Source organism: Amycolatopsis sp. CA-128772 (genome assembly GCF_002904295.1).
Taxonomy (GTDB): domain Bacteria; phylum Actinomycetota; class Actinomycetes; order Mycobacteriales; family Pseudonocardiaceae; genus Amycolatopsis.
Genome location: NZ_PPHG01000097.1, coordinates 54,950 through 111,329 on the forward strand (window position 1 = coordinate 54,950; position 56,380 = coordinate 111,329).

Annotated in this window: 53 protein-coding genes, 1 tRNA gene and 1 riboswitch (2 of these 55 cut by a window edge); of the genes, 25 read left to right on the forward strand and 29 right to left on the reverse strand. The window is 71.6% G+C overall.

Going from position 1 to position 56,380, the window contains the following annotated elements:
• Positions 1-868 carry the 5' portion of a transcriptional regulator gene (locus C2L59_RS44000; protein WP_370444835.1) on the reverse strand. 419 nt of this gene lie to the left of the window's left edge, so the window shows 868 of its 1,287 coding nt (coding positions 1-868); its start codon is at positions 866-868; the stop codon falls past the left edge of the window.
• 105 nt (positions 869-973) lie between these two features.
• Here C2L59_RS44000 and adh point away from each other — a divergent pair, with 105 nt between their 5' ends.
• A complete protein-coding gene (adh, locus tag C2L59_RS44005) occupies positions 974-2,497 on the forward strand; it encodes an aldehyde dehydrogenase (protein ID WP_103355523.1) in 1,524 nt (507 codons plus the stop codon).
• Here adh and C2L59_RS44010 read toward each other — a convergent pair.
• The gene (locus tag C2L59_RS44010) at positions 2,467-3,861 is read right to left on the reverse strand and encodes a M20 family metallopeptidase (protein ID WP_103355524.1); all 1,395 of its coding nucleotides are present in this window, start codon (positions 3,859-3,861) and stop codon (positions 2,467-2,469) included. The genes adh and C2L59_RS44010 overlap by 31 nt on opposite strands.
• A 55-nt stretch (positions 3,862-3,916) precedes the next feature.
• On the opposite strand from C2L59_RS44010, the gene C2L59_RS44015 reads away from it, so the two are divergent.
• Both C2L59_RS44015 and C2L59_RS44020 read left to right on the forward strand, forming a co-directional pair.
• Positions 3,917-4,600, forward strand: coding sequence for an MOSC domain-containing protein (locus tag C2L59_RS44015; protein WP_103355525.1), 684 nt, complete (start codon positions 3,917-3,919; stop codon positions 4,598-4,600).
• Positions 4,590-5,183 (forward strand): TetR/AcrR family transcriptional regulator, encoded by a 594-nt coding sequence (locus C2L59_RS44020; RefSeq protein ID WP_103355526.1) that lies wholly within the window; start codon positions 4,590-4,592, stop codon positions 5,181-5,183. Before C2L59_RS44015 ends, C2L59_RS44020 begins: the two co-directional genes overlap by 11 nt.
• 2 nt (positions 5,184-5,185) lie before the next feature.
• Here C2L59_RS44020 and C2L59_RS44025 read toward each other — a convergent pair whose 3' ends face one another.
• Both C2L59_RS44025 and C2L59_RS44030 read right to left on the reverse strand, forming a co-directional pair.
• Positions 5,186-6,751, reverse strand: coding sequence for a beta-N-acetylhexosaminidase (locus tag C2L59_RS44025; protein WP_103355527.1), 1,566 nt, complete (start codon positions 6,749-6,751; stop codon positions 5,186-5,188).
• 65 nt (positions 6,752-6,816) lie between these two features.
• Positions 6,817-8,688 (reverse strand): propionyl-CoA synthetase, encoded by a 1,872-nt coding sequence (locus C2L59_RS44030; RefSeq protein WP_103355528.1) that lies wholly within the window; start codon positions 8,686-8,688, stop codon positions 6,817-6,819.
• Positions 8,689-8,873: 185 nt separating this feature from the next.
• Between C2L59_RS44030 and C2L59_RS44035 the strand changes: the two genes are divergently transcribed.
• A complete protein-coding gene (locus C2L59_RS44035) occupies positions 8,874-10,631 on the forward strand; it encodes a serine/threonine-protein kinase (RefSeq protein ID WP_103355721.1) in 1,758 nt (585 codons plus the stop codon).
• A gap of 11 nt (positions 10,632-10,642) precedes the next feature.
• Here C2L59_RS44035 and C2L59_RS44040 read toward each other — a convergent pair whose 3' ends face one another.
• On the reverse strand, positions 10,643-11,218 hold the full coding sequence (locus C2L59_RS44040; protein WP_103355529.1) for a class I SAM-dependent methyltransferase: 576 nt from the start codon (positions 11,216-11,218) through the stop codon (positions 10,643-10,645).
• Positions 11,219-11,300: 82 nt separating this feature from the next.
• Between C2L59_RS44040 and C2L59_RS44045 the strand changes: the two genes are divergently transcribed.
• Entirely contained in the window at positions 11,301-12,014 is a 714-nt protein-coding gene (locus C2L59_RS44045) for a helix-turn-helix domain-containing protein (protein ID WP_103355530.1), read from the forward strand.
• Here the strand turns inward: C2L59_RS44045 and C2L59_RS44050 are convergent, their stop codons facing one another.
• Entirely contained in the window at positions 12,015-13,583 is a 1,569-nt protein-coding gene (locus tag C2L59_RS44050) for a dolichyl-phosphate-mannose--protein mannosyltransferase (RefSeq protein WP_103355531.1), read from the reverse strand.
• Positions 13,584-13,650: 67 nt separating this feature from the next.
• Between C2L59_RS44050 and rsmI the strand changes: the two genes are divergently transcribed.
• A complete protein-coding gene (gene rsmI, locus C2L59_RS44055) occupies positions 13,651-14,487 on the forward strand; it encodes a 16S rRNA (cytidine(1402)-2'-O)-methyltransferase (RefSeq protein WP_103355532.1) in 837 nt (278 codons plus the stop codon).
• On the opposite strand, the gene C2L59_RS44060 is transcribed toward rsmI, so the two are convergent.
• The gene (locus tag C2L59_RS44060) at positions 14,480-15,013 is read right to left on the reverse strand and encodes a QsdR family transcriptional regulator (RefSeq protein ID WP_103355533.1); all 534 of its coding nucleotides are present in this window, start codon (positions 15,011-15,013) and stop codon (positions 14,480-14,482) included. The two genes, rsmI and C2L59_RS44060, sit on opposite strands and share 8 nt — an antisense overlap.
• Positions 15,014-15,064: 51 nt before the next feature.
• Here C2L59_RS44060 and C2L59_RS44065 point away from each other — a divergent pair, with 51 nt between their 5' ends.
• Positions 15,065-16,021, forward strand: coding sequence for a zinc-binding dehydrogenase (locus C2L59_RS44065; RefSeq protein WP_103355534.1), 957 nt, complete (start codon positions 15,065-15,067; stop codon positions 16,019-16,021).
• Here C2L59_RS44065 and C2L59_RS44070 read toward each other — a convergent pair.
• The 5 genes from C2L59_RS44070 to C2L59_RS44090 form a co-directional block, all read right to left on the reverse strand.
• Entirely contained in the window at positions 15,998-17,263 is a 1,266-nt protein-coding gene (locus C2L59_RS44070) for an aminodeoxychorismate synthase component I (RefSeq protein ID WP_103355535.1), read from the reverse strand. The genes C2L59_RS44065 and C2L59_RS44070 overlap by 24 nt on opposite strands.
• Positions 17,264-17,282: 19 nt before the next feature.
• Positions 17,283-17,897 carry a glycoside hydrolase family 25 protein gene (locus C2L59_RS44075; protein WP_103355536.1) on the reverse strand — a complete coding sequence of 205 codons (615 nt, stop codon included), beginning with the start codon at positions 17,895-17,897 and terminating at the stop codon, positions 17,283-17,285.
• 78 nt (positions 17,898-17,975) lie between these two features.
• Entirely contained in the window at positions 17,976-18,740 is a 765-nt protein-coding gene (locus tag C2L59_RS44080; protein ID WP_103355537.1) for an ABC transporter permease, read from the reverse strand.
• Positions 18,730-19,707 (reverse strand): ATP-binding cassette domain-containing protein, encoded by a 978-nt coding sequence (locus tag C2L59_RS44085; protein ID WP_103355538.1) that lies wholly within the window; start codon positions 19,705-19,707, stop codon positions 18,730-18,732. The genes C2L59_RS44080 and C2L59_RS44085 overlap by 11 nt, the downstream gene beginning before the upstream one ends.
• A 414-nt stretch (positions 19,708-20,121) precedes the next feature.
• Positions 20,122-20,721: a PadR family transcriptional regulator gene (locus C2L59_RS44090; RefSeq protein WP_103355539.1), complete on the reverse strand. Its 600-nt coding sequence runs from the start codon at positions 20,719-20,721 to the stop codon at positions 20,122-20,124.
• A gap of 53 nt (positions 20,722-20,774) precedes the next feature.
• Between C2L59_RS44090 and metG the strand changes: the two genes are divergently transcribed.
• From metG to C2L59_RS44140, 9 genes are all read left to right on the forward strand, one after another.
• Positions 20,775-22,571 (forward strand): methionine--tRNA ligase, encoded by a 1,797-nt coding sequence (gene metG, locus C2L59_RS44095; RefSeq protein WP_199199725.1) that lies wholly within the window; start codon positions 20,775-20,777, stop codon positions 22,569-22,571.
• 9 nt (positions 22,572-22,580) lie between these two features.
• Positions 22,581-23,417 carry a TatD family hydrolase gene (locus C2L59_RS44100; protein WP_103355541.1) on the forward strand — a complete coding sequence of 279 codons (837 nt, stop codon included), beginning with the start codon at positions 22,581-22,583 and terminating at the stop codon, positions 23,415-23,417.
• 209 nt (positions 23,418-23,626) lie between these two features.
• Positions 23,627-25,051 carry a resuscitation-promoting factor gene (locus C2L59_RS44105; protein WP_103355542.1) on the forward strand — a complete coding sequence of 475 codons (1,425 nt, stop codon included), beginning with the start codon at positions 23,627-23,629 and terminating at the stop codon, positions 25,049-25,051.
• A 126-nt stretch (positions 25,052-25,177) separates the two neighbouring features.
• Complete coding sequence (gene rsmA, locus C2L59_RS44110) at positions 25,178-26,014, forward strand: 16S rRNA (adenine(1518)-N(6)/adenine(1519)-N(6))-dimethyltransferase RsmA (protein ID WP_103355543.1); 837 nt, start codon at positions 25,178-25,180, stop codon at positions 26,012-26,014.
• Between the two features lie 126 nt (positions 26,015-26,140).
• A riboswitch (SAM riboswitch) is annotated at positions 26,141-26,231 on the forward strand.
• A 211-nt stretch (positions 26,232-26,442) separates the two neighbouring features.
• On the forward strand, positions 26,443-27,456 hold the full coding sequence (locus C2L59_RS44115) for a methionine ABC transporter ATP-binding protein (protein ID WP_103355544.1): 1,014 nt from the start codon (positions 26,443-26,445) through the stop codon (positions 27,454-27,456).
• 197 nt (positions 27,457-27,653) lie between these two features.
• On the forward strand, positions 27,654-28,616 hold the full coding sequence (locus C2L59_RS44125; protein ID WP_103355546.1) for a 4-(cytidine 5'-diphospho)-2-C-methyl-D-erythritol kinase: 963 nt from the start codon (positions 27,654-27,656) through the stop codon (positions 28,614-28,616).
• A complete protein-coding gene (locus C2L59_RS44130) occupies positions 28,613-29,020 on the forward strand; it encodes an ASCH domain-containing protein (RefSeq protein WP_103355547.1) in 408 nt (135 codons plus the stop codon). The genes C2L59_RS44125 and C2L59_RS44130 overlap by 4 nt, the downstream gene beginning before the upstream one ends.
• A 3-nt stretch (positions 29,021-29,023) precedes the next feature.
• On the forward strand, positions 29,024-30,790 hold the full coding sequence (locus tag C2L59_RS44135) for an ABC-F family ATP-binding cassette domain-containing protein (protein ID WP_103355548.1): 1,767 nt from the start codon (positions 29,024-29,026) through the stop codon (positions 30,788-30,790).
• Positions 30,791-30,815: 25 nt separating this feature from the next.
• Positions 30,816-32,504 carry a fatty acyl-AMP ligase gene (locus C2L59_RS44140; RefSeq protein ID WP_103355549.1) on the forward strand — a complete coding sequence of 563 codons (1,689 nt, stop codon included), beginning with the start codon at positions 30,816-30,818 and terminating at the stop codon, positions 32,502-32,504.
• A gap of 60 nt (positions 32,505-32,564) precedes the next feature.
• On the opposite strand, the gene C2L59_RS44145 is transcribed toward C2L59_RS44140, so the two are convergent.
• The 4 genes from C2L59_RS44145 to C2L59_RS44160 form a co-directional block, all read right to left on the reverse strand.
• Entirely contained in the window at positions 32,565-32,924 is a 360-nt protein-coding gene (locus C2L59_RS44145) for a DivIVA domain-containing protein (protein ID WP_103355550.1), read from the reverse strand.
• A 170-nt stretch (positions 32,925-33,094) separates the two neighbouring features.
• Positions 33,095-33,418: a DivIVA domain-containing protein gene (locus C2L59_RS49630; protein ID WP_103355551.1), complete on the reverse strand. Its 324-nt coding sequence runs from the start codon at positions 33,416-33,418 to the stop codon at positions 33,095-33,097.
• Between the two features lie 21 nt (positions 33,419-33,439).
• The gene (gene pth / locus C2L59_RS44155) at positions 33,440-34,033 is read right to left on the reverse strand and encodes an aminoacyl-tRNA hydrolase (protein WP_103355552.1); all 594 of its coding nucleotides are present in this window, start codon (positions 34,031-34,033) and stop codon (positions 33,440-33,442) included.
• Between the two features lie 9 nt (positions 34,034-34,042).
• Positions 34,043-34,642, reverse strand: coding sequence for a 50S ribosomal protein L25/general stress protein Ctc (locus C2L59_RS44160; RefSeq protein WP_103355553.1), 600 nt, complete (start codon positions 34,640-34,642; stop codon positions 34,043-34,045).
• A gap of 330 nt (positions 34,643-34,972) precedes the next feature.
• Here C2L59_RS44160 and C2L59_RS44165 point away from each other — a divergent pair, with 330 nt between their 5' ends.
• Complete coding sequence (locus tag C2L59_RS44165; protein WP_103355554.1) at positions 34,973-36,091, forward strand: hypothetical protein; 1,119 nt, start codon at positions 34,973-34,975, stop codon at positions 36,089-36,091.
• Positions 36,092-36,189: 98 nt separating this feature from the next.
• Positions 36,190-36,831, forward strand: a complete 642-nt coding sequence (locus tag C2L59_RS44170; RefSeq protein WP_103355555.1) for an NAD(P)-dependent oxidoreductase — start codon at positions 36,190-36,192, stop codon at positions 36,829-36,831.
• On the opposite strand, the gene C2L59_RS44175 is transcribed toward C2L59_RS44170, so the two are convergent.
• From C2L59_RS44175 to C2L59_RS44195, 5 genes are all read right to left on the reverse strand, one after another.
• Positions 36,825-37,694: a TIGR03621 family F420-dependent LLM class oxidoreductase gene (locus C2L59_RS44175; RefSeq protein WP_103355556.1), complete on the reverse strand. Its 870-nt coding sequence runs from the start codon at positions 37,692-37,694 to the stop codon at positions 36,825-36,827. The two genes, C2L59_RS44170 and C2L59_RS44175, sit on opposite strands and share 7 nt — an antisense overlap.
• A 76-nt stretch (positions 37,695-37,770) precedes the next feature.
• Positions 37,771-38,751, reverse strand: coding sequence for a ribose-phosphate diphosphokinase (locus C2L59_RS44180; RefSeq protein ID WP_103355557.1), 981 nt, complete (start codon positions 38,749-38,751; stop codon positions 37,771-37,773).
• Entirely contained in the window at positions 38,748-40,223 is a 1,476-nt protein-coding gene (gene glmU / locus C2L59_RS44185; RefSeq protein ID WP_103355558.1) for a bifunctional UDP-N-acetylglucosamine diphosphorylase/glucosamine-1-phosphate N-acetyltransferase GlmU, read from the reverse strand. Before glmU ends, C2L59_RS44180 begins: the two co-directional genes overlap by 4 nt.
• A 48-nt stretch (positions 40,224-40,271) precedes the next feature.
• On the reverse strand, positions 40,272-42,026 hold the full coding sequence (locus C2L59_RS44190) for a diguanylate cyclase (RefSeq protein ID WP_103355559.1): 1,755 nt from the start codon (positions 42,024-42,026) through the stop codon (positions 40,272-40,274).
• Between the two features lie 35 nt (positions 42,027-42,061).
• Positions 42,062-42,133: transfer RNA gene (locus tag C2L59_RS44195), tRNA-Gln, on the reverse strand.
• Positions 42,134-42,338: 205 nt separating this feature from the next.
• Between C2L59_RS44195 and C2L59_RS44200 the strand changes: the two genes are divergently transcribed.
• Together C2L59_RS44200 and C2L59_RS44205 are read left to right on the forward strand one after the other, a co-directional pair.
• Complete coding sequence (locus tag C2L59_RS44200; protein WP_103355560.1) at positions 42,339-43,304, forward strand: acyl-CoA desaturase; 966 nt, start codon at positions 42,339-42,341, stop codon at positions 43,302-43,304.
• A gap of 95 nt (positions 43,305-43,399) precedes the next feature.
• Positions 43,400-43,993 (forward strand): TetR/AcrR family transcriptional regulator, encoded by a 594-nt coding sequence (locus C2L59_RS44205; protein WP_103355722.1) that lies wholly within the window; start codon positions 43,400-43,402, stop codon positions 43,991-43,993.
• Between the two features lie 259 nt (positions 43,994-44,252).
• Here C2L59_RS44205 and C2L59_RS44215 read toward each other — a convergent pair whose 3' ends face one another.
• The 3 genes from C2L59_RS44215 to C2L59_RS44225 all read right to left on the reverse strand — a co-directional run bounded on the left by C2L59_RS44215 (position 44,253) and on the right by C2L59_RS44225 (position 45,364).
• Complete coding sequence (locus tag C2L59_RS44215; RefSeq protein ID WP_233224021.1) at positions 44,253-44,405, reverse strand: hypothetical protein; 153 nt, start codon at positions 44,403-44,405, stop codon at positions 44,253-44,255.
• Positions 44,406-44,471: 66 nt separating this feature from the next.
• Complete coding sequence (locus C2L59_RS44220) at positions 44,472-44,864, reverse strand: NUDIX domain-containing protein (protein ID WP_103355561.1); 393 nt, start codon at positions 44,862-44,864, stop codon at positions 44,472-44,474.
• On the reverse strand, positions 44,861-45,364 hold the full coding sequence (locus C2L59_RS44225; RefSeq protein WP_103355562.1) for an isochorismatase family protein: 504 nt from the start codon (positions 45,362-45,364) through the stop codon (positions 44,861-44,863). The genes C2L59_RS44220 and C2L59_RS44225 overlap by 4 nt, the downstream gene beginning before the upstream one ends.
• A 31-nt stretch (positions 45,365-45,395) precedes the next feature.
• Between C2L59_RS44225 and C2L59_RS44230 the strand changes: the two genes are divergently transcribed.
• On the forward strand, positions 45,396-46,124 hold the full coding sequence (locus C2L59_RS44230) for an SDR family NAD(P)-dependent oxidoreductase (RefSeq protein ID WP_103355563.1): 729 nt from the start codon (positions 45,396-45,398) through the stop codon (positions 46,122-46,124).
• Positions 46,125-46,349: 225 nt separating this feature from the next.
• Here the strand turns inward: C2L59_RS44230 and C2L59_RS44235 are convergent, their stop codons facing one another.
• The 4 genes from C2L59_RS44235 to C2L59_RS44250 all read right to left on the reverse strand — a co-directional run bounded on the left by C2L59_RS44235 (position 46,350) and on the right by C2L59_RS44250 (position 49,802).
• The gene (locus C2L59_RS44235; RefSeq protein ID WP_103355564.1) at positions 46,350-47,534 is read right to left on the reverse strand and encodes a sorbosone dehydrogenase family protein; all 1,185 of its coding nucleotides are present in this window, start codon (positions 47,532-47,534) and stop codon (positions 46,350-46,352) included.
• A 16-nt stretch (positions 47,535-47,550) separates the two neighbouring features.
• Entirely contained in the window at positions 47,551-47,892 is a 342-nt protein-coding gene (locus C2L59_RS44240; protein ID WP_233224022.1) for an alpha/beta fold hydrolase, read from the reverse strand.
• Positions 47,893-48,030: 138 nt separating this feature from the next.
• On the reverse strand, positions 48,031-48,687 hold the full coding sequence (locus tag C2L59_RS44245) for a response regulator transcription factor (protein ID WP_103355565.1): 657 nt from the start codon (positions 48,685-48,687) through the stop codon (positions 48,031-48,033).
• Positions 48,684-49,802, reverse strand: a complete 1,119-nt coding sequence (locus tag C2L59_RS44250; protein WP_233224024.1) for a sensor histidine kinase — start codon at positions 49,800-49,802, stop codon at positions 48,684-48,686. The genes C2L59_RS44245 and C2L59_RS44250 overlap by 4 nt, the downstream gene beginning before the upstream one ends.
• A gap of 123 nt (positions 49,803-49,925) precedes the next feature.
• On the opposite strand from C2L59_RS44250, the gene C2L59_RS44255 reads away from it, so the two are divergent.
• Both C2L59_RS44255 and C2L59_RS44260 read left to right on the forward strand, forming a co-directional pair.
• The gene (locus C2L59_RS44255; RefSeq protein WP_103355567.1) at positions 49,926-50,522 is read left to right on the forward strand and encodes a class I SAM-dependent methyltransferase; all 597 of its coding nucleotides are present in this window, start codon (positions 49,926-49,928) and stop codon (positions 50,520-50,522) included.
• A complete protein-coding gene (locus C2L59_RS44260; protein WP_103355568.1) occupies positions 50,494-51,021 on the forward strand; it encodes a DedA family protein in 528 nt (175 codons plus the stop codon). Before C2L59_RS44255 ends, C2L59_RS44260 begins: the two co-directional genes overlap by 29 nt.
• Here the strand turns inward: C2L59_RS44260 and C2L59_RS44265 are convergent.
• On the reverse strand, positions 50,948-51,721 hold the full coding sequence (locus C2L59_RS44265; RefSeq protein ID WP_103355723.1) for a helix-turn-helix domain-containing protein: 774 nt from the start codon (positions 51,719-51,721) through the stop codon (positions 50,948-50,950). The genes C2L59_RS44260 and C2L59_RS44265 overlap by 74 nt on opposite strands.
• 75 nt (positions 51,722-51,796) lie before the next feature.
• On the opposite strand from C2L59_RS44265, the gene C2L59_RS44270 reads away from it, so the two are divergent.
• Together C2L59_RS44270 and mfd are read left to right on the forward strand one after the other, a co-directional pair.
• Complete coding sequence (locus tag C2L59_RS44270; protein WP_103355569.1) at positions 51,797-52,717, forward strand: LLM class flavin-dependent oxidoreductase; 921 nt, start codon at positions 51,797-51,799, stop codon at positions 52,715-52,717.
• Between the two features lie 264 nt (positions 52,718-52,981).
• Positions 52,982-56,380, forward strand: partial view of a transcription-repair coupling factor gene (gene mfd, locus C2L59_RS44275; RefSeq protein ID WP_103355724.1) — the 5' portion only. Its footprint extends 156 nt past the window's final position; 3,399 of the gene's 3,555 nt are visible here — the first part of the coding sequence; the start codon lies at positions 52,982-52,984; its stop codon lies beyond the right edge, outside the window.

Sequence of the window (56,380 nt, forward strand, 5' to 3'; positions counted from 1 at the left end):
GCTGCAGGGCCAGCCGTTCCGCCGAGAGGCCCTTGGGGTGCAGGGCCAGCAGCGTCAGGATCTCCGCGTGGCGCAACGTCAACGGGACCTCGCGACCGTCCACAGTGGTCGAATGGGCGCCGTCGGCCAGGTACTCCAGGTGCAGCCGGGCCCGGTGCGCCCCGGTGGCCGGCGGCAACCGCAGCAGGTAACCCTCGGTCAGCGGCTCGGCCGTGGCGAGCCGGCCGTCGGGCAGGGCGATCGTCCCGCCGCCGCGCCGGACGTCCACTGTGGACGGCAGGGTGCACGCCTGGGCCGCGAGCACCCGCCCGGCCGCCGACAGCAGCGCGCCCGGCCGGCCGCGCAGGGCCTCCAGGTGCGGCATGTTGACCCGCCGCAGCCGCTCGTCGCGGACTGCCAGCTGGGCGCGCAGCTGCCCCTCCGCGAGCTGCGCCGTGGCCGTGACCAGGGAAATCATCGCCGGGTGGACCGTGCGCAGCGGCCCGCTGACGTCGATCGAGCCCAGCAGCGCGCCGGTCTCGGGGTCGCGGACCGGCGCCGCCGCGCACGTCCACGTGTGGTAGCGGCGGACCAGGTGCTCGGCGTCGTCGGCGATGCTCACCAGCATCTGGCGCAGCACCGGCAGCACCGGCGCCAGCGGGTGGGCCTCGCGCAGCGCGGCCAGCACGTCGGTGTCGTGGACGAACGGCGCTTCGCCGTCGTCCGGGTCGACGTGCGCGGCCAGCGAGCGGCCCCAGGACGCGGAAACCACGGAGCGTGGCGAACGCGGGCCCGGCACCCCGGCCAGCACCGCCTCGCGGACGTGTTCCAGCAGCCGCGCGTACGACTCGGCGTCGCGCAGCAGCTCCGGTTCGGGCGCCTCTGCCACGTTCACCAGCGTAGAGAGCGTGCTCACCGCGGTGCAACGCGCGTGCAACGTTGCCGGACCTACCTTCGCGGCACTCCGTCACTCCGAGCAACGAGGCAGGGAACGATGGTCCAGTACGCCGCACCGAACACCGAAGGCAGCGTCGTCAGCTTCGCATCGCGCTACGACCACTACATCGGCGGCGAATACGTCCCGCCCGCGAGCGGCCAGTACTTCGAAAACCCGACGCCCGTCACCGGAAAAGCGTTCTGCGAGATCGCCCGCGGCACCGCCGACGACGTCGAGAAGGCCCTCGACGCGGCCCACGGCGCCGCGCCGGCCTGGGGCCGGACCTCGGCCGGGGAACGCGCGAACACCCTGCTGAAGATCGCCGACCGGATGGAACGCAACCTCGAGGCGATCGCGGTCGCCGAGTCCTGGGAGAACGGCAAGCCGGTCCGCGAGACCCTCGCCGCCGACATCCCGCTGGCCATCGACCACTTCCGCTACTTCGCCGGCGCCCTGCGCGCGCAGGAGGGCGGCATCTCGCAGATCGACGAGCACACCGTCGCCTACCACTTCCACGAGCCGCTCGGCGTGGTCGGCCAGATCATCCCGTGGAACTTCCCGATCCTGATGGCCGTCTGGAAGCTCGCCCCGGCACTGGCCGCGGGCAACGCCGTCGTGCTCAAGCCGGCCGAGCAGACCCCGGCGTCGATCCACGTGCTGATGTCGATCATCGGCGACCTGCTGCCGCCCGGCGTGGTCAACATCGTCAACGGCTTCGGCGTCGAGGCCGGCAAGCCGCTGGCCTCGAGCAGCCGCGTCCGCAAGATCGCGTTCACCGGCGAAACCACCACCGGGCGGCTGATCCTCCAGTACGCCAGCGAAAACATCATCCCGGTGACCGTCGAGCTCGGCGGCAAGAGCCCGAACATCTTCTTCGACGACGTCGCCGTGCAGAACGACGCCTTCTACGACAAGGCACAGGAAGGCTTCGCCCTCTTCGCGCTGAACCAGGGCGAGGTCTGCACCTGCCCCTCGCGGGCGCTGATCCAGTCCGGCATCCACGACAGGTTCCTCGGCGACGGCGTCGAGCGCGTCCGCCGGATCAAGCAGGGCCACCCGCTCGACACCGAGACCATGATCGGCGCGCAGGCGTCCGGCGACCAGCTCGAGAAGATCCTGTCCTACATCGACATCGGCAAGCAGGAGGGCGCCGAGATCCTCACCGGCGGTGCCCGCAGCGACCTCGGCGGCGAGCTGTCCGGCGGTTACTACGTCGAGCCGACGGTGTTCGCCGGCGACAACAAGATGCGGATCTTCCAGGAGGAGATCTTCGGCCCGGTCGTGTCAGTGGCGAAGTTCGACGATTACGCCGACGCGCTCAAGATCGCCAACGACACGCTGTACGGCCTCGGCGCCGGGGTCTGGTCGCGGGACGGCAACGTCGCCTACCGCGCCGGGCGCGACATCCAGGCGGGCCGCGTCTGGGTGAACAACTACCACGCCTACCCGGCGCACGCGGCCTTCGGCGGCTACAAGGCGTCCGGCATCGGCCGCGAGAACCACAAGATGATGCTGGACCACTACCAGCAGACGAAGAACCTGCTCGTCTCCTACTCCGACCAGGCGCTCGGGTTCTTCTGAGGACGCGGCGCCGAACCGAAGGCGTCGAACAACGCCGTGGCGAGCACCAGCCCCTCCCGGGCGACCGGGGCGAGCAGGTGCTCGTCCGGCGCGTGCTGCCGGCACCCCGGGTAGGAGTGCGGCAGCCACAGCGTCGCCAGCCCGAGGACGTCGGTGAAGACGTGGTTGGGCAGGCCGCCGCCGAAGTTCGGCAGCACCGCGACGGGCTTTCCGGCGACGCCGTCCAGCGTCTCGCGAGCCCAGCTGACCCACGGGTCGCCGACCGGGGTGCGGCTGGCCAGGAAGCTCGCCTCCGCGGTGACGCCGACCATCGGGAAACCCCGTGCGGCCAGGTGCTTCCGGATGGCGGGCGCGACGCCCCCGACGTCGGTGCCGGCGACGTACCGCAGCTGCAGGACCGCTCGCGCCCGGCCGGGGATCGCGTTGACCGGGCGGCCGGGGTCACCCGCGCCGAGCGCGAGCACCTCCAGGGTGTTCCAGCCGTACAGCCGCTCGGCGGGCGTGAGCCGTTGATCGCCCCACGTCTCGTCGAGGACCGGATCGCCGGGGGAGGTCCCGACGGCGACGCCGTCGAGGGCGGCCCGCACGGATTCCGGCAGGCCGGGTGGCAGCAGTTCCGGCACCTGGATGCGGCCGTGGCCGTCGACCAGGCTCGCGATGGCCGCGGCGAGCGTCGTCGCCGGGTTGCGCAGGATGCCGCCCCAGTTGCCGGAGTGGTAGCCGCCCGCCCGCAGGTCGACGTCGAGGTCGAGCCGGATCCCACCGCGGGCGCCGAGGAACAGCGTCGGCGTCGCCGCGTCGAGGCGCGGGCCGTCGGAGGCGATCAGGACGTCGGCGCGCAGCAGGTCCTTCTCCTGCGCCGCGAACTCCGTGAGACCCGGGGAGCCGATCTCTTCGCCGGTCTCGAAGAGGAACTTCAGGTTGAAGCCCAGTTCGCCGCGTTCGGCCAGGACCAGCCGCAGCGCGGTGAGGTTGATCAGGTGCTGGCCCTTGTTGTCGGCGGTGCCGCGGCCGTACCAGCGGTCGCCGTCCGCGGTCAGCGTCCACGGGCTGCGGCCGTCGCTCCACGGGCCGGCTTCCCCGACGACGTCGGCGTGGCCGTAGCAGAGCAGCGTCGGCAGGTCCGGTCCTTCGGTGCGGACGCCGACGAGGAACGGGCCGCCGGCGGGGTCGGGGTTGGCGTGCTGCGTGACCGCGCAGCCCAGGCCGGTCAGGGCCGGGGTGAGCACCTCGTCGAGGTACGCCTGGATGACCGCGCGGCCTTCGGGGGCGTCGCTGACCGTGGGGTGGGCGACCAGGCGGGCCAGTTCGGTGAACAGGGCGCCGGAGTCGACGTGGGCGCGGGCCTTGCCGAGCAGATCCATGCCGGTCAGGGTAGAAGGCGGAAAACAATACGAACGGTCGTGCTATCTTCGGGGCATGAACGTCGACAGCGTCTATGTGGGGGAACCGAGCGTCCTGGGTCACCGGCGGGACCAGCCGGTGCTCAGCGCGATCACCAAGGCGCGGGTCGGCGCGCCCGAGCTGAAGCTGACCGAGCTGAACCTCGACGGTGACCGGCAGGCCGACCTGACCGTGCACGGCGGGGTCGACAAGGCGGTCTACGTCTACCCGGCCGAGCACTACGCCGCCTGGCGCGAGGACGGCTTCGACGCGTCGGTGGCCGACTTCGGCGAGAACGTCTCGCTGAGCGGGGTCACCGAGGACGACGTCCGGATCGGGGACGTCTGGGCCTGGGGCGACGCGCTCGTGCAGGTCTCGCAGCCGCGGTCGCCGTGCTACAAGCTGGCCATGAAGACCGGCCGCAAGGACGTCACGCCGCTGATGATCGACTCCGGCCGCAGCGGCTGGTACCTGCGCGTGCTGCGGCCGGGCACGGTCCCGACGTCGGGCGCGATCGAGCTGGTGGAGCGCGCGGACGGGCCGACGATCGCCGAGGTGTACGTGATCTCCTTCGCCAACTACGGGCAGCTGCCGGAGGAGAAGGTCGAAGCGGCGCTGGACTTCGCCGACCGCGTCCTGGCGACCCCGGCGCTCTCGGTGTCCTGGAGCGCCGGCGTCAAGTCCACTGTGGACCGCTGGCGGGCGCGCCGTGCCGGTTGACGGCCGCCTCGCCCGTGGCGACGCGACCCGCCGCCTGGTCCTGCGCCGGGCGGCGGACGTCGCGTCGGTCGACGGCCTGGACGGGCTGTCCCTCGGCCGCCTGGCCGGCGAGCTGGAGCTGAGCAAGAGCGGCGTGTTCGCGTTGTTCGGCTCCAAGGAGGAGCTGCAGCTGGCGACGATCCAGGCGGCCTTCGGCATCTTCGAGGCGCACGTCGTGACGCCTGCTTCGGCGGTTCCGCCGGGGTTGCCGCGGCTGCGCGCGATCTGCGAGAACTGGCTGGAGTACTCGGAAAACCGGGTGTTCCCGGGCGGGTGCTTCTTCTTCAACGTCGGCGCCGAATTCGACGCGCGCCCGGGCCGGGTGCACGACGCCGTGGCTTCCGCGAGCGGTTCGTTCGCGTCGGTCATCCGGGAGACGTGCGGCGAAGCGGTGGCGTTGGGGCAGCTCGACGCGGACCCCGAAGTGCTGGCGTTCGAGCTGCACGCGCTGGGCCGCGCGGCCAACGCCGATGCGGTGCTGAACGGCGGCACCCGGGCGTACGCGCTGGCCAGGCGGGCGATGCGGGCCCGCCTGGCCGGCTGACGTCACTTCCAGTCGACCTGCGGGGAGCGGTAGAAGTCGATTCCCTGCAGCACCCAGCGCGGCGCCTGCTTCGCCAGCCGCGCGCGGTAGGCGTCCCAGTCGTGGGTGCTCCGGGGGGACCAGCCGATCTCCGCGATGCCCGGCAGCCGCGGGAAGGCCATGTACTCGATGTCGTTGCTGGTGCGGATCGTCTCCGTCCACAGCGGGGCTTCGACGCCCGCGACCTGGCTCTCGCCGACGCCGTTCACCAGCGACGCGGGATCCCAGCCGTAGCCGTCACGGACCTCGACCAGCGCGGCCCAGTCCTGGCCGAGGGGGGTCGACTCGTCGTACTTCATGTCCAGGTACGCGTAGTTCGCCGGCGACATCAGGATCTTGCTGCCGCGCGCCGCGGCGGCCGCGACGCTCGGGTTGTCGCCGCCGAAGTCCCAGTACTGCGGGACCGCCGACACCGGCGGTTCCGACTTCGCGATCTCGTGCCAGCCGGTGACCTTCTTGCCGTACTTGGCCACGATCGGCTGGACCTTCCGCTCGAAGGCGACGTAGTCCGCGGGCGGTGTCGAGTGGGCCTCGTCGCCGCCGATGTGCAGGTACGGGCCGGGGGTGACGGCCGCCAGTTCGCGCACGACGTCCTCGACGAACCGGTAGGTGATCGGCGAGGAGATGCACAGCGAGCTGTAGCCGACCTCGGTGTCCGTGCGCACCGGAACGGCCTTGCCGTCGCAGTTCAGCTCCGCGTACGTCGACTGGGCCGCGTTCGTGTGGCCCGGCATGTCGATCTCCGGGATCACCGTGATGTGCCGCGAAGCCGCGTACGCGACGATGTCCTGGTACTGCGCCTGCGTGTAATAGCCGCCCGGGTCGCCGTCGACCGCGGTCTTGCCGCCGACCGTCGCCAGCTTCGGCCAGCTCTTGATCTCGATCCGCCAGCCCTGGTCGTCGGCCAGGTGCAGGTGCAGCGTGTTGACCTTGTACTGGGCGATCTGGTCGATGTACAGCTTGACCTGGTCGGGCTTGAAGAAGTGCCGGGCGACGTCGAGCATCGCGCCGCGCTCGCCGAAGCGCGGGTAGTCGAGGATCGTGCCGCCGGCGACGGTCCACGTCCGGTGCTGCACCCGCTTGGCCTCGATCGCCGACGGCAGCAGCTGCCGCAGCGACTGCACGCCTTCGAAGAGCCCGTCGGCGGTGTTGGCCTTCAGGGTGACGCCGTCGCGCGCGACCGTCAGCCGGTAACCCTCGGTGCCGATCCGCGAGTCGTGCCTCAGCTGCAGGGCGATCGCGGGCAGGCCCACCGCGTGCGGCAGCACCGGCAGCGGGTAGCCGGTGGCCGGGCGGAGCAGGCCGCGCAGGTAGTCCGCGACCTGGCCGGCGCCGCGGTCGGCGGTGATCACGGTCGCCGGGGACAGCCGGAAGCCGCCGCGCGGATCGGCTTTCGCCGAGACGGGCACCGGAACGACGTCGGTCACGCTGCGTTCGGGGGCGGCCGGCGCGGCCACCGCCGAGGCGGGGACGGCGACCGCCGCGAGACTCACGACAGCCGTGGTCAGGACGGCTCTGGACAAGCGCATCGAGGCACCTCCGGTCGGGAATTCCCTCCAAAGGTACAGACCAGCCGGGGCATTTGGAACAGTCCTTAACGAAGGGCCTGCCGGATCGCGTCCAGCACGCCCGGGTCCTCGATCGTCGAGGGCACGGCCTCGTCGCGGCCGTCGGCGATCGCGCGCATCGTCTTGCGGAGGATCTTGCCCGACCGCGTCTTCGGCAGTGCGTCCACAATGGACACATCGCGGAACGCGGCGACCGGGCCGATGTCCCGGCGGACCAGCGCGACGAGCTCCTCGCGCAGCTGCTCCGGCGGGACGTCCGCACCCGCCTTCAGGACGACGAACCCGCGCGGCAGCTGGCCCTTGAGCTGGTCGGCCACGCCGATCACGGCGCACTCGGCGACCGCCGGGTGCGAGGCCAGCACCGCCTCCATCGACCCGGTGGACAGCCGGTGCCCGGCGACGTTGATGACGTCGTCGGTGCGGCCCATGACGAACAGGTAGCCGTCCTCGTCGAAGTACCCGGAGTCGCCGGTCAGGTAGAAGCCGTCGTAGCGCGAGAGGTACGCCTCGCGGTACCGCTCGTCGGCACCCCAGAGCGTCGGCAGCGATCCCGGCGGCAGCGGCAGCTTCACCGTGATGGCGCCCTCGCGCCCGGCCGGCAGCTCGTCGCCCGCCTGGCCGAGGACGCGGACGTCCCAGCCCGGGACCGGCTTGGTCGCGGACCCGGCCTTGACGTCCATCGGCTCCAAGCCGCGCGGGTTCGCCGCGATCGGCCAGCCGGTCTCGGTCTGCCACCAGTGGTCGACCACCGGGACGCCGAGCTTCTCGTGCGCCCAGTGGTAGGTCTCCGGGTCGAGCCGCTCGCCCGCCATGAACAGCGTCCGGAACTGCTTCAGGTCGTACTTCCGGAGTTCGCGGGCGTCCGGGTCGACCTTCTTCACGGCCCGCAGCGCGGTCGGCGCGGTGAACAGCGCCCGGACGCCGTGCTCGGCGATGACCCGCCAGAACGCACCCGCGTCGGGCGTGCCGACCGGCTTGCCCTCGTACATCACCGTCGTGGCGCCGACGAGCAGCGGCGCGTACACGATGTAGGAGTGCCCGACGACCCAGCCGACGTCGGACGCCGTCCACCAGACGTCGCCGGCGTGGACGTCGTAGACCGCGGCCATCGAGTAGGCGAGGGCGACGGCGTGGCCGCCGGTGTCACGCACGACGCCCTTCGGCTTCCCGGTGGTCCCGGACGTGTAGAGGATGTACAGCGGATCGGTGGCCGCGACCGGCACCGGGCCGGCCGGATCGGCGTTCACCGCCAGCTCGCGCCAGTCGCGCTCGCGGCCGGTCAGCTCGGCCGGCGCCTGCTCGCGCTGCAGCACGACGACGTGGTCCGGCTGGTGCTCGGTCATCCCCAGCGCGGCCCGGATGATCGGCTGGTACTCGACCACCCGGGTCGGCTCGATGCCGCAGGACGCCGCCAGGATCACCTTCGGCTTCGCGTCCTCGATCCGGGCGGCCAGCTCCTTCGGCGCGAACCCGCCGAAGACCACCGAGTGCACCGCGCCGATCCGCGCGCAGGCCAGCATGGCGATCGCGGCCTCCGGCACCATCGGCAGGTAGACGATCACCCGGTCACCCTTCGTGACGCCGAGGGAGCTGAGCGCACCGGCGAACCGCGCGACCGTGTCCCGCAGCTCTTCGTAGGTGTAGGTGCGTTGCCGTCCGGTCACGGGAGAGTCCCAGATCAGTGCGGCCTGGCCCCCGCGCCCGGCCTCGACGTGCCGGTCCAGCGCGTTGTACGAGGTGTTCAGTTCGGCGTCCGGGAACCACCGGAAGAAGGGCGGGTTCGTGTCGTCCAGCGCCCGTTCCGGCGCCTTCGTCCAGCTGATCGACTCGGCCGCGGCCAGCCAGAACGCGTCCGGCTCGGCCAGGCTGCGCCGGTAGGCTTCGGAGTACGCGCCCATTCCCGCTCCTTCGCGTCGGACCTTCTGCCGCTGCCCATCATGGCGCGGGAGCGGCGGGCGCGCCGGATTCCCCGGGCGGGAAAGACCCGGCAACCTCACGCAGCCCGGGAGCGTCCTAAGCTGGACCGCGGGAATTCACCGCGTGACGGTGCGAAGTGAACACGGACAGTGAGGGGAGCCCGGCGGTGAACGGACTCGCGAGCGCGTTGCTCTCGCTAGCCCATTCCTTGTTCGGCCCGGGTTTCTGCCCCGGCGACTGGGTCTGGGCCACGAGTGCGGCCGGCGCGCTCGTCGCGCTGCTCCCGCCGATCGGCGCGCTGGCGGTGTCGATCATCCGGAAGGGCACCGGCAACCGCTACGACGCCACGACCTTGTCGGTGTTCGGCGCCATCGGCCTGTTCACCACGCTGGTCATGCCGTGGCTGCTGTCCATCGGCGTGTCGGGCGTCTTCCGCGCGGAGTGGGCCGGCGAGAAGTCGGGCCTGCCGCGCGCCGCCGCGTCGACGCTGGCCAGCGGGTCCTGCTGGGTCACCACCCAGAAGGAGTACCTGGGCGGCGGCCAGACCGTCTACGACGTGCTGGTGTCGCAGAGCGGCAAGGACATGCCGTTCTTCGTCTACCTGCTGGCCTTCGTCGTCCTGCCGGCCGGCTCGCTGCTGTTCGTCATGCTGCAGGGCCGCACGGCCTTCCGCCGCGGCCCGAAGTGGCCGTCGCGGTTCTTCTGGGTCCCGTTCGCGGCGATGATCGTGTTCAGCGTCGGCATGGAGGCGAACACCGCGCTGCACTTCTGGCTCGGGTTCCTGCCGTTCAGCGTGCTGGGCCTGATCCCGGTCGCGATGATCGGCCCGCCGCCGTGGTCGGTGATCAACCGGCCGGACGCGCCGCCGCGCCGCGAACCCGAGCCGCACCGGCCGCCGCCGCCGTCGCAGGTCCAGCCGCGGCCGACCCCGCCGCCTCCGCCGCCGCCGATCAACAAGCCGTACCCGAAGACGGCGCTGGCCTCGGCACCCGAGCCGCCGTCGCCGCCGCTCGGTGCGCTCGCCGCGGCACCGGGCCCGATTCCGCCGCCGCCCGGCTCCCGCAACGCCGGCGGCAGCCGTTACCGGCGCGTCAAGCAGCTCGGCGCGGGTGGGTTCGGCACGGTCTGGCAGGCCGTCGACACCCAGCTGAACCGCACGGTCGCGCTGAAGATCGCGCACGCCCCGGACCGCGACACCGCCGAGCGCATGCAGCGCGAGGCCCGCGCGCTGGCCGTGGTCAGCCACCCGAACTGCGTCAAGGTGTACGACCTGGCCGAGGAGCCGGACGGCCTCGCGCTGGTGATGGAGTACCTCGAGGGCCGGCCGCTGGCCGAGCTGGTCGACGGGCAGGGCCCGCTGGACGACGTCGCCGCGGGCCGCCTGTGGGCGACGATGGCGGGCGCGCTCGCCGCGGCGCACGAGAAGGGCGTCCTGCACCGCGACATCAAGCCGTCGAACATCGTCCTCGACCCGAGCGGCCTGGCCCACCTGATCGACTTCGGCATCGCCCGCAGCCAGGGCGATTCGAAGATGACGGCCACCGGGATGATGATCGGCACGCCCGACTTCGTCGCCCCGGAGCAGGCAATGGGCGCAACGGCGTCCCCGGCGTCCGACGCATGGCAGCTGGCGGCGACGATCAGCTACGCGCTGTCCGGCCAGCCGCCGCGAGGAACGCGCGAGACGCCGATGGCGGCGTTGATGGCCGCGGCTCGGGCGGAGCCGGTGTCGCGGCTGCCCCAGCGCAGCGCCCACGCGCGGCTGCTGGCGGCGTCCCTGGACCCCGAGCCACGCCGCCGCCCGACGCTGAACGCGGTGCGCCGCGAGGTCGAGGGCTGGCTGTCACGGGCAGGCAAGTCCGCGGACGGCCCGGTGACCCGGGTGGTGCCCCGCCAGCCGGGCAGCCAGCTGCCCCGGCGCTGACCCTCGTTCACTCACGATCGCGGGGGCTTGACCGCCGAGAAGGCCACCAGCTCCTTCGGCCGGACGTCGACCTCGACCTGCTCGAAGCCCGCCTTCTCCAGCCGTGCCGGGAGGGTGACCGCGTCGAGGACGTTCATCGTGTCGCCGATGTGCTTGAGGCGGAAGCGGAAGTTGAGCTGGGCGTCGAAGCCGCAGTATGTTCCGCCCGGGCGCAGGACGCGGGCGGCCTCCGCGAAGATCGCGTCCTGCAGCCGTGCCGTCGGTACGTGGTGCAGCATCGTGAAGCAGGTGACGGCGGAAAAGCGGCCGTCCTCGAACGGCATCTCCGCGCCGCTGCCCTCGACGACCTCGGCGCGGTTGCCGAACTTCGCCCGCAGCAGCTCGGTCGACGCGGGGTCGATCTCCAGGACCGTCAGCTTCGGCACGACGTCCAGCAGCACCTTCGTGGTGGCGCCGAAGCCGGGGCCGATCTCGAGGACGTCGTCACCCAGCCCGAACCGGGCCAGCCAGGGGGTCAGCCGTTCTTCGATCCGGTGCGCCCACTTCGCGGAGCTGCAGATCCTGCGGTGGATGAGGTTCATCGGCATGGCTCCGACGGTAGGGAGCCGGCGCGGTGACCGGTAGCCGATATGCTGCCAACCGATGTCGCGAAACAGTCAACTCGGGGCCATGCTGCTCGGCGCGTTCGACGTGCCCGCCGGCACCTGGTTCCCGTGGCACGAGCACCCCGCCCATCAGCTGGTCTGGTCGGCCCGCGGGGTCGTCGCGGTCAAGGCCGGCGACGCGGGCTGGGTGCTGCCGCCGACGCGTGCGCTCTGGATGCCGGCCGGCGTCCGGCACCGCACCGGCGCGCTCGGGCGGGCGCAGCTGCGCGGCATCTACGCCGATCCGGCGCAGTCCCCGGTGTCGTGGCCGCAGCCGCGGATGGTCGTCGTCCGGCCGCTGCTGCGCGAGCTGCTGGAGTACCTGACCGCCGAGGGCGTCTCGCCGCCGGCGCGGCTGCGGGCCGAGGCGGTGGCCTTCGACCTGCTCGAACCGCTGGACGTGGTGCCGATCGTGGTGCCGTCGCCGTCGGACCCGCGCGCGCTCGACGTGGCCACGGCCGTGCTCGCGAACCCGGCGGACCCGCGGACCCTCGCCGAGTTCGGACGGGCCGTCGGCGCCGCGGAACGGACGCTGGCGCGGATCTTCGTCCGCGAGTGCCGGATGCCGTTCGGGACCTGGCGCACCCAGGCGCGGCTGCGTGCCGCGCTGCCGCTGCTGGCCGAGGCCACGCCGCTGGAGACGGTGGCCTACCGCGTCGGGTACAGCTCGGCGAGCGCGTTCGTGGCCGCGTTCCGGCGGGCCGTCGGTGTCACGCCGGGGGCGTACTTCGCGGGCTGACTAGCGCCAGGACGGCAGCCAGCGCTCGGCCTCCCACTGGCCGCTGGTGATCGCGATGCCGTTCAGGATCGGCCACAGCCAGGCGAAGTTCGCCACCACCAGCCCGACGTACAGCGACACGACGAGCAGACCGGTGCCGCGTCGTTCGAACCCGCGCCGGGCGCCGCCGAGGATCTGGCCCAGGCACAGCGTCAGCCCGAGCACCAGGAACGCGGCCAGCGGGGTCGCGTAGAAGAAGTACATCTGGCGGTCGATGTTGGTGAACCAGAAGACGTATCCGCCGAGGTAGCCGACCAGCACGGCCGCGTAGCGCCAGTCCGCGCGGAAGATCGAGCGCCACGCCGCCCAGCCGAGCATCGGGATGGCCAGCCACCACATCGCCGGCGTGCCGATCAGCATCGTCGCGCTGATGCAGCGGGCCTCGCCGCAGCCGGTGACTTCGCCGTTGTAGCTGTAAAGCATCGGGCGCAGGCCCATCGGCCACGTCCACGGCTTCGACTCCCACGGGTGCGGGTTGTCCTTGGGCGTGACCAGGGTTTCGTGGAAGTGCAGGACGTTCGCGGTGTAGTCGCCGAGCGAGCGCAACGCCGGCGGCATCCACGACCAGAAGCCCGGCGCGATGTCCTTGATCTCGGTGTAGTGCCGGTCGGTGGCGGTTTCGCTGGCGAACCAGGCCCAGTACGCGGCGAAGTACATCAGGAACGGGATGAGCAGGATCGCCCACAGCGCGGGCAGCACGTCCCGGCGGATCGTGCCCAGCCACGGCCGTTCGACGCCGGCCGCGCGCCGCGCCGCGACGTCGAACCCGACGCAGAGCAGCCCGAACGCGACGATGTAGTACAGCGCCGACCACTTGACGCCGAAGGTGAGCCCGATCATCAGCCCGGTCGCGAACCGCCACCAGCGGAAGCCGAGCTTGGGGCCCCAGACGGACTCGTTGACCCAGCCTTCGCGGACCGCCGTCGCGAGCCGCTCGCGCACCTGGTCGCGGTCGGCGAGCAGGCAGGCGAACGCGGCCAGGACGAACAGCGCGATGAAGATGTCGAGCATGCCCATCCGCGACTGCAGGTGCAGCACGCCGTCGCTGATCACCAGGACGCCGGCGATGGCGCCGAGCAGCGTCGAGCGGGTGAGCCGGCGGGCGATCCGGACGACCAGCAGCACCATCAGCGTGCCGGCCAGCGCGGGCATGATCCGCCAGCCCCAGCCGTTGTAGCCGAACAGCCATTCGCCGATCGCGATCAGCTGCTTCGCCAGCGGCGGGTGGACGACCAGCTCGTAGCCGTAGTTGTCCTCGTAGCCGCCGTTGCGCAGCACCTGCCAGGCCTGCGGCACGTAGTGCTTCTCGTCGAAGACCGGGCTGCCCTTGTCGGTCGGCACGCCGAGGTTCTGCAGCCGGACGATGCCGCCGAGCACGGTCAGCACCAGGGTGACGACCCAGCCGCGCAGCCGGTCCGCCGGCATACCTCGGCCGAGCAGGGTCAGTTCGCGGTCGGTGGGCGGCCGGAGCGCCTCGACCGGGTCCGGCCGGACGCTTTCGTCGTCGGGACGGGTCAGCACGGCGGTCACGGGGCGATCCTACGGGCGAGGCGGGGCGTACGTCGTCCGGATCCGCTGATCAGCCTAGGCTGACGGGGTGACTTCGGGCCGCCTGATCCTCGCCGCCACCCCGCTCGGCGACGTCCGCGACGCTTCCCCGCGCCTGGCCACGGCTCTGGCCGAGGCGGACGTCATCGCGGCCGAGGACACCCGGCGGCTGCGCTCCCTGGCGTCGGCGCTGGAGGTGACCCCGCGCGGCCGGGTGGTGAGCTTCTACGAGGACGTCGAGTCGGCGCGCCTGCCGAAGCTGCTGGAGGCGTTGCACGCGGGCGAGTCGGTGGTCCTGGTGACGGACGCGGGCATGCCGAGCGTGTCCGACCCGGGCTTCCGCCTGGTGGCGGCGTGCGTTGCCGAGTCGCTGCCGGTGACGTGCCTTCCGGGCCCGTCGGCGGTGACGACGGCGCTCGCGCTGTCCGGGCTGCCGTGTGACCGGTTCTGCTTCGAGGGGTTCGCGCCCCGCAAGCCGGGCGAGCGGACCAGGTGGCTGACGGCGTTGCGCGACGAGCCGCGGACGGCGGTGTTCTTCGAATCTCCGCACCGGCTGGGGTCCCTCCTGGCGGACGCGGTGTCGGTGCTGGGTGGGTCGCGGCAGGCCGCGGTGTGCCGGGAGCTGACGAAGACGTACGAAGAGGTGAAGCGGGGTCCTCTCGCGGAGCTGGCCGCGTGGGCCGCGGAAGGCGTCCGCGGCGAGATCACGGTGGTGCTGGCGGGGGCGGCGCCGCGGGCGGTTTCGGTGGCGGACCTGGTGGACGAGGTCGCGGCGCGGGTCGCGTCGGGGGAGCGGCTGAAGTCGGCGGCGGCGGAGGTCGCCGAGGCGGCCGGGGTGTCCAAGAAGGAGCTTTACGACGCCGTGCTGGCGGCGCGGGTCAAGTGAGCAGCGCCGTGACCGCGGCGTGCGCCTTCGCCGCGTCCGGGGCGTCTCCGGTGATCACGTCCGTGTACACGAACGACTCGCCGATCCGCACCAGCAGGTAGGCCAGGTCCGGCACCGGCAGGGGCGGGACCAGCCGCCCGGCCTCGACCTCGCCTTCCAGCAGCGTCACCAGCTTCTCCGTCGTCCGCTGCTGGCACACGCTCGCCTTCGTCGTCAGCAGCCGCAACGCGCGTTCCGGCTCACGGCGGAGGAAGTCGCGGAACGGCGGTGAGTCGTTCGCCAGGCGGACGTACCCGCTCACGAAGTCCGCCACCCCCGCCGCGCCGCGGCCGACGCACGCCGGCCAGAGCCGGGCGATCGAGGCCGCGGACAGCGACCACAGGATCTCGCCCAGCAGGCGGTCGCGGCTGCCGATGCGGCGGTGCAGCGTCGCCCGGCTGATCGACAGCCGCTGGGCCAGCTCGCCCATGTCCAGCCGGCGGCCGGACAGGAACCACTCACGGGCCACCTCGAACTCCTGAGACATATGCCAGAATGTCTCACAACCACTGGGCTGTTGACGGAGAGGGAACGCGACATGCGCGCAGTGCAGGTGACCGAGTTCGGCGGACCCGAGGTGCTCACCCCCGTCGAGCTGCCCGACCCGGTGGCCGGGCCCGGCGAGGTCCTCATCGACGTCGACCGCATCGGCGTCAACTACGCCGACACCCACCAGGCCGAGAACAGCTACCTCGCGCCGTCGCAGCTGCCGCTCGTCCCCGGTGGCGAAGTCGTGGGCACCCAGGACGGCAAGCGTGTCGTCGCCCTGCTCAACGGCGGCGGCGGGTACGCCGAGAAGGCCGTCGCCCCGGCGGCCACGACCTTCCCGCTGCCCGACGGCATCGACGACCTGACCGCGCTGTCCATGCTGGTCCAGGGCACCACCGCCTGGGTGCTGCTCCGGCGCAACGCGCACCTGGCCGCGGGCGAGTCGGTCGTCGTGCACGCGGCCGCCGGCGGGGTCGGGACCGTCGCCGTGCAGCTGGCCAAGGCGTGGGGCGCCGGCCGCGTCATCGCCACCGCGAGCAGCGAAGACAAGCGCGCCCTCGCCCTCGAACTCGGCGCGGACGTCGCGATCGACTCGCGCTCCGAAGACATGACGGCCGCGCTGATCGAGGCGAACGAAGGCCGCCGCGTCGACGTCGTCCTCGACATGGTCGGCGGCACGACGACCGACCAGAGCATCGCCGCCCTCGCCCCGTTCGGCCGCCTGGCGTTCTACGGCATGGCGGGCCGCGAAAGCCCGAAGCCGGTGGAGCTGCGCAACATCCTCGGCCACAGCACGACGATCAGCGGGATGTGGCTGCCGCACGTGTTCCGCCTGCCGGGCAACGTCTTCGGGACCGCGCTCACCGAGCTGTTCGACCTGGTGCAGAACGGCAAGCTGAAGGCGATCGCCGGCGGCGAGTACGCCCTGTCGGACGCCCGGGGCGCGCACGAGGCCCTGCGCTCCCGCAAGACGGCCGGCAAGCTACTGCTCGACCCCGGGAAGTAGCGGGTTCGCCAGGAGGTGTTCCAGGGGTGCCGCCTTGTGGAGGCACTCCTGCCACTCCGCCTCCGGGTCCGAATCCGCCGTGATGCCGCCGCCGACGCCCAGGGCGATCGTGCCGCCGGTGATCTCGAACGTGCGGATCGCGACGTTCAGCTCCAGGCCCGCCAGCGGCGAGACCAACCCGATCGCGCCCGTGTAGACCCCGCGGCCGCGGGGTTCCAGTGCGGCGATCAGGTCCAGGGCCCGGATCTTCGGCGCGCCCGTCACCGAGCCCGGCGGGAACGTCGCCGCCAGCAGGGATGCGTCCGAAACGGACGGGCGCAGCACGCCGGTCACCGTCGAGTCCAGGTGCCACACCCCCGGCGCCGGGCGCACCCGCAGCAGGGACGGCACCGTCACCGAACCCACCTCGCAGACCCGGCCGAGGTCGTTGCGCACCAGGTCGGTGATCATCACGTTCTCCGCCACGTCCTTCGCGGACTGACGCAGCCGCACGGCGTTCCCGTCGTCCGACGGCCCGCGCCGCGGCAGGGTCCCCTTGATCGGCGTCGACCGCACCGCGCGCCCGTGTCGCGCCAGGAACAGTTCCGGCGAAAACGACACCACCGAACCCCACGCGCCGGACAGGAAAGCCGCCCGGCGCGGCGACAACGACGAAACCCCGGCCGAAAACAGCGCGGCCGGGGAGCCGGAGAACGAACCCGTGAATCGCGAGCAGATGTTGGCCTGGAACAGCTCCCCGGCCTCGATCGCGTGCACGCACGCCTTCACGGCGTCCCGGTGCTCCGACGGCAGCGGTCGCCGCAACGGCCCCGCCGACCACGAACCGGCCGGAACGTCGGCGGCCAGCAGGGATTCCATTCTGGACACCGAAGGGCCGCCACCGTCCAGGGATTCCAGGTAGCAGGTGCCCGAGGCGGACCAGCGCAACACGTGGTCCGCCCAGCCCCACGCCGACGCGGGCAGTGCGCCGGTGCGGCCCGACGGGTCCGCCGAGTCGTACGCCAGGTAGCCGAACCAGCCGCCGCCGATCACCTCGGGTGCGGCGTCGGCCGCCGGCGGGAAGGAAGGCAGCGCGGACGGGGCCACGGCAAGGGATGGCGCGATCACCGCCCGCGCGGAAAACCAGTCACCGGACAGCATGGCGGGCGGCGGGAGGCCGCGTGACCCGGCGTGGTGGGCGAGTACCGAGAAGGCGTGCGACGGCGTCACGTCCGTCCGGAGTGGCCTGCTCGTCACGCGCATGGCGACATACCACCACACGTCAGAGCAGCAGGTCTCCCAATGTGAACGGGTACACGACGGCGTTCTGCTCCACCGGCCCGGCGATGCCGGGGACGTCCGGGGTGTACGCGTGCTGGTGCACGCCGAGCCGGGAGTGGAACCAGCCCGGCCGGCCGGGGATGCCGTTGTGCCGGATCAGCCACAGCACGACCTCGCTGTCGGCCCAGCGGTCCGGGTGCAGCCGGTGCGCCCAGCAGTCGTGGTCGGCGTAGACCAGCACCCGCTCGATGCGCGCCGCGTGCCGGACGTGCTTGATCCACGCCTTGACGAACCGGTCGTCGACGCTCGGCGCCGCCACCTCGAGCGCCGGCGCGAGCGACCCGGGGGCGAACGCGCCGAGCCGGCTGGCCGTCCGCACGAAGAAGTCCGCCTGGTCGTGCACCGCGCCGGGCCGCGCGTAGTGCCGGCCGCCGGCGTGCAGCCCGGCCTCCTGCGCGCCGGCCAGGTTGCGCTCGGCCGCGGAGTTGCTCCAGTTGACGTTCTCGCTGATCGTCACCGACACGAACCGGGCCTGCGCGGCGCGCACGGCCTGCCAGTCCGCCACGCGCTCGCGGTGCGACAGCGAGATGCCGAGTTCACTCTCCGGCTCTGTCACGGTCCGCCCCCGGCGCGTCGGTGGAGAGCACACCATACGTCGCCGGAGACGGACCCGCAGTGACAACACACTGGTTGATCAGGCGTTTTCGCGCTGGAACGTCCGTGTTCCCCACCACACGGACACCACGGCCATCACCAGCACCACGACACTGCCCGTGAACAGGGCGTCCATGGTGAAGTCGCCGCGGAAGGTGTTCCGCTCGACGTCGACGACGTGCCGGAACGGGTTGATCTGGGAGATCCGGTACAGCCACGCCGGGGCGGCCCCGGACGTGATCGGCAGCAGGATCCCCGAGAGCAGCAGCAGCGGGATGAGCACCGCGTTGAGCAGGGCCGGGAACGTCTCCTCGCTCTTCAGCGTCAACGCCAGCGCGTACGAACACGACGCCAGCGACACCGCCAGCAGGAACACGATGACCAGGCTCAGCAGGACGCCGCCGACCGGTGCGTCCAGGTCGAAGGCCAGGTAGGCCAGCGCGATGATCAGCAGGGCCTGGACCACCGCCTGCAACGCGCTGGCCAGCACCTTGCCCAGCAGCAGCGCCACCCGGCTGACCGGCGTCACCCGGAACCGCTCGACGACGCCGGAGCGGTACTCCGCCAGCAGCCCGAAGCCGACGAACGAGCTGCCGAACAGCGCCAGCTGGGCGATCAGCGCCGGGGTGAGCAGCATCCAGCCGTCCACTTCGGACAGGCCCTGGGCCTGCACGGCCCGGACCATCAGCGGGCCGAACAGGAACAGGTACAGCAGCGGCTGCATGATCCCGATCAGCACCCAGGTCGGGTTGCGCAGCGCCGCGGTCATCTCGCGGCGGAAGATCAGCCAGGTGTCACGCAGCACGGCCGGCCTCCTCCGCTTCCCGCAGGGAACGCCCGGTGAGGGTCAGGAAAACGTCGTCGAGCGTGGGCCGGTGCACCTGGACCGACAGCATCGGGATGTTCTTCGCGTCCAGCGCCCGCAGCAGCTCCGGTAGCGCGACGTCGCCGCGCGGTACCCGGAACCGGACCTCCCCGCCTTCGACGGACAGCTCCTGGGCGCCCGTCAGCCGCCCGGCGATTTCGGCGGCGTCCGTGCCCTGCTCCGGGGCGACCCCCACCTCGACGCGGTCGCCGTTGACCCGCGCCTTCAGCGCGTCCGGCGTGCCCTCGGCGACGATCCGGCCGTCGTCGATGACGATCAGCCGGTCCGACAGCGCGTCGGCCTCGTCCAGGTAGTGGGTGGTGAGGAAGACCGTGACGCCCTGCTCGGCGCGCAGCCGGCGGATGTGCTCCCACAGGTTGGCGCGGCTCTGCGGGTCGAGGCCGGTCGACGGCTCGTCGAGGAACACCAGGCCGGGCGCGTGGATCAGCCCGAGCGCGATGTCGAGCCGCCGCCGCTGCCCGCCCGACAGCGTCTTGGTCAGCCGCTGGTCCAGCCCGGTCAGGTCGAGCTGTTCGGCGAGTTCCGCGCCGCGCGCGATCGCGTCGGCCTTGCTCATCCGGTAGAGCCGGCCCTGCAGCTCCAGTTCGTCGGCGACCTTGCTTTCGGGCGCGGTGCCGCCGCCCTGGGCGACGTAGCCGATGCGCTCCCGCACCCCCAGCGGGTCGGCCAGCAGGTCGCGGCCGCCGACGGTCGCGGTGCCCGCGGTCGGCTCAAGCAGCGTGGTCAGCATGCGCAGCGTGGTCGTCTTCCCGGCGCCGTTGGGCCCGAGGAAGCCGACCAGCTCGCCCGCTTCGACGTCGAGGTCGACGCCCTTCACCGCGTGTACTTCGCCACCGGAGCGGCCCTTGCGGCGGAACCGCCGCTCGAGACCGCGTGCCGTGATCATGAGATCCCCTCTCGGAAGGTAGTCAAGCTTGACTAGCTGAGGCGCACACTGTGCCCGAGCAGGATGCGCTAGTCAAACTTGATTACTGGCCCTCGCGAACTTTTCCGCCCGGAACGCCGGCTTTCCGGGTGACGCGCATGACGTGAGGCAGGGGGACGCGGTGGGCGGCGAACGGGGCGACGGGCTGCTGGTGGTGCGCTGCCAGCTCGGGAGCGGGCGGCGTTCCATCAGCTGGGGCAGCGCCGGCACGACCCGCTGTGGCGCTACGTGCGCGGCATGGCGGGCTCCCCGGACGTGGCGGACGACCTCGCCCAGGAAGCGTGGGTCGCCCTCCGCGACAGCACCGCCTGACCCGGCCGGACACCGGACCCCGGCGCGCACTGAGCCCGATCGAGGTGCGCTGGTCGAGCTTGCTCACCGAGCCGGCGGCTCGCCGAAGGCGGTCCCGGACTCGCCCGCCATCACGTAGTCCCCGGCCTCGAGCCGGGCGATCAGGCGTTCCAGCCAGGCGTGGCTCGCGTCGGTGATCCCGCCCCACAGCCGGTACAGCTCGCCGACGTGTTCCGGCGTGCCCAGCCCCATGTTCACCTTGAGCTCTTCGAGCATCAGCTCCGCCTGCTGCTGCTCGGCCTCCAGGTGCACCAGCCGGTGCCGGAGCAGGTTGATCACGCGGGCCCGGGGGAGCGTGGTCATCAGCGAGATCGCGGCCGACAGGTCGGGGTGGTTGAGCTGGGGGTCGGACAGCGCCTTCGAAAGCAGGACCTGGTACTCCTGCTCGCCCTCGCCGGTCAGCCGGTAGGCCACCCGGTCCGGGCCGCCTTCGCCGGGCTCGACGTCGACCTGCTCCAGCAGGTCTTCGGCGGTCATCTTCTTCAGCGCGTGGTAGATCGACCCGGGCTGGACGTTCGCCCACTTGTCCGCCGACCAGGTCAGCAGCTCGCGGCGCACCTGGTAGCCGTGCGCGCGGCCGTACATCCGCACCACCCCGAGCACGAGCAGCCGTGTCGCCGACAACCGGGGCCTCCCTCCCGACAAAGCGCGTGACGCCCTCCGTAGGCTAATAAGGTATGAGCACCCCTGTGTTGACCGCGGTGGCCTGGCCCTACGCCAACGGCCCCCGCCACATCGGCCACGTGTCCGGATTCGGCGTCCCGTCCGACGTCTTCTCCCGCTACCAGCGAATGGCCGGCAACCGGGTGCTCATGGTCTCCGGAACCGACGAACACGGCACCCCGATCACCGTCCAGGCGGACAACGAGAACTCGACCCCGCAGGAGACGGCGGACAAGTACACCCGCCAGATCGGCAACGACCTGCAGGGCCTGGGGCTGTCCTACGACCTGTTCACCCGGACCTCGACCGGCAACCACGCCGAGGTGACGCAGCAGATCTTCCTGGCGCTGCACCGCAACGGCTACGTCGTGCCGAAGACGACCCGGGGTGCGATCAGCCCGTCCACCGGCCGCACGCTGCCCGACCGCTACGTCGAGGGCACCTGCCCGATCTGCGGGTACGACGGCGCGCGCGGCGACCAGTGCGACAACTGCGGCAACCAGCTCGACGCCGCGGAGCTGATCAACCCGAAGTCGCGGATCAACGGCGAGACGCCGAAGTTCGTCGAGACCGAGCACTACTTCCTCGACCTGCCGGCGTTCACCAAAACCCTCGGCGACTGGCTGGGCACCAAGAACGACTGGCGCCCGAACGTCCTCAACTTCACCAAGAACCTGATCGACGACATGCGGCCCCGGCCGATCACCCGCGACCTCGACTGGGGCGTCAAGATCCCCCTCGACGGCTGGCGCGACCAGCCGCTGAAGCGGTTCTACGTCTGGTTCGACGCGGTGATCGGGTACTTCTCGGCCAGCGTCGAGTGGGCCCGCCGGTCCGGCAACCCGGACGCGTGGCAGGAGTGGTGGAACAACGCCGACGCCCGGTCGTACTACTTCATGGGCAAGGACAACATCACCTTCCACGCCCAGATCTGGCCCGCCCTGCTGTTCGGCCACAACGGCGAAGGCGACAAGGGCGGCGAGCCGGGCAAGTACGGCAAGCTGCACCTGCCGGACGAGATCGTCTCCAGCGAGTTCCTCACCATGAGCGGCTCGAAGTTCTCGACCTCGCGCGGGCGCGTGATCTACGTCGAGGACTTCCTGCGCGACTTCGGCCCGGACACGCTGCGGTACTTCATCTCGGTCGCCGGCCCGGAGACCCAGGACACCGACTTCACCTGGGACGAGTTCGTCCGCCGGACCAACTTCGAGCTGGCCAACGAGTGGGGCAACCTGGTCAACCGGTCCATCTCGATGGCGCACAAGAACGTCGGCGCGATCCCGCGCCCGGAGGCGCCGACGGCGGCCGACGAGGACCTGAAGGCGTTGTCGCGCAAGGCGTTCGACACCGCGGGGGCGCACCTGGCCCGGTCCCGGTTCAAGCTGGCGGCGGCCGAGGCGATGAAGGTCGTCACCGCGGCGAACAAGTACCTCTCCGACCAGGAGCCGTGGAAGCTCAAGGACGACCCCACGCGGCGCGACACCGTGCTGCACACCGCGCTGCAGGTCGTCAGCGACGCCAACACGCTGCTGACGCCGTTCCTGCCGCACTCGGCGCAGAAGGTGCACGAGGCCCTCGGCGGCACCGGCGTCTGGGCCGCCCAGCCGGAGCTCGAAGAGGTCGACGACCTCGACATCGAGGGCCGGGTCAACCCGATCCTCACCGGCGACTATGCGGGCGAGCAGGCGAAGTGGGAGTCGAAGCCGATCGAGGTCGGCACGCCCCTGCAGAAGCCGTCGCCGCTGTTCACCAAGCTCGACCCGGCCCTCGGCGAGACCGGCCCGGAGTGGGCACCGATCAGCAAGGAGTAGGAAGTACGCATGGGTGATCAGAAGCGCGAGCTGCCGCCGGTCCCGGACCGGCTCCCGGTGTCGGTGGTGGACGCGCACACCCATCTCGACGCGTGCGGCGCGGTCACCGCGGCCGATGTCACGGCCATGGTCGACCGCGCCGAGCGCGCCGGCGTCGCGCGCGTCGTCACGGTCGCCGACGACCTCGCCTCGGCCCGCTGGGCCGCGGAGGCCACCACCTGGGACCGCCGGGTCTGGGCCGCCGTCGCGATCCACCCGACCCGGACCAAGGAGTTCGGCGAGGCGGAGAAGGCCGAGGTGGAGCGGCTGGCCGGGCACGAGCGCGTGGTCGCCGTCGGCGAGACCGGCCTCGACTACTACTGGGACTACTCGCCGCACGACGCCCAGCAGGAGGCGTTCCGCTGGCACATCGGCCTCGCCAAGCGGCTGGGCAAGCCGCTGATGATCCACGACCGCGAGGCTCACGACGACGTGCTGCGCATCCTGGCCGAAGAGGGTGCGCCGGATGCCGTAATTTTCCATTGTTTTTCCGGAGACGCGGAAATGGCCCGCAAGTGCGTCGACGCGGGATATGTCCTTTCCTTCGCGGGCACCGTGACGTTCAAGAACGCCAAGGGCCTCCACGAGGCGGCCCGGCTCTGCCCGCCCGGGCAGTACCTCGTCGAGACCGACGCGCCGTTTCTGACCCCCCACCCGTTCCGTGGGCGGCCGAACGAGCCGTTCGGCGCCGCCTACACCGTGCGTCACCTTGCGGCGCTCAGGGGCGAAGCTGTCCACGAAGTCGCCGAATCGGTCCGGACCACGGCCGAACGGGTGTACCGACTCCCCAGCGTCACATCGGGTTGAACGCATTGCGACATCAGGGTTTCCCGCTCGGCCACCTGATGTAGTGACCCAGATCACGACACTCCGGGGGGTGTTTGCGCAACCCGCCGCAACCCGTTACTGTCCCGTGATCGTGCCGGTCGGACCTGCGTTCAGCAGTTGCCGATCGTCACGCCCAGTCGTAGAGACGGCGCCCCCGACCGTCGTCTCGTGAAAGGGAACGATCCCCGGTGACAGGTAGCAGACAGGCTGGAGCGCGCTCCGCCGTCCTCGAACGCAGTCATTTCGAGGACACGGCATACGGCCAGCTCGACTTCTCCGACGACCCGAACATCACGCAGCAGGACATCCTCGCCGCGCTCGGCCCCGATGCCGACGCGATGATGGCCGAGATGGACGTCGACGTCGACGAGCTGATCCGGCTGATCAACGCCGAGACGACGTACCTGCCGCCGATCGTCATCCCGGACGGCCTCGAGGAGGACCGCACCGCTTCCCCCGAAGCGCGCCGTGCGGCTCTGGACGAGGGGCTCCGCCAGACGACCAAGGTCTGGAAGCGCCGGTTCCTCAAGGGCGCCGTCCTCAGCGTGATGATCAGCGTCGCCGGTGGCGGCGCGGCTGCGCTGGCGATGAACAAGAGCATCACCGTCGACGTCGACGGCCACCAGCAGACCGTGCACTCCTTCGGCGACACCGTCGGCGAGGTGCTCGAGGACGCGGGCCTGTCGGTCGGCGCGCACGACTCGCTCTCCCCCTCCCCGCAGGCGGAGGTCGGCGACGGCGGCGTCATCAAGCTCGAGCGCGGCCGCCAGCTCAAGATGGTCGTCGACGGCGCGGAGCACACCTCCTGGGTGCGCGCGACCCACCTCGGCGACGCGCTGGGCCAGCTCGGCATGACCGGGCTGGACAAGCCCGGCACGTGGATGTCGATGCCGAAGGACGGCGAGCTGCCCCTGCAGGGCGCCACCGTCGAGATCAAGACCCTGAAGAACATCACCCTGTTCGACGGCGCCAACGCGCCGAAGCAGGTGAAGACGACGGCCGTCACCACGAAGGAGTTCCTGGGCGAGTACAAGCTCTCCCTGGGCCCGGAGGACGCCGCCGAGGGTGGTCTGGACGTCAAGCTGACCGACGGCGCCGAGGTCCACATCAGCCGCACCGGCGTCTCGACGGTCACGCAGAAGGAGACCATCGCCCCGCCCGAGCAGCGCGTCGACGACCCGGACCTGGACAAGGGCAAGACCAGCGTCGAGGACCCGGGCGCGCCCGGCGAGAAGATGGTGACCTACAAGGTCACGCAGAAGAACGGCAAGGAGGTCGCTCGCGAGAGCGTCTCCGAGCAGGTCATCACCCAGCCCAAGCCGAAGATCATCCACGTCGGCACGAAGAAGGCCCCGACCCCGGCGATCGGCGACGGCTCCGCGTGGGACCGCATCGCGCAGTGCGAGTCGGGCGGCAACTGGGCCATCAACACCGGCAACACGTACTACGGCGGCCTCCAGTTCGACAAGCGCACGTGGGACGCCTACGGCGGCGACCAGTACGCGGCGTATCCGCACCAGGCTTCGCGTGAGCAGCAGATCGCGGTCGCGGAGAAGGTCCGCGACGCCCGCGGTGGGTACAGCGCCTGGCCGGTCTGCGGCAAGAAGGCCTGACAGCTCTCCCGAACCGGCCCCCGTCCCACGTGGACAGGGGCCGGTTCGCGTGCCCCGAACCGACCCTCCGGGTACGCGAACCGACCGTCCAGGTGCGCGAACCGACCGCCTGGGTACGCTCATCCGGTGGTTGAACTGCTGGGACCGGCCGAAATCCGCGGGCTGGCGGCCGAACTCGACGTGCGGCCGACCAAGAAGCTCGGGCAGAACTTCGTGCACGATCCCAACACGGTCCGCCGGATCGTCGAACTCGCCGGGATCACGCCCGGCGACGTCGTCCTCGAGGTCGGGCCCGGGCTCGGGTCGCTGACCCTCGGGCTGCTCGCCACCGGCGCGCGGGTCGTCGCCGTCGAGATCGACCCCAAGCTCGCCGAGCGGCTGCCGAAGACCGTCGCCGAACGCGGGCCCGAAGTGGCCGGGAACCTCACCGTCGTCGGAGCCGACGCCCTGCGCGTCACGCGCGAGGAGCTGGGCGAGCCGACCGCGCTGGTCGCCAACCTGCCGTACAACGTCGCCGTGCCGGTCGTGCTGCACCTGCTGGCCGAGGTGCCCTCGCTCCGGACGGGCCTCGTCATGGTCCAGACCGAGGTGGCCGACCGGATGGCCGCCGGCCCGGGCAGCCGGATCTACGGCGTCCCGAGCGTCAAGCTCGCCTGGTACGGCCCGGCACGCAAGGTCGCCGCCGTGCCACGCTCGGTGTTCTGGCCGGTGCCGAACGTCGATTCCGCGCTCGTCGCGTTCGAACGCGCCGGCACGACGGCGTCCGACGACCGGGACCGGCTCTTCGGGCTGGTGGACGCCGCGTTCTCACAACGCAGGAAGACCCTTCGCGCCGCGCTTGCCGGCTGGGCCGGCTCGGCCGAGCGGGCCGGCGAACTGCTGGCCGCCGCCGGGATCGACCCCCGGACCCGCGGTGAGCAGCTCGGCGTGCACGACTTCGCCCGGCTCGCGGCCGTGCGCTGAGAACTCCACAGTGGAGGCGTGAAAATTCCCCCGCTCCGCCCGTGATCCCGCGATCCGGACACCGCCACTCGTGTGATCTGGGCCAACGGGCTTGCGCTCGCTCCTCGGGATCGGTTTTACTCAGTACGTCCATCCCGAGCGACTGAGAGACCTGGCTCGCCGAAGTCGCAGCAACCACCCTCCACAGGGCAGGTGCTACCGCCAGGACCGATGGAGGCCGTTTTCGATGAAGAGGGTAGCCCGCCCCCTGCTCCTGACCAGGCGTCGCGTCGTCGACGAAGGCCGCCGCTCCGTGACCGCATGTCGGCGCTCCAGCTGAGCTAGCCCCTGCCGGTTCACCCTTCTTCACGCACCGTCCACAACGGACGGACCTTCGCCTGCGGCCGGGCGCGCCCACGAGCGGCGGCGCCCCGTTTTCTGGAGCCTTCGTGATCACCGTCGAAAACCTGTCCAAATCCTTTGCTGCCAACGGAAACTCGGTCCTCGCCCTGCGGGACGTGAGCGTCGACGTCCAGGCCGGTTCGCTGTTCGGCGTGGTCGGCCCCGCCGGTTCGGGCAAGTCCGTCCTGGCTCGTTGCATCGCGCTGCAGGAGCGCCCCGACCGCGGTGTCGTCCGGCTCGACGGCCTCAACACGGGCACCCTCGACGGCCGCCGCCTCCGCGAAATCCGCCGTCAGCTCGGCGTCGTGTCCACGAAGCCGGAGCTGATCGCCGAACGCACCATCGCCGGCAACATCGCTTCCCCGCTCGAGCAGCTCGGCGTCGACGGCCCGCAGCGCCGCAGCCGGGTCGGCTCGCTGCTCGACCTCGTCGGCCTGACCCCGCGCGCCGCGCAGCGGCCCGGTGAGCTGTCCGCCGGTCAGCTCCGCCGCGTCGCGGTGGCGAAGGCCCTGGCGGCGGCCCCCGCGGTGCTGCTCGCCGACGACCCGACCGCCGGCATCGACCCGGAGGAGGCCGGCGCGGTGCTCACCGTCCTCGACCGGGCCCGGTCCGAGCTCGGCGTCACGGTCGTCGTCACGACGCCGGACGCGGGCGTGGTCCGCCGGGTCTGCGACGACGTCGCGGTGCTGGAGGACGGCACGATCATCGAGCGCGGCACGGTCCTCGACCTCATCTCCGATCCCACGAGCCGCACGGCGCAGGCGCTGCTGCCGGCCATCGAGACGACCCGCGCGCAGGTGGCGCGCTACGACCGCTCGGCCGACGTCGTGCTGGTCGGCTTCGCCTCGGTCGGTGCGCTGCTGCCCGAGGCTGCGGGCCGGTTCGACGTCGAGTTCGCCACCATCGGCGGCGGCCTGACCCGCATCGGCGACACCCCGGTCGGCCGCTTCCGCCTCGGCGTCCGCGGCGAGCGGGCCGACGCGGCGCTGGCCTGGGTCGCCGAGCGCGGCGGCCACGTCACGCACACCGCGCGCGGCCCGCAGGGTGTCGCGGCTGCCTGATCCCGGCTGCCTGATCCGTAGCCCCAAGCGCCCCAATGTGGCGTTGGGTGCGCTGGACGCACCGAACGCCACATTGGGTGCGCTGGACGCACCGAACGCCGCGTTGGGTGCGTTGGATGCACCGAACGCCGCGTTGGGTGCGTCAGATGCACCCAACGCCACATTGGGGTGTTTTGGCGGGCACGTAGGCTGGTCGGGTGCTCGCCGTAGTTCCGCCCCCAGTCACCGTCCGGGTCCCGGCCAAGGTCAACCTGCACCTTTCGGTCGATGACCTGCGTGAAGACGGTTTCCACGAGCTGGTGACCGTGTTCCAGGCGCTGTCGCTGACCGACGAGGTGACCGTCGCGGTCACCGAAGAGCCCGGCATCGAGGTCTACGGCGAGGGGGAGGGCTCGGTCCCGACCGGCCCGGAAAACCTGGCCTGGCGGGCCGTCGAAGCGCTGGCCGCGCACGTCGGGCGCGCCGGCGAGCCGAAGGTGCGGGTGGTGCTGCGCAAGGGCATCCCGGTCGCCGGCGGCATGGCGGGCGGCAGCGCCGACGCGGCGGCGACGCTGGTCGGGCTGGCGAGCCTGTGGAACCTCGACGTCACCCGCGACGAGCTGGCCGAAATCGCCGCCGGCCTGGGCAGCGACGTCCCGTTCGCGCTCTACGGCGGCACCGCGCTGGGCACCGGCCGCGGCGAGCAGCTGGTCCCGGTGCTGTCGCGGCACACGTTCCACTGGGTGCTGGCCTTCGCCGCCGAAGGGCTGTCGACGCCGAAGGTGTTCGGCGAACTGGACCGCCTGCGCGCGGCGGGCAACCCGCCCCGGATCGGCTCGCACACGCCGGTCGTCGAGGCGCTGGCCTCCGGCGACCCGCGCCAGCTGGCCCTGCTGCTGGGCAACGACCTGCAGGCGGCGGCGGTCTCGCTGCGGCCCGACCTGCGCCGCACGCTCCGCGCGGGCGTCAACGCGGGCGCGCTCGCGGGCACGGTGTCCGGCTCCGGCCCGACGTGCGCGTTCCTCTGCGAGAACGGGCAGTCGGCGGTGGAGGTCGCGGCCGAGCTGTCGGGCGCGGGCGTCTGCCGGACGGTCCGCGTGGCCCACGGCCCGGTCCCCGGCGCCCGCGTCGTCGGCGGCGACGACGCACCCCGCCCGGCGTCCCCGCGGGTGCACGCATGAAGCACGCCGAGTTCGCGTTCCCCGGCCCGCTGCGCGACAAGCTGGTCGCGGCGATCCTGCGCGGGGAAAAGACGTCGACCACCGGCCTGGTCGCCGAATACGAGAAGTACGGCGAAGAACTGCCCGTCGCCGGCGAGCGCGAGCTGATGATCGACTCGGCGGGCGAAGGGGTCGCGGTGCTCGAAACCACCGACGTGCGCGTCCTGCCGCTGTCCGAAGTGGACTTGCAGCACGCGCTCGACGAGGGCGAGGGCTTCACGAGCGTCGCCGAATGGCGCGCCGACCACACGGACTACTGGCAGAGCACGGAAATGCGCGCAGCCATGGAAGATCCGGAATTCACCGTGGACGACACGACCATGGTCGTGGCGACCCGGTTCGTCATCGTAGAGAGGATCGGCTGAGCAGTGGCCAACCTGGTCAACCTGGAGTCGGTGAGCAAGTCCTACGGGGTTCGCCCGCTGCTGGACGGCGTGTCGCTGGGTGTCGCGGCCGGACAGCGCATCGGCGTCGTCGGCCTCAACGGTGGCGGCAAGACCACCCTGCTGGAAGTCCTTTCCGGACTCGCCGAGCCGGATTCCGGGCGGGTCAGCCACGTCGGCGGCCTGCGGATGGCCGTGGTCACCCAGCGGACCGAGCTCCCGGACGGCAGCACGGTCGGCGAGGTCGTGCTCGAACGCTACGGCGCCGAGCACGAATGGGCCGCCGACGCGCGCGTCCGGTCTATTGTGGACGGTTTGGGCATCACGGCGATCGGGCTCGACACGCCCACCGCGAACCTCTCCGGCGGGGAGCGGCGCCGAGTTTCGCTGGCCGCTGCGCTGACCGGGGAGCTCGACCTCGTCGTGCTCGACGAACCGACCAACCACCTGGACGTCGAAGGCGTCCAGTGGCTCGCCGACCACTTGCTCACCCGCCGGATCGCGGTCGTGGTCGTCACGCACGACCGGTGGTTCCTCGACACCGTCGCCACCCTGACGTGGGAGGTCGCGAACGGCCGCGTCGAGCAGTACGAAGGTGGTTACGCCGACTGGATCTTCGCCCGCGCCGAGCGCGCGCGGCTGGCGGCGACGGCCGAGGAGAAGCGGCAGAACCTGGCCCGCAAGGAGCTGGCGTGGCTGCGCCGCGGCCCGCAGGCGCGGTCGTCGAAGCCGCGTTACCGCATCGAGGCGGCGGAAGCGCTGATCGCCGACGTCCCGCCGCCGCGCGATTCCGTCGAGCTGCAGGCGTTCGCCAAGCGGCGGCTCGGGAAGACCGTGCTGGAGCTGGAAGACACGACGTACCAGGTGGGCGAGCGGACGCTGCTCGACCACGTCACCTGGCGGATCGGGCCGGGCGACCGGATCGGACTGGTCGGCGTGAACGGCTCGGGCAAGACGTCGCTGCTCAAGCTGCTCGGTGGGGACGTCGAGGGCTCGACCGGCCGGCGCGTCGAAGGCAAGACGGTCGCGCTCGCGCACTTGCGCCAAGAGCTCGACGACCTGCCCGGCGACCTGCGCGTGCTGCAGGCGATCGAGCAGGTGGCCGGGCGCGTGGTGTTCGGCAAGCAGGAGATGACCGCCTCCCAGCTGGGCGAGAAGCTCGGTTTCCCGCAGGCGCGCCAGTGGACGCCGGTCGGGGACCTATCGGGTGGCGAGCGCCGCCGGCTGCAGCTGTGCCGGCTGCTGATGGCCGAGCCGAACGTGCTGCTGCTCGACGAACCGACGAACGACCTGGACATCGACACGCTCCAGCAGCTGGAGGACCTCCTCGACGGCTGGCCGGGCACGATGGTCGTGGTCTCGCACGACCGCTACCTGGTGGAGCGCGTCTGCGACACGATCGTCGCGCTGTTCGGCGACGGCCACATCACGCACCTGCCCGGCGGCATCGAGGAGTACCTGAACCGCCGCGCGCTCGCCAAGGAACCGGCGCCCGCGGCGGCCCCGACGGCGGCCAAGACCGAGGCGAAGAAGTCGGCGGCGGACCTGCGGGCGGCGCAGAAGGAGCTGGGGCGCCTGGAGCGCAAGCTCGACCAGCTGCACGCCAAGGAGGAGAAGCTGCACGGAGCCTTGCTGGCGGCGGCGACGGAACCGGCGAAGCTGATGGAGCTGAACGCGGAGCTGAAGGGCGTCCAGGGCGAGATCGAAGACGTCGAAGGACGCTGGCTGGAGACGTCCGAACTGCTGGAGTGACACAGCTCCCAGTAATGTCTGCACCATGAGCAGGTTCGTGGACACGCTCGTCGCCACCGCGACGGGGCGGGGTCAGCAGCGGGGCATGGTCACCGGGGAGCCGAAGGAGCCGGTCCGGCGGACCTGGAGTGAGGTGCACGAAGAAGCCCGGCGGATCGCCGGCGGGCTCGTCGCCGCGGGGTTCCGGCCGGGAACCGCCGTCGGCGTGCTGGCCGCCGCGCCGGTGCTGATCGCGCCCACCGTGCAGGCCGTCTGGCTGGCCGGGGGCAGCGTCACCATGCTGCACCAGCCGACTCCGCGCACCGATCTCGCCGAGTGGGCCGAGGACACCGTGCGGGTACTCGGGATGATCGGCTCCGGCCTCGTGCTGCTGGGCGAACCGTTCGACCAGCTCGCGCCCGTCCTGGAGCAGAAGGGCATCGGGTTCAAGCTCATCACCGAGCTGGCCGCAGCCGAACCCCTGGAAGACGTCGTCGTCACCGACGAGGGCGACACCGCGCTGCTGCAGCTGACCAGCGGGTCGACCGCCGACCCCAAGGCCGTGCGGATCACCTACGGCAACCTGTACTCCAACGTCAAGGCCATGGTCGAGCGCGCCGAGTTCGACTTCGACGTCGACGTCATGGTGTCCTGGCTGCCGACGTTCCACGACATGGGGATGGTCGGCTTCCTGACGGTGCCGATGACCTTCGGCGTCGAGCTGGTCAAGATCACGCCGGTCGAGTTCCTTTCGGGGCCGTTGATCTGGCCCGAGCTGATCACGAAGTACCACGGCACCACGACGGCGGCGCCGAACTTCGCGTACGCCATCGTCGGGCGCCGGATGGCCCGCGTCGACGAAGACGACGCCTACGACCTCTCGAAGCTGCGCATCGCGCTGAACGGCGCCGAGCCCATCGACGAGTCCGCCGTCCAGACCTTTGTGGACGCGGGCGCGCGGTTCAAGATGCCCGCCGAGTGCGTCTTCCCGGCCTACGGCATGGCCGAAGCGACCCTCGCGGTGTCGTTCGCGCCGCTGTTCACCGGCCTCACCCTCGACGTCGTCGAAGCCGACGCGCTGGAGGCGGACAACCGCGCGGTGCCCGTGCCCGAGGGCGACCCGCGGCGCGGCACCGACAGCGTCCGGTCGTTCGCGCTGCTCGGCCCGCCCCTGGACGGGCTGGAGGCGGAGATCGTCAACGAGGCGGGCGAGCGCGTCGGCGAGCGCGAGGTCGGCGAAATCCGGCTGCGCGGCGAGGCCGTGACGCCCGGCTACCTGACCATGGACGGCCCCCTCGCGACACAGGACGAGTCCGGGTGGCTCAACACCGGCGACCTCGGCTACCTGGTCGACGGCCAGATCGTCATCTGCGGCCGCCGCAAGGACGTCATCATCATGGGCGGCCGCAACCTGTACCCGACGGACATCGAGCGCGCGGCGACATCGGTCGAAGGCGTGCGCGCGGGCAACGCGGTGGCGGTCCGCTTGGATGCGGGCAGCCGCCGCGAGCGGTTCGCGGTGGTCGTGGAGTCGAAGCTGGCGGGCGACGCCGAGGCCGAGAAGACCCTGATGAAGCAGGTCTCGGCCCGCGTCCGCGACGCGGTCGACATGCGCCCGTACGCGGTGGTGGTGCTCCCGGCGGGCAGCCTCCCGAAGACCCCGTCTGGCAAGGTCAAGCGCGCGGCCACGGCCCAGCAGTTCGCGGACCGCATCAAGAAGAACGCGGACGCCTGACCGTCACCTCCACGTGAAAGTGCCCACCGGCAAGCGGCACTTTCACGTGAAAGTGCCGCGCTAGCGCTGCTGGACGCGGACCGCGCGGATCGTCGGTGGTGGGGTGGCGCGCTCGGTGGTGGCTTCCGGGGCCGTGCGGGCGCCCGGGAGGTCCGGGGCCTGTCCCGTGCGGGTGGCGAGCTGGTCCTCCACCGTGTCGAGGAATTCGTCGACTTCGCGCTCGTCGTAGCCGCGCTTGCCGATCAGGGGCTTCGAGAACATCACGTGGTGCACTTCGGCGGCGGTCAGGTCGTCCTCCTCGGCGAGCGTCTTGGCGATCCGCCGGACGAACTCGTCGACCTCGTCCTTGGCGTAGCCACGGCGGCCGATCGGGGCGTTACCGAAGGTGACCTCGGCGAGGTCTTCGGCGGTGAACGACATGGAACTCTCCGATTCCGGGGTAGGGCGGGTGCGAACTCCCGTACACCGTCCTAACCCGTGAACACGTTCCCCCGGAAGGGGCGATCCCGAAGCTCACCCCGACGGGCGGCCCGGCGCCCGCCTTCGGGTGAAAGAGCACTACCGAGCGGTGTGTGGCCGGCTTCACAGCGTCAGTTGCGGCCGAACCACTTCCGCGGGCCCTGCGGCCGCTCGTCCTCGGCCGCCACCGGCGGCGGCGGGGGCTGGCGCAGGGCCACCAGGGCCGACTCGGCTTCGTCGAGGAACAGGTCGACCTGGGCCTGGTCGTAGCTGCGCATGCCGACCGGCATGATCGTGAACTCGACGTAGTGGATGTCGTCGGGGGTGAGGATGTTGCGGCCGGCCAGCGCCTCCGCGATGAGGTCGAGGAACGCGTCGACCTCGTCTTCGTTGTAGCCGCGACGGCCGAACCGGGGCTTGCCGAAGGCGATCGCCCGGACTTCCTCGGGGGTCATCGTCTCACCTCGCCACCCATGTCAGCCCGCGTGGAAGGAGTTCTGCGCGGCCGCGAGACCGGCCTTGACCAGGGCTTCGGTCGCGTCCGCGCAGCGGTCCACCTCGAACGCGAGTTCCTTGCGCTCGACCGTCGAAAAGTCCTTCAGCACGAAGTCCGCCGGGTCCTGCCGGCCGGGCGGGCGGCCGATGCCGAAGCGCACCCGGTAGTAGTCGCGGGTGCCGAGCGACTTCGTGATCGAGCGGAGCCCGTTGTGGCCGTTGTCGCCGCCGCCGAACTTGAGCTTCAACGCGCCGAAGTCGACGTCGAGCTCGTCGTGCACCACGACGACGCCGGACGGCTCGACCTTGTAGAACTTCGCCGCGCCGGCCACCGGCCCGCCGGAGAGGTTCATGTACGAACGCGGCTTCACCAGCACCACGCGCCGGCCGGCCAGCCGGCCCTCGAGGACCTCGCCGCCGGTCTTGTGCGTCTTGAACTTGCCGCCGACGCGGGCGGCGAGCTCGTCCAGCACCATGAATCCGACGTTGTGCCGGTTTCCGGCGTACTGGGGCCCGGGATTGCCGAGGCCGGCGAGCAGGATCAGCTCGCCGGCCCCAGGCAGGTCTTCGGTCATGCAGTGATGCTATTCGGCGGCTTCGGCCGACTCCTCGCCCGCCTCGGCCTCGTCGTCGGCCTCTTCACGCTGCGGCTCGTTGACGGCCACGACCAGCGACTCCGGGTCGGTGACCAGGGTGGCGCCCTGCGGCAGCTCGATCTGGCCCGCCAGCACCTGGGAACCGATCTCGAGGCCCTCGATCGAGACCTCGAACTGCTCCGGGATGTGCAGCGCCTCGACCTCGACCTGCAGGGTGTCGACGTCCTGGTTGACCAGGCCGCCCGGACCGGGGTTGCCGGTCACGACGACGGGGACGTCGACGACGATCTTCTCGCCGCGCTTCACGACCAGCAGGTCGACGTGCTCGATGTAGTTCTTCAGCGGGTGGACCACGATCGTCTTGGTCAGGGCCAGCTCGTCCGAGCCCTCCAGGTCCAGCGTGATGACGGCGTTCGAGCCGTTCTCGCGGACGACGCGGGCGAACTCGATGGCCGGCAGCGCGAAGTGCCGCGGGTCCGAGCCGTGGCCGTACAGGACGGCGGGGATCTTGCCGGCGCGACGCGTGCGGCGCGCGGCGCCCTTGCCGAACTCGGTGCGCGGCTCGACGGACAGACGTACCTCGGACACGGTGTTGCACTCCTTCAAATCAAAGACAGCATGCTGCGGCGGGGGAAGCCGATGTGTGTTCTGTTCAAGGAAGTTCCGGCGGCGAGTTTCCGGGCGTGCACGACGACGGGGGCTACTCGAGCCGCCGCGTCGATCACGCCGGGCACCCCAGAAGGGCCCCGCCTCGCCGAGACAACCTCAAGAGTGTAAACCAACCTCATCACGGTGGGTTGCGGCGGGTGCCCGGCCCAGGCTAGAACCTCCTGGACCCCGGTACGTGACGACACAAATCCGGTGGCGGGACGACGCCGGCCGAGGTGTGCTCGGGTAGCGGGAGAGCGGGGGGCGTTGATGCGGGCTCGACGGAGCGGGGTGGCAGCCGCGGTGCTGCTGCTGGGCGGGTTGCTGGCCGGCTGCCAGGTGGCGGTCGCCGGTACCGCCGGTGTCTCCGCGGCCGACCAGGCGACGGCGGACCGGCGGGTGGAGCAGCGGGCCGCGGTCGACGCGGCCCTGACCGCGCTGGGCCAGGCGCCCGCGGTGGCGCTGAAGGCCACGGTCAAGGGCGCCGGGCAGCAGTTCCGGGTGACCCGCGGCGGCTACGCCGTCGGCGCGGTGCCGCTGGACGGGCGCGTCGTTCAGGTGACGGCCGCCGCCGGCCAGTTCTTCCTGCAGGCCGACGCCGACTACTGGAAGGCGCACGCCATCGACGAGGGCACGCAGTTCGGCACGAGCTGGGTGCGTTCGCTCGGCTCCGAGCTGCCCTTCGACCCGGCGGCCCGGTTCGCGCCGCCGGCGCTGGCCGAGGGGCTGCGCAAGGCCCTGTCCGGGCTCGACCGGCTGAGCGAGCCGGTCAAGGCGAAGCTGCCGGACGGCACCGAGGTCTACCAGCTCGGCGCGGCACCGAGCGTCCTGCGGGTGACCACGGCCAAGCCGAACCGCGTCGTCAGCTTCGCCCCGGCGCTGCTCGACCCGCAGAACGGGCCGAAGTACGGCGCCGAGTTCCAGGTCGCCCCGGTCACCGGCGACGCGCTGAAGGCGTTCCGCACCGACCTCGACAACACCGTCGGCGGCCTCGGCCAGCCGTTCGAAGGCCTCGTCCAGGCCAGCGCCGTCGTCACCAACGACAACCTCGACTGCAAGGACTTCGTCGGCTCCTGCACGACGACGGTGGACGTCTCCAACAGCGTCGTCGGCACGCCGGCCTCGGGCGAGAAGAGCGTCGTCCACATCACCCTGTCGGTCGAAGTCAGCGCCGAGGCCCTCGGCGCGCAGACCTGCACCGCGGCCGGCGACGCGGAGCCGTACAAGACGATCAAGCTGTCCTGCACGGTGAAGTTCAAGCTGCCCAACCGCACGGCCAGCTACCAGGTGCTGTCCAAGCCGAACGCGACCGCGGAGGTCCGCGCGGGCCTCGACGTGAACGCCGTGAAGCGGAAGGTCGCGGCGGAGTTCGCGGGCCTCGGCGGCTGACCTGGACACCTACCCACGGGTGTGTTGCTTCCGTTGAAGTAGGTGATCTCCCGTTCCTAGCATCGGCTGCGGACAGCCGAGACGAACGGAGAAGCGACATGGCCAAGCTGGTGGTTTTCGGAGGGACCGGGTACGCCGGGGGCAGGATCGGCGCCGAGGCGCTGCGGCGCGGCCACGAGGTGGTCGGCGTCGCGCGGAACCCCGGCTCGGCGCCCGAAGGCGTCGACGAGCGGCAGGGTTCGCTGCACGACGAGGAGTTCGTGGCCGGCCTGGCCAAGGACGCCGACGTGTTCGTGGTCGCCACCCCGGCCCGCGCGATCGACGGCAAGAAACTGATCGACGCCGTGCCGTCGCTGGCCCGGATCGCGCGCGAGCACGGCGTCCGGCTGTCGTTCGTGGGCGGCGCGGCCAGCCTGCACGTGGCCGAGGGCGGGCCGCGGCTGTTCGACACCCCGGAGTTCCCGGCCGAGTACAAGGACGAGGCCGGCAGCCACGCCGAGGTGCTCGGTCTGCTGCGCGAGCAGCCCGGGGACCTCGACTGGTTCTACGTCAGCCCCGCCGCCGAGTTCGGTGCCTGGACGCCGGGCGAGCGCACCGGGGAGTTCCGCCTCGGCGGCGACGTCCTGGTGACCGACGAGAACGGCAAGTCGCACATCGGCGGCGACGACTTCGCGATCGCCTACGTCGACGAGATCGAGCAGCCGAAGCACCGCCGCGCGCGCTTCACCGTCGCTTACTGAAGCTCCTTGATGACCGGCGCGAACACTTCGAGCGCGGGCTCGAACACGGTGATGTACGAGAACCCGTAGCGGTCCCGCCGGGCCACCAGCTGACCGGCGATCTCCTCGACGGTGCCCAGCAGCAGCTGCGGCGCGTCGAGGAGCTCGCGGGCGTCGGCGACGGCGCTGCGTTCGGTCACCTCGTGCCAGTGCGCCGCGGCTTTCTCCCGGTCGTCGGTGACCTCGACGAGCTGGACCAGCATGTTGTACTCGACCTCGCGGGCCCCGGCGCGTGCCCGGAAGTACGCGACGCGCTCGTCCATCGCCTCGGCGTTGTCGAGCTTGAAGGTGCCCGGCGGCTTGCCGGGCTGCTGCCGCAGACCGGCGAAGCCGACGACGTCCGCGTGCTCCGCGGCGAGGCCGAGCACGCCGTCGCTGTTGCCCGCGATGAGCAGGCGGGGCATCGGGATGCCCTCGTCCTCGAAGTGTTTCCGCAGGTAGCCGAGGCTTTCCTCGAGGTAGCCGATCCGCTCGGACGCCCGGTGCCACGGCAGCCCGGCGGCGTCGAACTCGGCCTTCATGTGTCCCGAGCCGAGGCCGAGGTCCAGCCGGCCGTCGAGCAGCGCGGCCGTCGTGGACGCCTCCCGCGCGAACAGCGCGAGGTTGTAGAAGGGCACGTTGGAGACGAGGGGGCCCAGCCGCGGCCGTTCGGTGACGGCGGCGGCCATGGCCAGCACCGGGAACGGCGCGAAGCGGCCGGTGCCCAGGTGGTCGGGCACGGTGATGACGTCGTAGCCGAGTTCTTCGGCGCGCCGGCACTTCGCGATCCACTCGTCGCGGCTGCCGATCTCGCGGAGGCTGACGCCGAACTTGAAGTTCCCCATCCCGGCACGCTAGCGCCGGAAGCGGCCGCCGGGCGCGAAGTTCGCGCCCGGCGGACGGCTCCGGTATCGGAAAGCGTCAGGCGTTGCCGTCGAAGAGGGACGTCACCGAGCCGTCTTCGAAGACCTGCTGGATGGCCTCGGCCAGCATCGGCGCGATCGACAGCACCGTCAGGCCCTCGAACCGCTTCTCCTCCGGGATCGGCAGCGAGTTCGTCACGATGACCTCGCGCGCCTTGCACTGCGAGAGCCGCTCGGTCGCCGGGTCCGACAGGATGCCGTGGGTCGTCGCGATGACGACGTCGGCCGCGCCCTCGTCGATCAGGGCCTCGGTGGCCTTCACGATCGTGCCGCCGGTGTCGATCATGTCGTCGATCAGCACGCAGAGCTTGCCCTCGACCTTGCCGACCACGCGGTTGGCCACGGCCTGGTTCGGCTTGTCCGGGTCGCGGGTCTTGTGGATGAACGCAATCGGCCGGTCGCCCAGCGTCTGCGCCCACTTCTCGGCCAGCCGCACGCGGCCCGAGTCCGGCGAGACGACCGTGATGTCGGCGTCGCCGTAGGTCTTCTTGATGTGGTCGGCCAGCACGGTCTGGGCCATCAGGTGGTCGACCGGGCCGTCGAAGAAGCCCTGGATCTGCGCGGTGTGCAGGTCGACGGTCATGATCCGGTCGGCGCCCGCGGTCTTGAACAGGTCCGCGATCAGCCGCGCCGAGATCGGCTCGCGGCCCTTGTGCTTCTTGTCCTGGCGCGCGTACGGGTAGAACGGCATCACCACGGTGATCCGCTTCGCGCTCGCCCGCTTGAGCGCGTCCACCATGATGAGCTGCTCCATCACGAACTCGTTGATGGGCGTGGTGTGCGCCTGGATGACGAAGGCGTCGGTGCCGCGGACGGACTCCTCGAACCGGACGAACAGCTCGCCGTTGGCGAACGTGTGCGCCGTCTGCGGGGTGATCGTCACGTTGAGGTGCTGGGCCACCTCTTCGGCGAGCTCCTGGTGCGCGCGTCCGGAGAAGAGCATCAAGTTCTTCTTCGGCGTCCCTTGCTTCGGACTCATGCTGGCGACTCCCCGTCGGTTCCTGCTGCTGCTGAATCGGCGTCGAGGGCGGCCTGGGCCGCCTCCGCCGCGGGCGTACCCGGCCGGCGCCGGATCGCCCAGCCTTCGATGTTGCGCTGCGGCGGCGCCGACACCGCGAGTGTGCCCGGCGGGACGTCTTCGCGGATCACGGCACCTGCCCCACTGTAAGCGCCGTCACCGATGTGCACCGGGGCGACGAACGTGTTGTCGGCGCCCAACCGGACATACGACCCGATAACGGTCCGGTGCTTGTGCACGCCGTCGTAGTTGACGAAGACACTCGAGCAGCCGATGTTGCTGTGCTCGCCGATCGTGGCGTCACCCACGTAGGTCAGGTGGGGCACCTTCGTGCCGGCGCCGATCTCGGCCGCCTTCGTCTCGACGAACGCCCCCAGCTTCGCCTTGACGCCCAGCTTCGTGCCCGGCCGCAGGTAGGTGAACGGGCCGACGTTGACGCCGTCGCCGAGTTCGGAGTCCGAGCCGTGCACCCGCACGACGCTTGCGCCGGCGCCGATCGAGACGTTCGTCAGCGTGCTGTCGGGGCCGACCGTGCTGCCCTCGCCGACCGACGTCGTGCCCTTGAGCTGCACGCCGGGCTGGACGACGACGTCGCGGGAGAGCGTCACGCCGGCGTCGATCCAGGTCGTGGCCGGGTCGACGACGGTGACGCCTTCGCGCTGCCAGCGCTGCACGATCCGGCGGTTGAGCTCGGCGCCGAGCGCCGAGAGCTGGACGCGGTCGTTGACGCCCTCGGTCAGCCACGGGTCGTCGACGACCAGCGCGCCGACGTGGAGGCCGTCGCCGTTGGCGATGCCCAGCACGTCGGTCAGGTACAGCTCGCCCTGCGCGTTGTCGGTCGAGAGCCGCGAAAGGCCGTCGCGGAGCACGGCGGCGTCGAAGGCGTAGACGCCGGAGTTGATCTCGGTGATCTCCGCCTGCTCCGGGGTCGCGTCCTTGTGCTCGACGATCCCGGTGACCTTGCCGGCCGCGTCGCGCACGATCCGGCCGTAGCCGGCCGGGTCGGCGACCACGGAGGTGAGCACGGTGACGGCGTTCTTCGCCTCCGTGTGCTCCTCGAGCAGCGCGCCGAGGGTGGCGGTGTCGAGCAGCGGGACGTCGCCGTAGCTGACGAGCACGGTGCCGGTGAGGTCGGCGGGCAGGGTCGCGAGCGCGCAGGACACGGCGTGGCCGGTGCCGTTCTGCTGGTCCTGCACCGCGGTGCCGACGGCCCGCCCGAGCGCTTCCCCGACCGCGGCCAGGTGTTCGCCGACCGCTTCGCGGCCGTGCCCGACGACCACGACGAGGTGTTCGGGGTTCAGGCCGGCGGCGGCCCGGACGGCGTGCTCGACCAGGGGCCGCCCGGCGATCGGGTGCAGCACCTTGGGCGTCGAGGAACGCATGCGGGTGCCTTCACCCGCGGCCAGGATCAACGTGCTCAGCGGGCCGGTCAACGGCGCTCCCAACGGTTACCAAGAAATGGCTTCTGTCGGGCACCGATCCTAACTGTGCTCTTCGGCGTCCCACGCGGGGTCGGTCGGAGGTGCCTCGGTCGCCCACGCGCCCGCTGGGTCCGCCGCCATCGAGTTCGCCGACGCCACCTGGTTGCCGCCGCCGCGTTTGGCCTGGTACATGGCCGCGTCCGCGCGCGCGAGGACCTGTTCGCCGCGTTCCTGCGGCCGCAATGACACGAGCCCGATCGACAGCGTGACGCCGTGCGAGAGGTGGTGCGGCAGGTTCGCGACGGACTTCACCGCGCGCCCGAGCGCCATCTTCGCCGCGGACGCCGGTGTGCCCGGGAGCAGGACGATGAACTCGTCGCCGCCGTAGCGGGCCACGAGGTCGTCGCCGCGCAGCGCGTCACGAAGGGTGCTCGCCACGACACGCAGCACGTTGTCACCTTCGGCGTGGGACTGCTTGTCGTTGACGCCTTTGAAGCCGTCGAGGTCGACCAGCGCGACCGCCAGGGGCTGCGCGTCGGCCGAGGACGCGAGCTGGCGCAGCTTCTCGTCCAGCGCGCGGCGGTTCGGCAGGCCGGTGAGCGGGTCCTGCAGGGCCTGCTGGGTGATCGCGCCGTGCTCGGCGGAGAGCCGTTCGTGCTCGCGGCGGGCGTTCAAGGTGGCGATCTGCGACTCGCGCAGGCTCCACATCTCCGACTCGAGGCGCCGCGCGTAGTCGATGAGCGACTCGCTCGCGCCGGACGCGTAGTCCGGGCTCGTGTCGAGCCGGGCCAGCTCGCGGGCGATGTTCAGCCGCATCGACGGCTGCGAAGTGTCGTCCGAGATGGACTGGCGGGTGTCGCGCAGCACCGACAGGGCCTCCTCGCGACGGCCTTCCTTGTCCAGGCAGCGGGCCAGCGCGATCGCGACGATCTCGCGGTCGTGCCCGAACGCGCGCTCGGTGTAGAGCTTCTCCAGCCGGTCGATGTGCTCGGCGCCCGGCTGGTTCAGCGCCGGCGCCGCGGCCAGGACGCCGACCTGGTCGATCGCCGCGACGTTCGCCTTGCGCGGGAACAGCGACTCGGCGAACGGGCCTTCGGCGGCCGCCCCCATCGACGCCGCGGTGCGGAACTTCTCGGCGCTCTCGTCGTACTCGTCGATGCGTTCCAGCCGCAGGCCCCAGCCGAGCAGCATCTTGATGCGGTTGATCAGCTGCAGGGCGATGTCGTGCGGGCTCGCGCTCTCGCGGATCGCCGCCGCGGCCCGGCCGATCACCTCTTCGGCCGCCTCGTAGACGCCGAGCTGGTTGAGCACCAGCCAGCAGTCGATCAGCGTCGAGGAAAGCAGCCGGTTCCAGGCGCGCAGCCCGACCTGCCGGTCCGGGATGGTGGAGTCGTCCAGGATGGCCAGCGCCCGGGCGATCTCGGTGAGCGCGGCGTCCTCCTGCGCGGCGGCCACCAGCCGGCGCCCGCGCAGCGCGTGCGCGTCGGCCCGCAGCAGGGCGATGCCGTGCCGGCGGGTGTGCGCGAGCATCTCGTCGAGGCGGGGTTCGGCCTCCGCGGCCAGGCCCTTGGTGGACAGCCGGGCGAGCGCGGACGAGCGCAGCAGCTGGGCCACGAGCAGGGGCTCACCGCGCCGCTGGGTCTCGTCGAGCAGCTCGTCCATCATCGCGACGATCTCGAGCTGCTGGGTGTATTCGTGCCGCTGGACCGCGGCGCCCAGTTCCCGCGCGCGCCCGACGAGCCAGGCGTCGGACATCTCGGCCAGCGCGGGCCGCCTGGCCGTGACCGGGTCGGTCGCCTCGTCGGTCAGCGCCAACCTCCCGGTGTCGTGGGGTTCGGGTCCTTCTGCTGCTCCGCCGCCAGGATTCGAACCTGAACTGTCAGAACCAAAATCTGAAGTGCTGCCGATTACACTACGGCGGATCAATCCTGGTCAGGATAGCGACGATCGGGTGTCGTCCGCGCGGGGGATGCGTTATGCGCCCGTCCGCCGGGTACCCGGGTCCGGAGACAGCGGTGTGAGTTCGGGCTCTCCCCAGCCGCCCGAACCTCCTGTACCGTAACTTACGGCATCGTAGGTTAGGGCGCCCTTGGTAGAGGCGTGCCTGTGTAGGAAGAAGTGAAGCGTATGACGGCCACGCTCGACCGTTCCCAGCCCGCCGGGGAGCCGGCGGCTCCCAAGGGGCCCAAACCTGTCATCGACGGCACGCGCGGCATCGGCGTGCAGCTGTCGGTCTACTTCGGTGTGATCGCCCCGCTCGTGGCGCTGCTGGTCGCGGTGCCGTTCGCGTGGGGCTGGGGACTGAGCTGGGTCGACGTCGGCATCTTCGTGGTGTTCTACGCGATCAGCGGGCTCGGCATCACGGTGTCGTACCACCGCTACTTCACGCACGGTTCGTTCAAGGCCAAGCAGTGGCTGCGCGTGGTCATGGCCATCGCGGGCAGCATCGCCCTGCAGGGCCCGGTGATCACCTGGGTCGCTGACCACCGCCGCCACCACGCGTTCTCCGACCGCGACGGCGACCCGCACTCGCCGTGGGCGTTCGGCACCTCGCCGTGGGCCATCGCCAAGGGCTTCTGGCACGCCCACATGGGGTGGCTGTTCGAGCGCGACCAGACCAACGCCGAGCGTTTCGCGCCGGACCTGGTCAAGGACCCGGCGATCAAGAAGGTCGACGACCTGTTCTGGCTGTGGGCGCTGGTGAGCCTGCTGCTGCCGGCGCTGGTCGGCGGCCTGCTCTCGTGGTCGCTCTGGGGCGCGGTGACGGCGTTCTTCTGGGCCGGCCTGGTCCGCATCTGCGTGCTGCACCACGTGACCTGGTCGGTCAACTCGATCTGCCACATGATCGGCGAGCGCCCGTTCGCGGCCCGCGACAAGTCGGCGAACTTCTGGCCGCTGGCGATCTTCTCCTTCGGCGAGTCGTGGCACAACCTGCACCACGCCGACCCGACGTCCGCGCGCCACGGCGTCAAGCGCGGCCAGATCGACATCTCCGCGCGGCTGATCTGGATCTTCGAGAAGTTCGGCTGGGTGCACGACGTGCGCTGGCCGACGCCGCAGCGCTTGGCCCGTATCGCGACCGAAAAAGCCTAGTCAACTAGGCTGCCTTGATGGCGGGGAGACGACGTTCGAAGCGGGAACAGCAGGTCACCGGGGCGCGTCCGGCCGCCCCGGTGACCCGGGTCCGGATGACCGGCACCGAGCGGCGTCAGCAGCTGCTGAACGTGGCCCGTGCCCTGTTCGCCGAGAAGGGCTTCGACGGCACGTCGATCGAGGAGATCGCGCACCGGGCCAACGTGTCGAAACCGGTGGTGTACGAACACTTCGGCGGCAAAGAAGGCATCTACGCGGTGGTCGTCGACCGCGAAACCCAGCTGCTGCTCGACCGGATGGTCTCGACGCTGCACGGCGGTCACCCGCGGGCGATGCTGGAGCAGGCGGCGACCGCGCTGCTGTCCTACGTCGAGGATTCCCACGACGGCTTCCGCATCCTGGTTCGCGATTCCCCGGTGGCGAGCTCCACGGGGACGTTTTCCACGGTGCTGAACGACATCGCGAGCCAGGTGGAGCACATCCTGGCCCAGCAGTTCGGCTCCCTCGGCTACGACGAGAAACTGGCCGCGCTGTACGCGCAGGCGTTGGTGGGCATGGTGGCGCTGACCGGCCAGTGGTGGCTGGACGCGCGCAAGCCGAAACGCGACGAGGTGGCCGCGCACCTGGTCAACCTGGCCTGGAACGGGCTGTCCCACCTGGAGCACAAACCGAAGCTGCGGCTGGCTTAGCGCGTTGACCGCCTCGCGTACCAGGTCGGTCCCGCGCACCGTGGTCGCAGCTGAACGAGCGTTCCCCTCGCCGGTTGCTCGCCCATCGCTGCCGCCCGGGTTTTCCTTCCGCACCGCCGCGGAGGTCCCGCCGGAAGCCATCCAGTGCAGCGACATCGCCCGGGCCGGCCCCTGGCGCCGACAGCCCGGGGCTCGCCGGCCGCCGCGCGGGAGCTGTACTACGGGGTCGGGTTCCGGGCGGTTTCGCGGGACGCGCCGCTCATCGCAGCTGCCCCGCAGCACGCAGCTGGTCGAAGATGAGCTGGTCCACCGGGGAGACCCGGCCGCGGTCGGCGTACCCGAGCCACACGATCTCGTCGATTTCGCTGCTCGCCGCGAGGGTTCCGCGGTAGCCGGCGGTGTAGCAGGTCATCCTTACCGCGCGAGCGCGTGCTGAGGATCCGGCCGTCCACCAGGTGGAGCCAGGCGATCTTGTCGATCATCGCAGCTGCCCCGCGTCGCGTAAATGGTCGAAGACCAGCTGCGCCACCAGCGACACCCGGTCCCGGTCGGCGTAGCTCAGCCACGCGATCTCCTCGATCTCCGCGCACGCCCGCGGCTCTCCCCGGTACGCCGCCGAGTAGGCCGTCGTGCGGACCACCGTTCCCTCCGCGTGCCCGTGGGCCTGGCCCTCGAACGTCCCCGCCGGCTCGATCGACTCCGGGACGATCTCGACCCCCAGCTCCTCCCGGACCTCGCGGACCAGCGTCTCGGCGTCGGTCTCGCCCGGCTCACGCTTGCCTCCCGGCAGGTAGAACCGGTCCTTGCCACGTGAGCGGGCGGCCAGGACGCGGCCGTCGACCACGTGGATCCAGGCGATCTTGTCGATCACGTCAGGGCCGCCACGGCTTCGTCCGTCGTCACGACCGTGCCCAGCCTCGGGAAGATCTTCGTGATCGCGTTCTCGTGCGAAATCTCCGACAGCGCCGTCATCGCGTCGGACACCGCGACCGTGTCGTAGCCGTGGTCCGAGGCCGCGCGCAGGGTCGACTCCACGCCGAACTCCGTCGCGATGCCGCCGAACACCACCGTGCGGATGCCCGCGCCGCGCAGGTACTCGTCGAGATCGGTGCCGGCGAAGCCGCCGATCGTGTACTTCGTGACGATCTTGTCGTCGCCGGTCTCGAAGACCAGCTCGTTGCCCGGCGGGTTGTCCGGCCGTGACACTTTCACGACCACCACCGGCGCCCCGGCCTGGTGGAACGCCTCCCGCAGGCGCAGGGCGTTGGCGACGACTTCTTCGCCGGTGTACGGCGTGGTCGGCAACGCCACGATCCGCGCCTGCAGGTCGATCAGGAGCAGCGCGGACGTGGCCGGGTCGATCTCGGTCATCCCCCGATCCTAGGCACTAGGCTCACCGGACATGGGGAACACCAGGCAGATCCTTGTGACGGGCGGCGGCACCGGCATCGGCTACGCGGTGGCGGCGGCCTTCGCCGAAGCCGGCGAGCGGGTCACGATCACCGGGCGCCGCGAAAAGGTGCTGATCGAAGCCGCGGCGCTGGCCGGTGCGCGGCCCGTCGTGTTCGACGCCGCCGATCCGGTGGCCGTCGAGGCCGCACTGGCGGAGTTGCCCGAGCGCGTCGATGTGCTCGTCAACAACGCCGGTGGCAACACCGACTTCCTCGACGGCGGTGCCGAAGGCGGCCTGGCCGGCTTCGCGGCCGCGTTCGAACGGAACCTGCGGTCCAATGTGGTCAGTGCCGCGCTGGTGACGCACGCGCTGCGCGACCGGCTGGCCGACGGCGCGCGGATCATCACCATCGGGTCGATCGCCGCGCACACCGGTGCCGGGTCCTACGGGGCCGCGAAGGCCGCGGTCGAAGGGTGGAACGTCAGCGTGGCCCGGGAATTCGGGCCGCGCGGGATCACCGCGAACGTCGTCGCGCCGGGGCTCATCGGGGACACCGAGTTCTTCCACGGGCAGCTGAGCGACCGCCGCCGGGAGTGGCTGGTCGGCAACACGATGAACAAGCGGCCCGGCACACCGGAGGACGTCGCCGCCGTGGTGACGTTCTTGGCGAGCCCCGCCGCCGGGCACGTCACCGGGCAGGTGGTGCACGTCAACGGCGGGGCTCACCTGGGCGGGTGACGGCTCTCGGGTGCCGGGTGGGCACAGCTGGATGCCGGTCCTCGGGCGCCAGGTCGGCGATGGCGCCCGGGGACCGGCGCGGTGCTGCCGCGGGAACGCTTTCTTCGGACCGCGTCCAACACGCGTCGGGGGCGGACGAAAATCTCTTGGCTCGCACCATGTTCCGCGCTCCGCCACCCGCGCGGAAGTGTCCCCGGCACCTCCGCGGCCGTGCTTTTCTCATGGTCAGGCGGGCGTGACCTTCAGCAGCTTGTCGTCCGTTCCGTCCGACGTGGTCACGTACAGGGCGCCGTCCGGGCCGCTGCGGACCGCGCGCAGGCGGCCGAACTTGTCGTCGAACTCCGGCGGCAGCGTCACGTCGAGGACCTTGCCCGCCGGGTCCAGGTGGTACAGCAGCAGCTTCTGGCCCTTGAGCGCCACCACGACGAGCGCGCCGTCGTTCGGGCCCCACTGCGCGCCGGTCAGGAACGCGTCGCCGCTGATCGCCTCGGTGACCTTCCCGGACGTCCACAGTGGACTCACCGCGTCCGGGAACCGCTTGAGGTCGGTCATCGGCACGCTCTCGTCGTAACTGGAGTCGGTGCCGCCCTTCGACGGGTCCCAGCCGTAGTTCGCGCCCGGCTTGAGCAGGTTGACCTCGTCGTCGAACGTCGGCCCGTGCTCGGCGGTGATCACCTGGCCGCTGCCGGGCCGGATCGCCACGCCCTGGACGTTGCGGTGGCCGTAGGTGTAGATCAGCCGTTCGTGCGGGTCCGACGACGTGATGAACGGGTTGTCCGGCAACGGGTTCCCGGTCTTCGCGTCCAGCCGCAGCACCTTGCCGCCGAGGGAGTGGCGGTCCTGCGAGACGGTCGACTTCGCGGTGTCGCCGGTGCCGACGAGCAGCGCGCCGTCCGGGGCGAACGTCGGACGGCAGCCGGAATGCCGTCCGCTCGGGTTCACCGGCAGCCCGGTCAGCAGGTCCTTCACCTTGTCCGCGCTCGCGCCGTCCTCGGCCAGCCGCCAGGTGACCAGCCGGATGTCGACGGCCTTGCCGCCTTCCTGGTGGTCCTGGCAGGTGATGAACTCGCGGCTGGTGCTGAAGTCCGGGCTGATGACCATGCCGAGCAGGCCGCCTTCGCCCTTCACGAGGACGTCGGAGAAGTCGGCGCGCACCTCGGTGGCCTTGCCGTCGCGGACCAGCGCGAGCTTGCCCGGCCGCTGCGGCACGAGGATGCCGCCGTCGGGCAGGAAGCCGACGTCCCAGCCGTGCTCCAGCCCGGCGGTCACCGTCTCGACCTTGAACTTCCCGGTCGCGGCGGCCGGCGTGGCCGCGGGCGGGACGCTCTGCACGGGTTCGCTCGCCGCCCCCGAACAGCCCAGGACCAGCAGGGACACCACACCACCGATGAGACCCAGCGCACGCCGCATAGTGCTCATCCTGCCATCAAGCGGTGAAATCGCCGTGCGACGCCGCGCGGGTGAGGAAGGCCGGATCGGTGTCGCCGGGGATGTAGTGCCCGGTGCCGGGCAGCAGGTCCACCTCGGCGCCCGCCGCTTCGAGCCGCCGGTTCGTCGTCGCGGAGTCGAGCGCGAGCCAGCCGCCGAAGGACGACGCCAGGAAGGCGGCCTCGGCGACGCCGAAGTGGTCCAGCACCGCGGCCGGCCACCGCGCGTACCGGTCGCTGCCCGGCGGCGGCCGCGTCTCGGCGCTCAGCCCGGGCTCGCCGATGACGTCGACCGCGTACACCCGGAACCGCGCGGCCAGCGCCGGGGCCGGGGCACCCACTCGGGAGCCGTGCAGCAGCACCAGCGCCGGGGCTTCGGACGGCCCCGAGGGACCACGACGAACGTCTCGCCTTCGGGGGTCGGGACGCGCACCTCGTCACGGGCGACCGGCCAGGCCTGCAGGGCGTCGAGGTACCGCTCAGGAACCCGGTCGCACCAGCCCGGACTCGTAGGCGAAGACCACCGCGTGCACCCGGTCGCGCAACCGCAGCTTGCTCAGGATCCGCCCGACGTGCGTCTTCACCGTCGTCTCGCCGATGTACAGCTTCGCGGCGATCTCGCCGTTGGACAGCCCGTGCGCGATGAGGCCCAGCACGTCCTTCTCGCGTTCCGTCAGCGCTCCGAGCTTCTCGGCGTCCACCGGGTCGCGGTCGTCGGCGAGGTACCGGTCGAGCAGCCGCCGGGTGACCGACGGCGAGACCATCGAGTCGCCCCGCAGCACGCCCCGGATCGCGACCAGCATCTCCTCCGAAGGCGCGTCCTTCACCAGGAACCCGCTGGCCCCGCCGCGCAACGCGGCGTACGCGTACTCGTCGAGGTCGAACGTCGTGATGATCAGGACGCGCACGTCGGGCAGCTCGCCGCAGATCCGCGCGGTCGCCGTGACGCCGTCGAGCACCGGCATCCGGACGTCCATCAGCACCAGGTCCGGCCGCAGCTCCCGGGCCAGCGCGACGGCCTCCTCGCCGTTGGCCGCCTCGCCCGCGACGACCAGGTCGTCCTGGCTTTCGACGATCATCCGCAGGCCGACGCGGACCAGCTGCTGGTCGTCGCAGAGCAGGATCCGGGTGGTCACGGCCGCACCACCAGGGTCGCGCGGACGCGGTAGCCGCCGTCGGGGAGCGGGCCCGCCGTCAGTTCGCCGTGGTACATCTCGACGCGCTGGCGCATCCCGGTCAGCCCGCGCCCGGACGACGGCAGCGCCGGCGCGGGCGGCGAGTGGCCGCCGGTGTTCGTCACCTCGATACGGACCTCGGGCAGTGCGAAGGCGACGCCGACGCGGCCGGTGGCGTCGGCGGGAGCGTGCTTGATCATGTTGGTCAGTGCCTCCTGGACGATCCGGTACGCCTGCAGCGCGGCGCTGGCCGGCAGGGCGCCCGGATCGCCGGTCACGTCGAGCGCGACCGCGCGCCCGGACTGGTCGACGAGCTCGCGCAGTTCGGCGAGCGTCGGCTGGGGACTGCGGGCCGGCTCCCCGGCGTGCAGGACCTCCAGGAGCCGCCGCAGCTCGGCCAGGGCGTCCCGGCCGGTGTGCACGATCGTGCCGAGCGTGCGGTCGACGGCCGCGGGGTCGCGGTGCCGGGCGAGCTTCGCGCCCTCGGCGTTGAGCACGATCACGCTCATGCTGTGCGCCAGGACGTCGTGCAGCTCGCGCGCGATCCGGGTGCGTTCTTCGGCGACGGCCGCGCGGGTCTGGGCGTCGTCGCGCTTCTGCTCTTCGAGGGTCAGCTCCTCCTGTTTGCGGAAGAACTCGCCGAGCGCCCAGGCCGCGATGTGCAGCGGCAGGATGCCGAGCACGGTGAAGGCCGGGTTGATCGAGTCCGGGACGTAGAGGGCGACCCACTGGACGCCGAGCACGACGATCGCCACGGCGATCACCGCGGCGAACCACCGGTCCCGCCGCTTGACGAGGTTGAACAGCACGACCGCCATCGCCAGTTCGGTGCGGCCGCGGTCGTAGGCCCAGACGTCGTTCGAGTACACCGCCGCCGCCCCGGCGATGGTCAGGACCGCGACCGTGCGCGGGAACCGGCGCCGTACCAGCAGCGGGAGCAGGAACAGCATCGGGAACGCCCGGGTCGTCCACGGCTCTTCACCGGACCAGCTGGGCGCGAGGAAGACGAACACGCCATACAGCGGCAAGTCCACGGTCCAGCCGTGCCGGCGTACCCACCTCACGAGTCGTTCCACGGATCCGAACGTAATGCCGGGACCCCGGCCGGGGCGTCCTTCCTCCGGACCGATCTCGTCCTCCTTCGGGAGGACCCGCCCGGCCGAGCCGGCGGATTCGCGGCCGTTCCTGGCGTCGGTGCCATGTCGATCACCAGGGAAGTCCTCCGCCACCCGATGCTGACGGGGGCGATCGCGCCGAGCTCGCCGAGGCTGGCCGAAGAGATGACGGCGGGCCTCGGCCTGGAGCGGGCATCGCGCGTCGCCGAGCTCGGTCCGGGCACGGGCGTGTTCACCGAAGCGGTCCTCGCGCTGCTTCGCCCCGAAGCCCGGCTGACGGCCGTAGAGATCAACCCGCGTTTCGCGGCGTCGTTGAGCGAGCGCTTTCCGCAGGTCGACGTCGTCACGGGCGCGGCGGAACGCCTGGCTCTCGACGGCGTCGACGTCGTCGTCTCCGGTTTGCCGTGGACGGCCATGACGGCGGCCCGGCAGCAGCGCATCCTCGACGCGGTCACCGCGGCGCTGGCCCCGAACGGCCGGTTCACGACGTTCGCGTACGCCCACGCGGCCTGGACGCCACCAGCGCGTCGCTTCGCCGCGTCGCTGCGGAGCCGTTTCGCCGTGGTGGAACGCACTTCGGTCGTGTGGGGCAACCTGCCGCCCGCGTTCGTCTACCGCGCGGCACTGCCGGTGGCGGTGGGGAGGGTCCGTCGTGGACAGCCTGCTGCGGCCGCTGCTTGACGCGCCGCCGGCCCTCGTCTACCTGGTCTGCGCCCTGGTGATCACGGCGGAAACCGCGCTGCTGCCGGGAATCGTGCTGCCGACGTGGTCGACGCTGCTGCTGATGGGGTCCCTCGCCGAGCGGGGCACGCTCCACCTCGGGCTCGCGTGGGCGGTGGCCGTCGCCGCGGCCGTCCTCGGCGACCAGCTCGCGTACCTCGAAGGACGGCGCTGGGGCCCGCGGCTAGCCCACCGCGACCGCCGGAAGCGCGCGGAAGCGGCGATCGCCCGCCACGGCGTCCCGGCGGTGATCGCGGGCCGCTGCCTGGTGGGTGTCCGGACGCTGATGCCGCGCGTGGCGGGCTCGGCGGCGATGCCGTACGGCCGGTTCGCGGCGGGCAGCGTGGCGGTGGCGGTGCTGTGGGCGAGCGCGGAACTGCTGGTGGTCACACGACGGCGCTGGTGCTGTGAAGGCGTTCCGCCGTCTCGGCGTCCGCGGGCAGGAACGTCTCCAGCTTGAGTTCCGACACCGTCACGTCCGCCGCGGTCGCGAAGGTCGTGATCGCGGTGATCAGCCGCAGCTCGCCGCGGGTGGTGGCGAGGCGGACCGGCACCGCGAACCCCAGGTGCTCCGGGCCGGGCGGCGACGGCGGCGGCAGGTACCCCTCCAGCTCGGCGAGCTGCGCGGCCAGCCGTTCGTCCGGGGTGCGGGCGAGGTCGTTGCGGAGGCGTTCGAGGATGTGCCGCGCCCAGTCGTCGAGGTTGTGCACCCGCGGCGCCATCCCGCGCGGGTGCAGCGCGAGCCGCAGCGTGTCCACCGGCGCCTCGAGGAGCTCGGGCGCGACTCCTTCGGTGAGCAGCCCGAACCCCTCGTTCGCGGCGACGAGCACGCCGTACCGGTCGACGACGATCGCGGGGTAGGGCCGGTGGCCGTCGAGCAGCCGCCGCAGGCCGTCGAGCACCGGCCGGATCGCCGGGTCGTCGAGCCGCGTCTGGGGGTAGGTGGGCGCGTAGCCGGCGGCGTGGAGCAGGCCGTTGCGCTCGCGCAGGGGCAGTTCGAGCGACTCGGCGACGCGCAGGACCATGCCGCGCCCGGGCACCGAGCGCCCGCTTTCCATGAAGCTGACGTGCCGCTGCGTCGTGCCGGCGCGCAACGCCAGGTCGAGCCGGCTGAGCCGCCGCCGGGTGCGCCAGTCCTTGAGCGCGGTTCCGAAGTCCACGCCGCCCATCCTGCTCGGGGCGTCCATTCCCCGCGGGGAATTGAGCGCATACCCCGGTTCGTCGACGCTTCGGCCATGACGAACTTCGGCCTGGTCATCCCGACCTACCAGCCCATCCTCGACGCCGGCCGCACCGCACCGGAGCTGGTCGGAACCGCCGTCGCGGCGGAGGAGCTCGGCCTCGACTCGATCTGGGTCGGCGACACCCTCGCGCGGGCGCCACTGGACGCGCTCGCGGTCCTGTCCGCCTTCGCCGCCCGGACGTCCCGGGTGACGTTGGGGACGTCCGCGCTGCTCCCGGCCCTGCGCAACCCGATCCTGACGGCGAACCAGCTGCTGTCCGTCGACCTGCTGAGCGAGGGCCGCCTCACGGTGGCGGTCGGCGCCGGGTTCGCCGGGCGCAGCGAGCCGGAGTTCGCGTTCGCGGGGGTGCCGTGGGAGCGGCGGCGGGCCCGGCTGGACGACATCGTGGCGCTCTGGCGGGCGATCTGGAGCGGCGCGTCTTCGTTCCGCGGTTCGGTGCTGCACCACGACTCCCTGCCCGTGTTCCCGGCACCGGCGCGCGCGGGCGGCCCACCGGTGTGGCTGGCGGCGTACACGCCGGGCGCGTTGGAGCGGGTCGGCCGGCTGTACGACGGCTGGCTGCCGTACCCGCCGGACCCGGCGGACTACGGCGCCGGCCTGGCCCGGATCCGGGCCCTGTCGACGCGGCCGGTGACGCCGGCGTTGTTCGCGACGGTCCTGGTGGAGGACGACGCCGACCGCGGGCAGTCGTTGCTGGAGGAGTACTGCCAGCGCAACTACGGGATGCCGGCGGCGTTCGTCCAGGGGATCCAGATGCAGGTGAGCGGCAGTGCCGCGGAGGTCGCTTCACGGCTGCGCGAGTACGCGGGGGCGGAGCACTTCCTGCTGCGGATCGCGAGCGCGGACCCGAAGGTGTTCGACGAGCAGCTGCCGCGGGTGGCGGAGGTGGTGAACCTGCTCCGCGCCGGGTGAAGGGACCGCCCGGGCGCTCGGGGCGCGGCCGTCGTTCGCGGTGGTGCCGGAGTCCTTCGAGCCGGGGCCGGCGATCCGCCGGAATGGTGTTCATCCGGACGGTCGACCTCCACGAGGGAACCGAGCCGGTGCTCGCCCGGTCCGGCGGACCTCGGCATCGGCCCCGGCCTGCGCGTCGCCGAGCCGTGAACCTGCTCCGCGACCAGCCGTGATCGGGAACTTGTCGGGGGTGGCACGTAGGCTGGGACCGTGACCGACGCTCCACTGTCCGGACTCCTCACCGCCATCCTTCCCGACCCGGCCCTGCGCGGCGTGGTCGAGCGCGCCGGTGCGCCGCTGCTCGAGCTGCAGGGACCGATCGCCGCCCGGCAGCTCGTTGCCGCCGCCATTGCCTCCGATGCGGGGGCCGGCAGGCCCGTGCTCGCCGTCACCGCCACCGGGCGGGAGGCCGACGAGCTGACCGCGGCCCTGAAGGCGCTGGTCGGCGGCACCAGGGTCGTCGACTTCCCCAGCTGGGAGACCCTGCCGCACGAGCGGCTCTCGCCGCGCGCCGACACCGTCGGGCGCCGGCTGGAGGTGCTGCACCGGCTCAAGACCGAAGACGACGCCCTGCGGGTGGTCGTCGCCACCGTCCGCAGCCTCATCCAGCCCATGGCGCCCGGTCTCGGCTCGCTGAAGCCGATCGACCTGGTCGTCGGCGAGGAAGAGCCGTTCGAGGAGCTGCTCGAACGGCTCGTCGAGCTCGCCTACACCCGCGTCGACATGGTCGAGAAGCGTGGCGAGTTCGCCGTCCGCGGGGGCATCCTCGACCTCTTCGGGCCCACCGCGCAGCACCCCGTCCGGGTGGAGTTCTGGGGCGACGAGGTCAGCGAGATCCGCGCGTTCGCCGTCTCCGACCAGCGGTCGCTGCCCGGCGAGATCCCGCGGGTGACCGCGCCGCCGTGCCGGGAGCTGCTGCTCACCCCGCCGGTCAGGGAGAAGGCCGCGGAGCTGGCGAAGACGTACGAAGCCGACGCGCACCTGGCCGAGATGCTCACCAAGCTCGCCGACGGCATCCCCGTCGAGGGCATGGAGGCGCTCATCCCGGTCCTCTGCGAGGGCGAGCTCGAGCTGCTCACCGACGCGATGCCGGTGGGCACGCACGTCCTGCTCACCGACCCGGAGAAGATCCGCGCCCGCGCCGCCGACCTCGTGCGCACCGGCCAGGAGTTCCTCGAAGCGTCCTGGACGACGGCCGCGGCGGGCGGCCAGGCGCCGATCGACCTCGGCGCGTCGGCCTACCGCGGGCTCGACGAGATCGCCGCCCACGCCCAGGACACCAAGCGCGCCTGGTGGACGCTCACCCAGCTGACCACCGAAGACCCGGACGTCTACCGGGTCGCGGTCGAGGCCGCGCCCGCCTACCGCGGCGAGCTCGAACGGGCGATGGCGGACCTGCGCGCGCACACGGCGTCGGGCGGCACGGCGGTGCTCGTCGTCGCCGGCCACGGCACCGCGGCGCGCGCGGTCGAGCAGCTGAGCGGCGCCGACGTCCCGGCGACCCAGGCCGGCGACGGCCTCGAGGCCGCGCCCGCCGCGGGCATGGTCACGGTCACCTGCGGCGGCCTCACCGACGGGTTCGTCTCGCCCGAGCGCGCCCTCGTCGTGCTGAGCGAAGCCGACCTCACCGGCCGCGGCGCGGGCGCCGGAACGTCCACAAAGGACCTCAACACCAAGATGCCGTCCCGGCGGCGCAACGCGGTCGACCCGCTGGCCCTGAAGGCCGGCGACTACGTCGTGCACGACCAGCACGGCATCGGCCGGTTCGTCGAGATGGTCCAGCGCACGGTGGCCGGCGCCACCCGCGAGTACCTCCTGCTGGAGTACGCCTCGTCGAAGCGCGGCCACCCGGGTGACCGGCTGTTCGTCCCGACCGACCAGCTGGACGAGGTCTCCCGGTACGTCGGCGGCGAGCTGCCCACGCTCAACAAGCTGGGTGGGTCGGACTGGAAGAACACGAAGGCCAAGGCCAAGAAGGCGGTCAAGGAGATCGCCGCCGAGCTCGTCCAGCTGTACGCGGCGCGCCAGGCCGCGCCCGGCCACGCGTTCGGCCAGGACACCCCGTGGCAGGGCGAGCTCGAAGACGCCTTCCCGTTCACCGAGACGAACGACCAGCTCGCCGCGATCGACGAGGTCAAGGCGGACATGGAACGCGGCGTCCCGATGGACCGCGTGATCTGCGGCGACGTCGGCTACGGCAAGACGGAGATCGCCGTCCGCGCCGCGTTCAAGGCGGTCCAGGACGGCAAGCAGGTCGCCGTCCTCGTCCCGACGACGCTGCTGGCCCAGCAGCACCTGAACACCTTCACCGAGCGCATGCGGTCGTTCCCGGTGACGATCAAGGGCCTGTCCCGGTTCACGAACAAGACCGAGTCCGACCTGATCCTGGAGCAGCTCGCCGCGGGCGAGGTCGACATCGTCATCGGCACGCACCGCCTGCTGCAGACCGGCATCCGCTACAAGGACCTCGGCCTGGTCATCGTCGACGAGGAGCAGCGCTTCGGCGTCGAGCACAAGGAACACATCAAGGCGCTGCGCACGCACGTCGACGTGCTGACGATGTCGGCGACGCCGATCCCGCGCACGCTCGAGATGTCACTGGCCGGCATCCGCGAGATGTCGACGATCCTGACCCCGCCGGAAGACCGCCACCCGATCCTGACCTACGTCGGCGCGTACGACGACAAGCAGGTCGGCGCGGCGATCCGGCGTGAACTGCTGCGTGACGGCCAGGTCTTCTACGTCCACAACCGCGTCTCCTCGATCGAGAAGGCGGCGCGGCGGATCCGCGAACTGGTCCCGGAGGCGCGGGTCGTCACCGCGCACGGCCAGATGAACGAGGAGAAGCTCGAAAAGATCATCCAGGGCTTCTGGGAGAACGAGTACGACGTCCTGGTCTGCACCACGATCGTCGAGACCGGGCTCGACATCTCGAACGCCAACACGCTGCTGGTCGAGCGCGGTGATCTGCTGGGACTGGCGCAGCTGCACCAGCTGCGCGGCCGGGTCGGGCGCGGGCGCGAGCGCGGGTACGCGTACTTCCTGTACCCGCCGGAGGCCCCGCTGACGGAGACGGCCCACGACCGGCTGGCGACGATCGCCCAGAACACCGAGCTGGGCGCGGGCATGGCGGTCGCGATGAAGGATCTCGAGATCCGCGGCGCGGGCAACATCCTGGGTGCGGAGCAGTCCGGTCACATCGCGGGCGTCGGCTTCGACCTGTACGTGCGGTTGGTCGGCGAGGCGGTCGACGCGTTCCGGCGGCACGCGGGCGCGGAGACGGCGGAGGAAGAGGAGCTCGCGGAAGTCCGCGTCGACCTCCCGATCGACGCCCACATCCCGCACGACTACGTCCCGGGCGAGCGGCTGCGCCTGGAGGCGTACCGCAAGATCGCGGCGGCACCGGACACCGAAGGGCTCGACGCGGTCCGCGAAGAGCTGATCGACCGGTACGGCCAGCCCCCGGCGCCGGTGAACCGGCTGCTGGCGGTGGCGAAGTTCCGGCACACGTGCCGCGAGGCCGGCGTGACGGAGGTGGCGGTCCAGGGCACCACCATCCGGTTCGCGCCGCTGCCGCTGCTGGATTCGCAGATGGTCCGCTTGAAGCGGCTGTATCCGAAGGCG

Coding starts and splice junctions, on each gene's coding strand:
- adh (WP_103355523.1), top strand. CDS start 974: ATGGTCCAGTACGCCGCACCGAACACCGAAGGCAGCGTCGTCAGCTTC.
- C2L59_RS44010 (WP_103355524.1), bottom strand. CDS start 3,861: ATGGATCTGCTCGGCAAGGCCCGCGCCCACGTCGACTCCGGCGCCCTG.
- C2L59_RS44015 (WP_103355525.1), top strand. CDS start 3,917: ATGAACGTCGACAGCGTCTATGTGGGGGAACCGAGCGTCCTGGGTCAC.
- C2L59_RS44025 (WP_103355527.1), bottom strand. CDS start 6,751: ATGCGCTTGTCCAGAGCCGTCCTGACCACGGCTGTCGTGAGTCTCGCG.
- C2L59_RS44030 (WP_103355528.1), bottom strand. CDS start 8,688: ATGGGCGCGTACTCCGAAGCCTACCGGCGCAGCCTGGCCGAGCCGGAC.
- C2L59_RS44040 (WP_103355529.1), bottom strand. CDS start 11,218: ATGCCGATGAACCTCATCCACCGCAGGATCTGCAGCTCCGCGAAGTGG.
- C2L59_RS44045 (WP_103355530.1), top strand. CDS start 11,301: ATGCTGCTCGGCGCGTTCGACGTGCCCGCCGGCACCTGGTTCCCGTGG.
- C2L59_RS44060 (WP_103355533.1), bottom strand. CDS start 15,013: ATGTCTCAGGAGTTCGAGGTGGCCCGTGAGTGGTTCCTGTCCGGCCGC.
- C2L59_RS44065 (WP_103355534.1), top strand. CDS start 15,065: ATGCGCGCAGTGCAGGTGACCGAGTTCGGCGGACCCGAGGTGCTCACC.
- C2L59_RS44070 (WP_103355535.1), bottom strand. CDS start 17,263: ATGCGCGTGACGAGCAGGCCACTCCGGACGGACGTGACGCCGTCGCAC.
- C2L59_RS44085 (WP_103355538.1), bottom strand. CDS start 19,707: ATGATCACGGCACGCGGTCTCGAGCGGCGGTTCCGCCGCAAGGGCCGC.
- metG (WP_199199725.1), top strand. CDS start 20,775: ATGAGCACCCCTGTGTTGACCGCGGTGGCCTGGCCCTACGCCAACGGC.
- C2L59_RS44100 (WP_103355541.1), top strand. CDS start 22,581: ATGGGTGATCAGAAGCGCGAGCTGCCGCCGGTCCCGGACCGGCTCCCG.
- C2L59_RS44130 (WP_103355547.1), top strand. CDS start 28,613: ATGAAGCACGCCGAGTTCGCGTTCCCCGGCCCGCTGCGCGACAAGCTG.
- C2L59_RS44140 (WP_103355549.1), top strand. CDS start 30,816: ATGAGCAGGTTCGTGGACACGCTCGTCGCCACCGCGACGGGGCGGGGT.
- C2L59_RS44145 (WP_103355550.1), bottom strand. CDS start 32,924: ATGTCGTTCACCGCCGAAGACCTCGCCGAGGTCACCTTCGGTAACGCC.
- C2L59_RS49630 (WP_103355551.1), bottom strand. CDS start 33,418: ATGACCCCCGAGGAAGTCCGGGCGATCGCCTTCGGCAAGCCCCGGTTC.
- pth (WP_103355552.1), bottom strand. CDS start 34,033: ATGACCGAAGACCTGCCTGGGGCCGGCGAGCTGATCCTGCTCGCCGGC.
- C2L59_RS44165 (WP_103355554.1), top strand. CDS start 34,973: ATGCGGGCTCGACGGAGCGGGGTGGCAGCCGCGGTGCTGCTGCTGGGC.
- C2L59_RS44170 (WP_103355555.1), top strand. CDS start 36,190: ATGGCCAAGCTGGTGGTTTTCGGAGGGACCGGGTACGCCGGGGGCAGG.
- C2L59_RS44175 (WP_103355556.1), bottom strand. CDS start 37,694: ATGGGGAACTTCAAGTTCGGCGTCAGCCTCCGCGAGATCGGCAGCCGC.
- C2L59_RS44180 (WP_103355557.1), bottom strand. CDS start 38,751: ATGAGTCCGAAGCAAGGGACGCCGAAGAAGAACTTGATGCTCTTCTCC.
- C2L59_RS44200 (WP_103355560.1), top strand. CDS start 42,339: ATGACGGCCACGCTCGACCGTTCCCAGCCCGCCGGGGAGCCGGCGGCT.
- C2L59_RS44205 (WP_103355722.1), top strand. CDS start 43,400: ATGACCGGCACCGAGCGGCGTCAGCAGCTGCTGAACGTGGCCCGTGCC.
- C2L59_RS44215 (WP_233224021.1), bottom strand. CDS start 44,405: ATGACCTGCTACACCGCCGGCTACCGCGGAACCCTCGCGGCGAGCAGC.
- C2L59_RS44225 (WP_103355562.1), bottom strand. CDS start 45,364: ATGACCGAGATCGACCCGGCCACGTCCGCGCTGCTCCTGATCGACCTG.
- C2L59_RS44230 (WP_103355563.1), top strand. CDS start 45,396: ATGGGGAACACCAGGCAGATCCTTGTGACGGGCGGCGGCACCGGCATC.
- C2L59_RS44235 (WP_103355564.1), bottom strand. CDS start 47,534: ATGCGGCGTGCGCTGGGTCTCATCGGTGGTGTGGTGTCCCTGCTGGTC.
- C2L59_RS44255 (WP_103355567.1), top strand. CDS start 49,926: ATGTCGATCACCAGGGAAGTCCTCCGCCACCCGATGCTGACGGGGGCG.
- C2L59_RS44270 (WP_103355569.1), top strand. CDS start 51,797: ATGACGAACTTCGGCCTGGTCATCCCGACCTACCAGCCCATCCTCGAC.